Origin of the sequence: Brevundimonas sp. GCM10030266 (assembly GCF_042666595.1) — a bacterium.
In the GTDB taxonomy this organism is placed as follows: Bacteria; Pseudomonadota; Alphaproteobacteria; order Caulobacterales; family Caulobacteraceae; genus Brevundimonas.
The window spans coordinates 107,552-163,250 of the sequence record NZ_JBHTCY010000002.1 but is presented as its reverse complement, the minus strand read 5'-3'; the positions used below and the strand labels follow the sequence as shown (position 1 = coordinate 163,250).

52 protein-coding genes and 1 tRNA gene (1 of these 53 only partly in view) are annotated in these 55,699 nt (G+C 68.6%); 21 read left to right on the top strand and 32 right to left on the bottom strand.

The genetic code is table 11. The features are described from left to right. Positions 1-34: 34 nt before the first annotated feature. The 6 genes from ACFQQC_RS07360 to ACFQQC_RS07335 all read right to left on the bottom strand — a co-directional run bounded on the left by ACFQQC_RS07360 (position 35) and on the right by ACFQQC_RS07335 (position 5,915). The gene (locus tag ACFQQC_RS07360; protein WP_376861195.1) at positions 35-886 is read right to left on the bottom strand and encodes a hypothetical protein; all 852 of its coding nucleotides are present in this window, start codon (positions 884-886) and stop codon (positions 35-37) included. 123 nt (positions 887-1,009) lie between these two features. Next, on the bottom strand, positions 1,010-1,804 hold the full coding sequence (locus ACFQQC_RS07355) for a hypothetical protein (RefSeq protein WP_376861193.1): 795 nt from the start codon (positions 1,802-1,804) through the stop codon (positions 1,010-1,012). A 76-nt stretch (positions 1,805-1,880) separates the two neighbouring features. After that, complete coding sequence (locus tag ACFQQC_RS07350) at positions 1,881-2,660, bottom strand: hypothetical protein (RefSeq protein WP_376861191.1); 780 nt, start codon at positions 2,658-2,660, stop codon at positions 1,881-1,883. Positions 2,661-2,917: 257 nt separating this feature from the next. Beyond that, on the bottom strand, positions 2,918-3,475 hold the full coding sequence (locus tag ACFQQC_RS07345) for a hypothetical protein (protein ID WP_376861189.1): 558 nt from the start codon (positions 3,473-3,475) through the stop codon (positions 2,918-2,920). A gap of 399 nt (positions 3,476-3,874) precedes the next feature. Next, a complete protein-coding gene (locus ACFQQC_RS07340) occupies positions 3,875-5,260 on the bottom strand; it encodes a sensor histidine kinase (RefSeq protein ID WP_376861187.1) in 1,386 nt (461 codons plus the stop codon). Further along, a complete protein-coding gene (locus tag ACFQQC_RS07335; protein WP_376861186.1) occupies positions 5,250-5,915 on the bottom strand; it encodes a response regulator in 666 nt (221 codons plus the stop codon). Before ACFQQC_RS07335 ends, ACFQQC_RS07340 begins: the two co-directional genes overlap by 11 nt. A 101-nt stretch (positions 5,916-6,016) precedes the next feature. On the opposite strand from ACFQQC_RS07335, the gene ACFQQC_RS07330 reads away from it, so the two are divergent. Genes ACFQQC_RS07330 through ACFQQC_RS07315 form a run of 4 tightly spaced genes read left to right on the top strand, consistent with a single transcriptional unit; the run spans position 6,017 to position 10,496 of the window. Continuing rightward, positions 6,017-7,084, top strand: a complete 1,068-nt coding sequence (locus ACFQQC_RS07330; RefSeq protein WP_376861184.1) for an ABC transporter substrate-binding protein — start codon at positions 6,017-6,019, stop codon at positions 7,082-7,084. After that, complete coding sequence (locus ACFQQC_RS07325) at positions 7,081-8,487, top strand: OprO/OprP family phosphate-selective porin (protein WP_376861182.1); 1,407 nt, start codon at positions 7,081-7,083, stop codon at positions 8,485-8,487. Before ACFQQC_RS07330 ends, ACFQQC_RS07325 begins: the two co-directional genes overlap by 4 nt. 24 nt (positions 8,488-8,511) lie before the next feature. After that, a complete protein-coding gene (locus ACFQQC_RS07320; RefSeq protein WP_376861180.1) occupies positions 8,512-9,813 on the top strand; it encodes a CitMHS family transporter in 1,302 nt (433 codons plus the stop codon). Positions 9,814-9,824: 11 nt separating this feature from the next. Then, complete coding sequence (locus tag ACFQQC_RS07315) at positions 9,825-10,496, top strand: alpha/beta fold hydrolase (protein ID WP_376861178.1); 672 nt, start codon at positions 9,825-9,827, stop codon at positions 10,494-10,496. 7 nt (positions 10,497-10,503) lie between these two features. Here ACFQQC_RS07315 and ACFQQC_RS07310 read toward each other — a convergent pair whose 3' ends face one another. From ACFQQC_RS07310 to ACFQQC_RS07300, 3 genes are all read right to left on the bottom strand, one after another. Continuing rightward, on the bottom strand, positions 10,504-10,674 hold the full coding sequence (locus ACFQQC_RS07310; protein WP_376861176.1) for a hypothetical protein: 171 nt from the start codon (positions 10,672-10,674) through the stop codon (positions 10,504-10,506). Positions 10,675-10,839: 165 nt separating this feature from the next. After that, a complete protein-coding gene (locus ACFQQC_RS07305; protein WP_376861174.1) occupies positions 10,840-11,346 on the bottom strand; it encodes a thioredoxin family protein in 507 nt (168 codons plus the stop codon). A 195-nt stretch (positions 11,347-11,541) separates the two neighbouring features. Beyond that, a tRNA-Lys gene (locus tag ACFQQC_RS07300) sits at positions 11,542-11,617 on the bottom strand. A 175-nt stretch (positions 11,618-11,792) separates the two neighbouring features. Between ACFQQC_RS07300 and ACFQQC_RS07295 the strand changes: the two genes are divergently transcribed. Further along, the gene (locus ACFQQC_RS07295; protein ID WP_376861172.1) at positions 11,793-13,208 is read left to right on the top strand and encodes an amino acid permease; all 1,416 of its coding nucleotides are present in this window, start codon (positions 11,793-11,795) and stop codon (positions 13,206-13,208) included. Next, positions 13,208-13,561 carry an Hpt domain-containing protein gene (locus tag ACFQQC_RS07290; protein WP_376861170.1) on the top strand — a complete coding sequence of 118 codons (354 nt, stop codon included), beginning with the start codon at positions 13,208-13,210 and terminating at the stop codon, positions 13,559-13,561. Before ACFQQC_RS07295 ends, ACFQQC_RS07290 begins: the two co-directional genes overlap by 1 nt. Positions 13,562-13,570: 9 nt before the next feature. On the opposite strand, the gene ACFQQC_RS07285 is transcribed toward ACFQQC_RS07290, so the two are convergent. From ACFQQC_RS07285 to ACFQQC_RS07275, 3 genes are read right to left on the bottom strand one after another with little or no spacing between them, the layout of a single operon-like run. Then, the gene (locus ACFQQC_RS07285; RefSeq protein ID WP_376861168.1) at positions 13,571-13,822 is read right to left on the bottom strand and encodes a hypothetical protein; all 252 of its coding nucleotides are present in this window, start codon (positions 13,820-13,822) and stop codon (positions 13,571-13,573) included. Positions 13,823-13,840: 18 nt separating this feature from the next. Then, positions 13,841-14,197, bottom strand: a complete 357-nt coding sequence (locus ACFQQC_RS07280) for a chorismate mutase (RefSeq protein WP_376861166.1) — start codon at positions 14,195-14,197, stop codon at positions 13,841-13,843. Beyond that, on the bottom strand, positions 14,169-14,981 hold the full coding sequence (locus tag ACFQQC_RS07275; protein WP_331044841.1) for a ferredoxin--NADP reductase: 813 nt from the start codon (positions 14,979-14,981) through the stop codon (positions 14,169-14,171). Before ACFQQC_RS07275 ends, ACFQQC_RS07280 begins: the two co-directional genes overlap by 29 nt. Before the next feature lie 498 nt (positions 14,982-15,479). On the opposite strand from ACFQQC_RS07275, the gene ACFQQC_RS07270 reads away from it, so the two are divergent. From ACFQQC_RS07270 to ACFQQC_RS07255, 4 genes are all read left to right on the top strand, one after another. Continuing rightward, entirely contained in the window at positions 15,480-17,750 is a 2,271-nt protein-coding gene (locus ACFQQC_RS07270; protein WP_376861164.1) for a S9 family peptidase, read from the top strand. 196 nt (positions 17,751-17,946) lie between these two features. Continuing rightward, a complete protein-coding gene (locus ACFQQC_RS07265; RefSeq protein WP_376862083.1) occupies positions 17,947-19,440 on the top strand; it encodes an amidase in 1,494 nt (497 codons plus the stop codon). 221 nt (positions 19,441-19,661) lie between these two features. Then, positions 19,662-20,129 carry a low affinity iron permease family protein gene (locus ACFQQC_RS07260; protein ID WP_376861162.1) on the top strand — a complete coding sequence of 156 codons (468 nt, stop codon included), beginning with the start codon at positions 19,662-19,664 and terminating at the stop codon, positions 20,127-20,129. 45 nt (positions 20,130-20,174) lie between these two features. Further along, positions 20,175-21,080, top strand: a complete 906-nt coding sequence (locus ACFQQC_RS07255; RefSeq protein WP_376861160.1) for an ROK family protein — start codon at positions 20,175-20,177, stop codon at positions 21,078-21,080. On the opposite strand, the gene ACFQQC_RS07250 is transcribed toward ACFQQC_RS07255, so the two are convergent. Together ACFQQC_RS07250 and ACFQQC_RS07245 are read right to left on the bottom strand one after the other, a co-directional pair. Continuing rightward, positions 21,077-22,414 (bottom strand): sigma-54-dependent transcriptional regulator, encoded by a 1,338-nt coding sequence (locus tag ACFQQC_RS07250; RefSeq protein WP_376861158.1) that lies wholly within the window; start codon positions 22,412-22,414, stop codon positions 21,077-21,079. The two genes, ACFQQC_RS07255 and ACFQQC_RS07250, sit on opposite strands and share 4 nt — an antisense overlap. Beyond that, on the bottom strand, positions 22,411-24,219 hold the full coding sequence (locus ACFQQC_RS07245; RefSeq protein WP_376861156.1) for a cache domain-containing protein: 1,809 nt from the start codon (positions 24,217-24,219) through the stop codon (positions 22,411-22,413). The genes ACFQQC_RS07250 and ACFQQC_RS07245 overlap by 4 nt, the downstream gene beginning before the upstream one ends. A gap of 238 nt (positions 24,220-24,457) precedes the next feature. Between ACFQQC_RS07245 and ACFQQC_RS07240 the strand changes: the two genes are divergently transcribed. The 4 genes from ACFQQC_RS07240 to thrC all read left to right on the top strand — a co-directional run bounded on the left by ACFQQC_RS07240 (position 24,458) and on the right by thrC (position 30,843). Then, on the top strand, positions 24,458-25,819 hold the full coding sequence (locus ACFQQC_RS07240) for a dicarboxylate/amino acid:cation symporter (protein WP_376861154.1): 1,362 nt from the start codon (positions 24,458-24,460) through the stop codon (positions 25,817-25,819). Between the two features lie 148 nt (positions 25,820-25,967). Then, the gene (locus tag ACFQQC_RS07235; protein ID WP_376861152.1) at positions 25,968-27,356 is read left to right on the top strand and encodes an OprO/OprP family phosphate-selective porin; all 1,389 of its coding nucleotides are present in this window, start codon (positions 25,968-25,970) and stop codon (positions 27,354-27,356) included. 79 nt (positions 27,357-27,435) lie between these two features. Next, positions 27,436-29,376, top strand: a complete 1,941-nt coding sequence (locus ACFQQC_RS07230; RefSeq protein WP_376861150.1) for a methyl-accepting chemotaxis protein — start codon at positions 27,436-27,438, stop codon at positions 29,374-29,376. Positions 29,377-29,469: 93 nt separating this feature from the next. Beyond that, positions 29,470-30,843 carry a threonine synthase gene (thrC, locus tag ACFQQC_RS07225; RefSeq protein WP_376861148.1) on the top strand — a complete coding sequence of 458 codons (1,374 nt, stop codon included), beginning with the start codon at positions 29,470-29,472 and terminating at the stop codon, positions 30,841-30,843. 7 nt (positions 30,844-30,850) lie between these two features. On the opposite strand, the gene ACFQQC_RS07220 is transcribed toward thrC, so the two are convergent. The 3 genes from ACFQQC_RS07220 to ACFQQC_RS07210 form a co-directional block, all read right to left on the bottom strand. Continuing rightward, a complete protein-coding gene (locus tag ACFQQC_RS07220) occupies positions 30,851-31,801 on the bottom strand; it encodes a homoserine kinase (protein ID WP_376861147.1) in 951 nt (316 codons plus the stop codon). A gap of 2 nt (positions 31,802-31,803) precedes the next feature. After that, the gene (locus tag ACFQQC_RS07215; protein WP_376861145.1) at positions 31,804-33,546 is read right to left on the bottom strand and encodes a homoserine dehydrogenase; all 1,743 of its coding nucleotides are present in this window, start codon (positions 33,544-33,546) and stop codon (positions 31,804-31,806) included. 96 nt (positions 33,547-33,642) lie between these two features. Further along, the gene (locus tag ACFQQC_RS07210; protein ID WP_376861143.1) at positions 33,643-33,765 is read right to left on the bottom strand and encodes a hypothetical protein; all 123 of its coding nucleotides are present in this window, start codon (positions 33,763-33,765) and stop codon (positions 33,643-33,645) included. A 227-nt stretch (positions 33,766-33,992) separates the two neighbouring features. Here ACFQQC_RS07210 and ACFQQC_RS07205 point away from each other — a divergent pair, with 227 nt between their 5' ends. Beyond that, the gene (locus tag ACFQQC_RS07205; protein WP_376861141.1) at positions 33,993-34,421 is read left to right on the top strand and encodes a DUF2141 domain-containing protein; all 429 of its coding nucleotides are present in this window, start codon (positions 33,993-33,995) and stop codon (positions 34,419-34,421) included. A gap of 69 nt (positions 34,422-34,490) precedes the next feature. Here the strand turns inward: ACFQQC_RS07205 and leuB are convergent, their stop codons facing one another. The 11 genes from leuB to ACFQQC_RS07150 all read right to left on the bottom strand — a co-directional run bounded on the left by leuB (position 34,491) and on the right by ACFQQC_RS07150 (position 45,527). After that, complete coding sequence (leuB, locus tag ACFQQC_RS07200; protein ID WP_376861139.1) at positions 34,491-35,594, bottom strand: 3-isopropylmalate dehydrogenase; 1,104 nt, start codon at positions 35,592-35,594, stop codon at positions 34,491-34,493. Further along, positions 35,591-36,175 carry a 3-isopropylmalate dehydratase small subunit gene (gene leuD, locus ACFQQC_RS07195; RefSeq protein ID WP_376861137.1) on the bottom strand — a complete coding sequence of 195 codons (585 nt, stop codon included), beginning with the start codon at positions 36,173-36,175 and terminating at the stop codon, positions 35,591-35,593. Before leuD ends, leuB begins: the two co-directional genes overlap by 4 nt. Beyond that, the gene (gene leuC, locus ACFQQC_RS07190) at positions 36,168-37,580 is read right to left on the bottom strand and encodes a 3-isopropylmalate dehydratase large subunit (RefSeq protein WP_376861136.1); all 1,413 of its coding nucleotides are present in this window, start codon (positions 37,578-37,580) and stop codon (positions 36,168-36,170) included. Before leuC ends, leuD begins: the two co-directional genes overlap by 8 nt. Continuing rightward, positions 37,573-38,538 (bottom strand): branched-chain amino acid transaminase, encoded by a 966-nt coding sequence (locus tag ACFQQC_RS07185; protein ID WP_376861133.1) that lies wholly within the window; start codon positions 38,536-38,538, stop codon positions 37,573-37,575. The genes leuC and ACFQQC_RS07185 overlap by 8 nt, the downstream gene beginning before the upstream one ends. Then, complete coding sequence (locus ACFQQC_RS07180; RefSeq protein WP_376861131.1) at positions 38,522-39,751, bottom strand: 2-isopropylmalate synthase; 1,230 nt, start codon at positions 39,749-39,751, stop codon at positions 38,522-38,524. Before ACFQQC_RS07180 ends, ACFQQC_RS07185 begins: the two co-directional genes overlap by 17 nt. Next, complete coding sequence (locus ACFQQC_RS07175) at positions 39,748-40,011, bottom strand: ACT domain-containing protein (protein WP_376861129.1); 264 nt, start codon at positions 40,009-40,011, stop codon at positions 39,748-39,750. Before ACFQQC_RS07175 ends, ACFQQC_RS07180 begins: the two co-directional genes overlap by 4 nt. A 3-nt stretch (positions 40,012-40,014) precedes the next feature. Then, the gene (gene ilvG, locus ACFQQC_RS07170) at positions 40,015-41,721 is read right to left on the bottom strand and encodes an acetolactate synthase 2 catalytic subunit (protein WP_376861127.1); all 1,707 of its coding nucleotides are present in this window, start codon (positions 41,719-41,721) and stop codon (positions 40,015-40,017) included. Between the two features lie 3 nt (positions 41,722-41,724). After that, entirely contained in the window at positions 41,725-42,738 is a 1,014-nt protein-coding gene (ilvC, locus tag ACFQQC_RS07165; RefSeq protein ID WP_376861125.1) for a ketol-acid reductoisomerase, read from the bottom strand. A gap of 3 nt (positions 42,739-42,741) precedes the next feature. Continuing rightward, positions 42,742-44,499 (bottom strand): dihydroxy-acid dehydratase, encoded by a 1,758-nt coding sequence (locus ACFQQC_RS07160; RefSeq protein ID WP_376861123.1) that lies wholly within the window; start codon positions 44,497-44,499, stop codon positions 42,742-42,744. Positions 44,500-44,599: 100 nt separating this feature from the next. Next, entirely contained in the window at positions 44,600-44,752 is a 153-nt protein-coding gene (locus ACFQQC_RS07155) for a hypothetical protein (protein WP_376861121.1), read from the bottom strand. A 133-nt stretch (positions 44,753-44,885) separates the two neighbouring features. Continuing rightward, complete coding sequence (locus tag ACFQQC_RS07150; RefSeq protein ID WP_376861119.1) at positions 44,886-45,527, bottom strand: response regulator transcription factor; 642 nt, start codon at positions 45,525-45,527, stop codon at positions 44,886-44,888. A gap of 246 nt (positions 45,528-45,773) precedes the next feature. On the opposite strand from ACFQQC_RS07150, the gene ACFQQC_RS07145 reads away from it, so the two are divergent. The 5 genes from ACFQQC_RS07145 (at position 45,774) to ACFQQC_RS07125 (ending at position 50,926) form a co-directional block, all read left to right on the top strand. Further along, positions 45,774-46,298 carry a DUF4402 domain-containing protein gene (locus ACFQQC_RS07145; protein ID WP_376861117.1) on the top strand — a complete coding sequence of 175 codons (525 nt, stop codon included), beginning with the start codon at positions 45,774-45,776 and terminating at the stop codon, positions 46,296-46,298. 122 nt (positions 46,299-46,420) lie between these two features. After that, the gene (locus tag ACFQQC_RS07140; RefSeq protein ID WP_376861116.1) at positions 46,421-47,233 is read left to right on the top strand and encodes a molecular chaperone; all 813 of its coding nucleotides are present in this window, start codon (positions 46,421-46,423) and stop codon (positions 47,231-47,233) included. Positions 47,234-47,241: 8 nt separating this feature from the next. Beyond that, positions 47,242-49,938: a hypothetical protein gene (locus ACFQQC_RS07135; RefSeq protein WP_376861114.1), complete on the top strand. Its 2,697-nt coding sequence runs from the start codon at positions 47,242-47,244 to the stop codon at positions 49,936-49,938. Next, positions 49,935-50,471 (top strand): hypothetical protein, encoded by a 537-nt coding sequence (locus tag ACFQQC_RS07130; RefSeq protein ID WP_376861112.1) that lies wholly within the window; start codon positions 49,935-49,937, stop codon positions 50,469-50,471. The genes ACFQQC_RS07135 and ACFQQC_RS07130 overlap by 4 nt, the downstream gene beginning before the upstream one ends. A gap of 11 nt (positions 50,472-50,482) precedes the next feature. After that, positions 50,483-50,926 (top strand): hypothetical protein, encoded by a 444-nt coding sequence (locus ACFQQC_RS07125; RefSeq protein WP_376861110.1) that lies wholly within the window; start codon positions 50,483-50,485, stop codon positions 50,924-50,926. Here ACFQQC_RS07125 and ACFQQC_RS07120 read toward each other — a convergent pair. The 4 genes from ACFQQC_RS07120 to ACFQQC_RS07105 form a co-directional block, all read right to left on the bottom strand. After that, complete coding sequence (locus ACFQQC_RS07120; protein WP_376861108.1) at positions 50,917-51,195, bottom strand: Hpt domain-containing protein; 279 nt, start codon at positions 51,193-51,195, stop codon at positions 50,917-50,919. The genes ACFQQC_RS07125 and ACFQQC_RS07120 overlap by 10 nt on opposite strands. Continuing rightward, on the bottom strand, positions 51,192-51,578 hold the full coding sequence (locus ACFQQC_RS07115) for a response regulator (protein WP_376861106.1): 387 nt from the start codon (positions 51,576-51,578) through the stop codon (positions 51,192-51,194). The genes ACFQQC_RS07120 and ACFQQC_RS07115 overlap by 4 nt, the downstream gene beginning before the upstream one ends. Next, positions 51,578-54,076, bottom strand: coding sequence for a CHASE3 domain-containing protein (locus tag ACFQQC_RS07110; protein WP_376861104.1), 2,499 nt, complete (start codon positions 54,074-54,076; stop codon positions 51,578-51,580). Before ACFQQC_RS07110 ends, ACFQQC_RS07115 begins: the two co-directional genes overlap by 1 nt. A gap of 96 nt (positions 54,077-54,172) precedes the next feature. Continuing rightward, the gene (locus tag ACFQQC_RS07105; protein ID WP_376861102.1) at positions 54,173-54,481 is read right to left on the bottom strand and encodes a GNAT family N-acetyltransferase; all 309 of its coding nucleotides are present in this window, start codon (positions 54,479-54,481) and stop codon (positions 54,173-54,175) included. A 317-nt stretch (positions 54,482-54,798) separates the two neighbouring features. On the opposite strand from ACFQQC_RS07105, the gene ACFQQC_RS07100 reads away from it, so the two are divergent. After that, positions 54,799-55,699 carry the 5' portion of an Ig-like domain-containing protein gene (locus ACFQQC_RS07100; protein ID WP_376861100.1) on the top strand. Its footprint extends 11,342 nt past the window's final position, so only the first 901 of its 12,243 coding nucleotides appear in the window; it begins with the start codon at positions 54,799-54,801; its stop codon lies off the right edge, out of view.

Sequence of the window (55,699 nt, the reverse complement as noted above, 5' to 3'; positions counted from 1 at the left end):
ACCCCCGCCGTCAGAAAAAGTCCCCCCCGGGCTTTCATCGCGTGAACCGTACCGAGACGGGCTGGTCCGGATCGAGGCTCACGCCGGTCGGGATCCTGAAGGTCCGCCGGCCGCCGGCGGGGGCGAGGTAGCCCACGCCGACCGTCTCGGCGACCTGCTGGCCCGTCATGACAAGTGTGAAGGGTTGGCCAGCGGTGTCTGTGCCCGCGATGTTCCAGGTGGCGCCGCTCATCAGGGCGTAGCGTTTCCCGGTGTTGGCGACGACGATCTCGAGACCCGGCTCCGCGACGGGGGCGGGCAGGGCGACGCCCTGCGTCAGGCTCGGATCAATCTCGGGCGTCGGCGGCGTGACCATCGTCGGTCGGGCGGACAGGACTTCAACACTGGCCTGGGCCCCCGGGGGCGCCACCACGATCAGTGATTTCATCGTGTAGAGTACGGACACCGAGACGGCGCCGCCGTCCTGCATCTGGCCCGGATCTGTCGCGATCGGGAGCTGACGCACCCAGAGGTAATAGGCGCGTGACACGTCGATCTCGGCGTCGCCGACCCACTGGACGCGCACCACCTGGCGACCACCGACCGGCACCACGCCCTGGGGCGGGAAGACGAGGAATTCCTCATCGGCGGGCGTTTCGACCAGCTCGCCGTTCTCGTCGAAGTCGATGCGTGTGATGCGGGTTTCGAAGGGCAGGGCGGCCGAACCGATGTTGCCGACCTCGATACGCGCGGTGGACCCGGCGCCGGTGGTAGTGAGCTCGGAGACCATCGGGGCCACGCGCATGGCCGATGCGGCCGCCGTCATCACCATCAGGCCGGCGATCACCGCGAACATCGCCAGGGCCGGACGACGCAGGCGCCGCAGGAGCGATTGAACCTCAAACATGGTGGTGATGCCTCCGACGCCGACCGTTCGGCGAACGCTGAAACTCGGATACAAGCGTAACCGTAAAGAAAACGGGAGGGACGCGGGCGCCCCTCCCGTCCGTAGGGCGACAGTCCAGGTCGCTTACAGGCCGGCGCTGATGGTGACGCCGAAGGTTCCGGAGTAGGAACCGGCGACGAGGGCCTTGGCGGGAACAGGGATGTTCACGTCGAGGGACATCGCGGACTTCCAGGCGCCGTGCTGAGCGGAGTTCTGGTCCGCGGTGGTGGCGACGACCAGGGTCTGGTTGGTGCCGGCGGCCGGACCGCCGGTGGCCGGGCTGGCGACGTAGCGGGCGGTGACCGAGTAGGGCAGGTTGGCCTGGAAGACGTTGCTGTCGTAGGCCGAGGCGCCGGCGTTCACGAGACCGTTGAGGTCGGTCTTCTGGATGCGGACGGTGTTGGCGGTGTTGCAGCCGGCCAGGTTGGTGTCGATGGTGAGTTCGGCGTCATCGACCATGGTGAAGGCGGCGGCGGGCCCTGTGTTGTCCGAGGCGTAGATGCCGATCTGACCGAAGTTCAGGGTCTCGGTGGCGTTGTCGCCCGAGTAGTAGGCGCAGTCGGTCGAGACGGTGCCGGTCAGGGTGAAGCTGGCGCCGTCCGAACCCGCGGCCGTGCCGTTGTTGTCCACCGCATTGCCGGTCGCATGCCACGAGGCGTACTGGGCGGCGCTGTTCTGGGCGTTGGCGCGGTTGTTCGGACGCGACCAACCGCTGCTGGAGGCGACGTAGCCGGCCACGCCGTAGTCGGCGGTGGGATAGACGCCGTTGCTGTTGGTGAAGGCGCGGTGGATCTGGCCGTAGTTGATGTCCTGGGCCGAAGCGGCGCCGGCGGTGAGAGCGACGGCGGCGACGCCGGCGAGAAGCGAAACGATCTTCATCGAAATGGTCCTTGGATGAGAGAAGGACGGTCAGGCCTGGGCTCCCCGGAAGCGTTCCGGGGAGCCTGGCCGGGTCTTACAGTCCGGCGCTGATGGTGACGCCGAAGGTTCCGGAGTAGGAGCCGGCGACGAGGGCCTTGGCGGGAACAGGGATGTTCACGTCGAGGGACATCGCGGACTTCCAGGCGCCGTGCTGAGCGGAGTTCTGGTCCGCGGTGGTGGCGACGACCAGGGTCTGGTTGGTGCCGGCGGCCGGACCGCCGGTGGCCGGGCTGGCGACGTAGCGGGCGGTGACCGAGTAGGGCAGGTTGGCCTGGAAGACGTTGCTGTCGTAGGCCGAGGCGCCGGCGTTCACGAGACCGTTGAGGTCGGTCTTCTGGATGCGGACGGTGTTGGCGGTGTTACAGCCGGCCAGGTTGGTGTCGATGGTGAGTTCGGCGTCATCGACCATGGTGAAGGCGGCGGCGGGCCCGGTGTTGTCCGAGGCGTAGATGCCGATCTGACCGAAGTTCAGGGTCTCGGTGGCGTTGTCGCCCGAGTAGTAGGCGCAGTCGGTCGAGACGGTGCCGGTCAGGGTGAAGCTGGCGCCGTCCGAACCCGCGGCCGTGCCGTTGTTGTCCACCGCATTGCCCAGCGCGTGCCACGACGAGATCGGCGAACCGGACCAGTTGGCGTTGAGCAGGTTGGCCGCACCACCGAGGCCGCCACCGACGTTCGTGGTCTGGCCAGGGTCAGGGTACGGGATGCCCAGGAACGTGCCGCCAGCGAACTGGCCGCGATTGATGTCCTGGGCCGAAGCGGCGCCGGCGATGAGAGCGGCGGCGGCGACGCCGACGATAAGCGAAGTGAGTTTCACGATAATTCTCCAGTCTGATTTGGCGGATTGCCTTTCGATCGAGACAGGCTCCCCCCGATCTGATCCAAACGTTACCGAGGCGTAAACAAGCAAGTCAACACGAAAAACCAGCGTTACTCGAATACTGGAAAGAATCTCCAAGCAGGCGAAATTCTGAATTCTGAATTGTTGATTTTTCCATCTGCCTTGTGAGGCGATGATTACTGAAGTGATGGTCGATAATGTTGGAATTCTATCCCTGATCGGGCGAATTCTGCTTACAGGCGAGCGGTCAGCGTCACCGTAAAGGTTTCCGAATACTCTCCCGCCAAGAGGCCCGCCCCGGTGGGATCCTGGGTGCGGAACTCGATGCGGGCTCCGCCTGCGGCGATGGCGTCGCCACTGCTGAGGGTGCGACGGGTCTTCAGCTCCGCGCTGGTGAAATCGCCCTGCAGGACCGCGGGCTGGGGCGAAAGCGTCGGCACCCGAAGGTTGACGGTATAGCCGAGGTTGCCGGCGAACGGTCCCTGGCCCATCGGCAGGGTGGCATGGGCCAGGCCTCCGTTGGAGGACTCCAGTCCGATGTCGAAGGGCAGGTTGCAGTCCAGGCCGAGCTGCGCCACCGCGGTTTTCCGCCCGGCGAGCTCGCCGAAGCTGATCTCTCCGCCGCCAGCCAGCTCACAGCGGTCAGGGATGTGACCGGTCAGCACAACGTCCAGTTTGGAGAACGTCGCCTGCACCGCCCGGGACTGGGCCTCGGCTGCACCGGTGAACAGCAGGGCCGCAACGCAGCCCAGGGCGCCTCCACAAAGGAGACCATGGATTGAAAACGACATACCCCACCCCCCAACATCCGCATTGTGCGGAACCGCCCGAAGACGGCTTTCCCTGGTTCCCTCCCAAGAACCATGCCGCCCGGAATGGATCGGCTTGGACCGCATTTGCGCGGCCAGGGAAGATGTTAACAAATTCTTAACGAGCGTGGTCGTACGCCCAAACCAAGGATATGGCAACACTGTTCGGCGAACATCGGGCGCCGTTTTTCGACATAACCCTAGATTATTCAGGCGAGTAGGGGATTCGACGGCTCCGGCCCCCTGCCGACTGTCAGATTTCGTCAGGACGCCGCGTGCGCCTGCCGTGGCGGCACCGGTGTCGAAAGGAGAGTGGGGGAGGGTCTGTGCCGTTTCGGGACGCTGTGCCCCGGGCCGTCGGGCCGGACCTTGCGGCGTTGCTCAGGGCCGCGTCCCCGGGAACCGGACCGTGACCCGCAGCCCTGGAGAGGTGTTCTCCACCGTCACGCCGGCCCCGATCCTCTGGGACGCTGACTGGACGATGGCGAAGCCCAGACCGCTGCCCTCGCGCCCGCGACTGCTTTCCAGCCGGACGAACCGGCCGCCCAGTCGCGACAGGTCGGCCTCGGGGATGCCGGGGCCGTCGTCGCTGACCGCGATCAGCGTGGCCTCGGCGGTGTGCTGGATCGAGATGACGACCAGCCCGCCACGGCGGTTGTAGCGGATAGCGTTGTCCAGGAGGTTGGAGACGATCTCGAACAGCAGGGTCCGGTGAGCGAAGACCGTGATCTCCTGATCCGGAGCGTCCAGGGTGATCTCGACGCCGGCGTCGATCGCCTGACCGATGCGTCGATTGATGACCGCGGAGGCGACTTCGCGCAGGCTGACCTGCTCAAGCTCGGGGGAGGCTCCCGCCTCGTCGGCGCGCGCGAGCGCCAGCAACTGGGTGACCAGATGCTCCAGACGATTTGCGGCCTCGGCGATCTCATCCAGGGCGTCGGGACTGCCTCGCCGGGCGAGAGCGACCTGAACCTTCAGCACGGACAGGGGCGTCCGCATCTGGTGCGAGGCGTCAGCCGTAAATCGCCGGACCCCCGCCGTGGCCACGTCCAGGCGTCCCAGCAGGCTGTCGAAGGCCGCGGCCAGCGGCTTGAGTTCGATCGGCAGCGGGCCCGTCTCCAACGGCGACAGGTCCGGCGCGGCGCGGGTGTCGCGGGCGGTGACGGCCCCTCGCAGGCGATCCAGCGGGCGGAGGCTCCAGCCCAGGGCCGGCCGCAGCACGATCATCGCGACGGCGATGAGCAGCAGTTCGCCGACCATCAGCGCGGTCATCAGTCGCCACCAGGTGGCGTGCCGGTTGTCCAGCGTCTCGGCGATCTGGACGACGACCGGCTGGCCGATCCGGGGCAGGTCGCGGCGCATCTCGGCGATGCGGATGTCCTGTCCCCGATACCGGGCGAAGCGGAAGCTGGGCGTGTCCAGGGTCAGGGCGTCGATGTCCGGAGGGGGCAGGTCCGGATAGCCGGTGAGAACCCGGTCTCCCACCGCGATACGGTAGTAGATGCTGTCGCGGGCGGTGGTCTCCAGCATGCCGAACGCCGCCGCCGGGAGATCCAGCGTCACCTCACCACGCTCGACCTGGACGGTTTCGGCGATGGCGCCCAGCGCGCCGCCCAGCACCCGGTCGCCGGCGTTGCGAACCGCATCCCCGATCAGGGTGGCGCCGACAACGCCGAGCAGGACCGCCACGCCGAGCAACGGCCCCAGCATGACCGCGAACAGCCGGCTGCGCAGCGCGAGGCCGCCGGGGCGCAGCTCAGCCTTCATCGAGAAGATATCCCACGCCGCGCACCGTGCGGATGACCGGGCCCGCGGCGGGAAGTTTGGCGCGCAAACGGGTGATGTTCACCTCCAGCGCATTGCCGCCCACCGGTTCATCGATGCCGAACACCTCGGCATGCAGGATCTCGCGCGGCACGATCTGGCCGGCGCGGGAGGCGAGGGTCTCGAGCACGGCCCACTCGCGCCGCCGGAGGTCGAGCACCTGTGAGCCGATCCGCGCCTCGCCCGCCGACCGGTTGATGGTCAGGAGGCCGACGACGATCTCCGGCGTCGGATCGCCGCCGCGCCGACGGCCAAGGGCGCGGATGCGGGCTTCCAGCTCTTCGGTGTCGAACGGCTTGCGCAGATAGTCGTCCGCGCCGAGGTCCAGGCCCCGCACGCGGTCATCCAGGGCGTCGCGCGCGGTGAGCATCAGGATGGGCACGCGGTCGCCGCGGCGGCGCAACCGGTCCAGCACGGTGAAGCCGTCCATGTCCGGCAGGCCGACATCCAGAACGATGACCGAATAGGGCTCGTCCGCCGCGATCACCAGGGCGTCCTCTCCGCTTTCGACGTGGTCCACCGCATGCCCGGCGCCGCGCAGCAGGGTCACGATGCTGCGCGCCAGCGGCGCGTCGTCCTCGACGATCAGGATGCGCATGCCCGGTGATCCATGAAAGGTGAATGACAGCTTGGCTCAACTACGCAGGCTTCCAACAACGCCCCGGACGCGAGTCCGGAGAAGCGGGGAGGAACCAGACAATGCGCATCTTGTATGCCGGTTTGCTGCTGTGCGTCGCCCTGATCGGCCTGGCGACGCTTCATTTTATGCAGCCTTCCAGCGAGGCCCTGATCCGTCAGGCCAACGCCGAGGGTGAGCTTCGCATCTACGGCAATGCCGACACCGACGCCGTCCAGCCCCTCATCGAGTCCTTCCGCGCGCGCCATCCCGGTATCACGATCCACTATGAGGACATCAACTCCACGGCGCTGAACGCCCGTTTCCTGTCCGAGACGGCCGCGGGGCGGCCCGGCGCGGATCTGGTCTGGTCGTCCGCGATGGATCTCCAGGCCAAGCTGATCAACGACGGCTACGCCCAGAGCTATCGCAGCCCCGAGGCGTCGGCCCTGCCGGCGTCGGCGGTGTGGCGCGACATGGGGTATGGCGTCACCGCCGAGCCGGTCGGCTTCGTCTACAACAAACGCCTGATCGCGCCGGATCAGGTGCCGCGCACGCACGAGGCGCTGGAAGCCCTGCTGCGGGATCGCCGCGAGGCCCTGATGGGCCAGGTGATCACCTATGACCCGGCGCGCTCGAACCTGGGCTATCTGCAGCTGACGCAGGATTTCGCCATCACGCGCGACACCCGCTCCCTGCTGCAGGCCATGGCCGCCACCCGTCCGCAGCTGTCGGCCATGACCAATCCGATGATCGACGCCGTGGCCGAAGGCCGCGCCGCGATCGCCTACAACGCCCTGCTGCCCTATGCGGTCGAACGGGCCGAGACCGATGCCCGGATCGGCGTGGTCCTGCCCGAGGACTATACGCTGATCGTGTCGCGCGTGGCCTTCATTCCGCGCGACGCCCGCCATCCGGCGGCGGCCAAACTGTTTCTCGATCACATGCTGTCCCGCGAGGGCCAGGCCCTGCTGGCGCGTCAGTGGCTGCCGCCTGTGCGGACCGATCTGGCGGCGGGCGGGCTGGAGGCCGAGCGCGCCCGGCCCATCCGCGGCGGACCCCAGCTTTTCGTCAATCTCGATCCCGTCAAACGCCGCCGCTTCCTGGCGGACTGGGACGCCATCCTCGCCGAAGGGGCCGCTGCCCGATGACTTCTCTCCGATACGGTTGCGCCCTGCTGGCGCTGTTCATGGCCAGCCCGGCGCTGGCGCAGGCCCCGAGCCAGGAGGCGCTTGCGGAGCTCGTCAGGGCGCAGGCGGCCGAGATCGCGGAACTGCGCGCGCGTCTGGACAGGCTCGAGGGGCGGCAGGCCGGAACCGCCTCCGAAACGATCGTCCGGGCCGCGCCCGCCACGGTGATCGCGGCGCCGCCCGTCACAACCGCCGTGGCGCAGGAGCCCGACGTGGTGACGGAGTGGGGCAGCGGCCTGCCGACCTTCCGCTCGGCGGACGGTTTCTACAGCTTCAAGCCGCGCGGCCGGATCCTGGCGGACGCCAGCTCGACCTTCGGATCCGACCACGACGCGCGCAACATCACCAGCACGGGCATGCGCGCCTTGCGCATGGGTCTTGAAGGCGGCGTGGGCCCGCACGTCTTCTATCAGTTCGAGGCGGATTTCTCGGAGAACGAGGTTGATGTCGTCACCGCCTTCATCGGCTGGCGGGACCGGATCAACGCTTCCGTCGACTATGACGTCCGTGTCGGCCATCTGTTCAACGACCGGTCGTTCGAGGGCGCGACGGGGTCGGATTCGACGCCGTTCCTCGAACGCACCGTCGTCGCGACCGCGATCATTCCCCAGCGCGGCTTCTACGGCATGGGTGTCATGCCGCGGGTCTTCTGGAAGTCGGGCCATGCCTCGCTGAATGTCAGCGGCGACCGGATCGACGGCGCCCAGGCCAGTGGCGACAGCCGCACGATCCTGGGGCGGGTCCATTACAACCCGATCAAGACGCCGCGCGGTGTGCTGCACCTCGGCGCCTGGGGTTTTGACGAGGATCTGGCGGCCGGCGCTTCCGGCGTCCTGACGCGCAACACCGTCATCGGCGGTCGCTTCAACGGCGCCCTTCGGGTCACCAGCGGAACGGTGCAGGGCGGGACCGGCACGACCGGCTACGGCCTTGAACTGGGCGGCTACCGCGGCCCGCTGTGGGTGATGGGCGAGTTCGGCCAGCGCCACGCCAGCCTTGACGCCGGTCGCCCCGACTTCGTCACTGACGCCTGGAGCCTGTCCGGCGGCTGGTTCCTGACCGGCGAGCTGCCGCCCTACAGCGCCCGGACGGGCAGCTTCAGCCAGCCCAAGGTCCTGCGTCCTGTCTTTGAAGGCGGGTCGGGGGCGCTGGAAGTGACCGCCCGCTACGAGCATCTGGAGTTCAACGGCATCCCCGGCGCGGCCGATGGATCGGCCGTCACCCTCGGCGCCAACTGGTATCTGAACACCTTCACGCGGTTCCAGCTCAACGGAATCCACTGGCGCACCGAAAACGCCGCCGGCGCCTATGCCGGCGAGGACGACGGCCAGACCGTTTCCGGTCGCATCGCCGTCACCTTCTGATCTGACCACACCCGGGACAAAGACATGAATCTCGCCCTGCTCGGCTTCCTGATGGTGGCCACCTTCATGACGCTGATCATGACCCGGCGGATGACGCCGCTGGTCGCCCTGATCGTGGTGCCGACCGCGTTCGCCCTGTTCGCGGGCTTCGCCTCCGGCATCGGCGACATGATGATCGACGGCATCAAGACCCTGGCGCCGACCGGGGTGATGCTGCTGTTCGCCATCCTGTTCTTCTCGATCATGACCGACACCGGCCTGTTCGATCCGCTGGTCAACCGGCTGCTGAAGATCGTGCACGGCGACCCGCTGAAGATCCTCATGGGAACGGTGGTGCTGTGCGCCATCGTCAGTCTCGATGGGGACGGGTCCACCACCTACATCATCACGATCGCCGCCCTGCTGCCCCTCTACAAGCGGTTCGACATGAGCCGGCTGTATCTGTGCTGCCTGCTGATGACGACCAGCGGCATCATGAACCTGACGCCCTGGGGCGGCCCGACGGCCCGCGCCGCCTCGGCCCTGGAGCTTGATCCGGCGGCCCTCTTCCTTCCGCTCATCCCGGGCATGCTGGTCGGTCTGGCGGCTCTGCTGGGGCTGGCCTTCTGGTTCGGTCTGAAGGAGCGTCGTCGTCTCGGCCACGTCGTGTCCCGCGAGCCCGCGGTGTTTGAGGGCATGGCTGTCTCCCAGTTCCCGGAAGCGCGCCGCCCGCACCTGCGCTGGGTGAACGGCGCCCTCGTCGTCCTGCTGCTGGCGGGTCTGGTCTCGGGCATCATGCCCCTGTCGATCCTGATGATGCTGGCCTTCGCCGTGGCCATGATCATCAACTACCCGCGGGTGGCGGATCAGAAAGAGCGGATCGCCGCCCACGCGGGCAATGTGCTGGCGGTGGTGTCGCTGATCTTCGCCGCCGGCATCTTCACCGGCATCCTGTCCGGAACGGGGATGGTCGAGGCCATGAGCAAGGAGGTCGTGGCGATGATCCCGCCGGCGCTCGGACCCTATATGGCGCCGATCACGGCGCTGCTCAGCCTGCCCTTCACCTTCTTCATCTCCAACGACGCCTTCTACTTCGGCATGCTGCCGATCCTCGCCGAGGCCGGGTCGCACTATGGCGTGTCGCACATGGAGATCGCCCGGGCGTCCCTGATGGGCCAGCCGGTTCATCTGCTGAGCCCGCTGGTGCCGTCGACCTATCTGCTGGTCAGCCTGGCCGGCATCGACCTGGCCGACCACCAGAAGTTCACCCTGATCCCCGCGACGGTGGTGTGCCTGATCATGACGGTGGTCGGCATGCTGGTCTTCGCCTTCCCGTTCATCGGCTGAGGCTGGTCGCCATGATCCATTCCGCCTTCCCGCTGGTCCTGCTTCCCGCCATGGCCTGCGACGGTCAGCTGTGGGCGCGGCAGGTGCTGGACCTGAGCGACATCGTTCATCCCGAGCTCGGCGACCTGACCGTTGACGACAGTCTGTCGGCCATGGCCGCGCGGGTGCTGGCCCATGCCCCGCCGCGGTTTGCGGTCGCCGGGGTCAGCCTCGGCGGCTACGTCGCGCTGGAGATGGTCCGACAGCAGCCGGACCGGATCCTGCAACTGGCCCTGTTCGGAACCCGGGCGACGCTGAACGCCCGTCCGCGCACCGTGGCGGAGCAGGGGCTTCTGGCGACCGCGCCGCACGCGGATCCGACGCTGACGCCTATCGTCAGCGGCCCCGTCCAGGCCATGGCGGAGCGGGTAGGACCGGAGGTGTTCGCGCGCCAGCAGAAGGCCCTGCTGGCCCGGCCCGATCTGGGGCCCGCGATCGAGGCGATCCGGGTTCCGACGCTCGTCGCTGTCGGGGACCGCGACCGCATCTGCCTTCCGCACGACGCGCGGGAACTGGCGGACAGGATCCCCGGCGCGCGCTTCCATGTCCTGAAGTCGTGCGGCCATCTGGCGCCGATCGAGCGACCGGGGGAAACGACCGCGCTTCTGCGTCAGTGGCTGATCGGCCAGGACGCGGGCGCCTGACTGGCGCCTAGAGGATCCAGTACGGCGACCGGCCGCTGGATCCGGGCAGGGCGTCGAGGGCCTCAACGAAATCCTGCCGCCCGACCGCAGCCGCCTCCAGCCGCAGGGCGGCGCGGTCCTCGTACCAACGGCCCGGCACGCCCGATCCCAGGCGGGCGTACTCCAGGCAGAGGGTCATCAATCGATCTCGAAGGCCGTCGGCGGCGTTCATTGTGGTCGGAACCTGATCGTGGGCGTCTGCGGGGGGCAGCCTGCCATGGATTGGAGACCTCGTCTCCCATCGATGTCGCAGGCGGAGGACGGGTCCGACGCTCCGTCCCGCGGCGCTGGCGGCTTGGCGAGGTTACGCCGGGGTGTCGGCCAGGGTCGCCAGCTCGTCGTAGATCGCATCGCCCGTCCGGCTTCCGGCGTCGCGCCAGCCGGTCGCGGTCGTCGGGTTCACCAGAACCCCGTCGCCGGTCAGCACCAGCACGTTCGGCAGGCCCGGCAGTTCCGCCAGACCGAAGCGACGGGCGAGGCCGAGATTGTGCCCGTCACCGGTCCTCGGCATCCCGATGTTGACGAAGACCAGTTCGTATTCGCGTTCGATCAGGTCGACGAAGCGATCGGTCTCCAGCCAGCCGGCGAGGGCGCGGCTGTCGCTGCACCAGTTGGCGCCCATCACCAGCAGGACGCGTTTGCCGGACGCCTGCGCGCGAGCGAGGGCGGCGTCCACATCGGCGGAGGCGTTCTCACTGACCAGATAGGAGCGGGCCTCCGGCTTGGCCGCCGACGCCGGTGCGGAGGCGGGGGTGGAGGCGCATGCGCCAAGGGCCAGGGCTGCCGTTGCGATCAGGGCTATATGTTTCACCGGCGGCTCCCCAAGGCGGCGCATCCATCGGTGATCATCCCAGCGATGCCCCCGCGCCGTAAACCTGCTTCGCCATGGAATCGGGGCGCCGGTCAAGCTGCGCTCGCGCTTGCAGGCCCATGCGCGACTGGAGCGCGGAGCCATCGCCAACGGGGCGGAAGGCTGGCCCGAGGCTTTGATTTTCAGGAGGAACGATGGTGGGTGATCACAGGTTCGAACTGTGGACCCGCTGATTAAGAGTCAGCTGCTCTACCAACTGAGCTAATCACCCGAACTCATCGTCTTCACGCTGACAATCGGTCGAGACCGCGTCGGCGAGGGGCGGGAGATAGAGGGTCGCTTCCCGGAAGGCAAGGGGCTTTTTCGTGTCCGTATCGGTTTGTCGCAGGAGCGGCTAGGTTCACACCGGAATCAGCCGCCGGGGAGCGGCGTGGGGAGATGCTTCAATGGCCTTCTGGAACCGCCGCCGCTCGATTGACGCGATGCTGGCGCCGCATGACGGGCCGGCGCTGAAGAAGACGCTGGGCTGGCCGCACCTGATGGCGCTGGGCGTCGGGGCCATCGTCGGCACCGGCATCCTGACCCTGATCGGCGTCGGCGCCGGGCTGGCCGGACCGGCGGTCCTGATCAGCTTCGGTCTGGCGGGTCTGGTCTGCGCCTGCGCGGCGCTGGCCTATGCCGAGCTGTCGACCATCATGCCCGCCTCGGGCAGCGCCTACACCTACTCATACGCCGCGCTGGGCGAGATCTTCGCCTGGATCGTGGGCTGGAGCCTGATCCTCGAATACTCGCTGGTCGTTTCGGCCGTGGCCGTGGGCTGGTCGGGCTATGCGGTGCCCTTCCTCGCCGGATGGGGCATCGACCTGCCGACGGCGCTGACGGTCGGGCCGCACGTCGAGGGCGGGCTGATCAACCTGCCGGCGGTCTTCATCATCGCCGTGGTGACCGGCCTGCTGCTGCTGGGCACCCGTGAGAGCGCGACGCTGAACGCCATTCTGGTGGTCATCAAGATCGCCGCGCTTGTGGCCTTCGTGGCCATCGCCCTGCCGAATTTCGACGCGGCCCACTTCACGCCCTTCATGCCCAACGGCTTCGGAGCGCCCTTCGTGCAGACCGGGGTCATGGCGGCGGCGGCGATCATCTTCTTCGCCTTCTACGGCTTTGACGCCATCGCCACGGCGGCGGAGGAGACCAAGAAGCCCGAGCGTGATCTGGCCATCGGCATCGTCGGCTCGATGGTGATCTGCACCGTCCTGTACATCGCCGTCGCGGCCGCCGCGATCGGCGCGGCCCCGGTGGCCTCGTTCGCCGACAGTCCCGAGCCACTGGCGCACATCATGCGCGGGCTGGGGCAGGGCGTGGCCGCCCAGTGGATCGCCGCCGCCGCCGTGGTCGCCCTGCCGACCGTTCTGCTGGCCTTCCTGTTCGGCCAGAGCCGCATCTTCCTGGGCATGTCGCGCGACGGCCTGCTGCCGAACCGGCTGGCGAAGATTTCGAACCGGGGCGTGCCGGTGGTGGTGACCGTCTTCACCGCCATCGTCGTCGCCTTCCTCGCGGGTATCATGCGGCTGGACGAACTGGCCTCGCTGGCCAACGCCGGGACCCTGATGGCCTTCATGGCCGTGGGGATCAGCCTGATCGTGCTGCGCATCCGCGAGCCGAACCGCGAGCGGAAGTTCAAGGCCCCGCTGTGGTGGCTGGTCGGCGGCATCGCCATCATCGGCTGCATCGTCTTCTTCTTCAGCCTGAAGGGGACGACCCAGCTGTATTTCCTCGGCTGGAACCTGCTGGGCCTCGTCATCTACCTCGTCTGGTCGTCGCGGAACTCGCGGCTGGCCAAGGGCGAGGAGGCTGAAGGCTGATGGCGCGGCGGGACCTGTCGGGGGCGGTCGACTTCTCCGTGCTGGAGGGGATGACCGGCGGCGACGACGCCATCACCGACGAGGTCCTGGGCCTGTTCGGCCAGCAGGCGGCGATGTGGTCGCCGATGCTGGATGTTCGGGAAGAAGGCTGGCGCGACGCCGTGCACACGATCCGGGGCGCGGCCTCGGGCATCGGAGCGGGCGCGCTGGCCGAAGCCTGCCAGACGGCGGAGGCGGCGCAGAAGGCCGAGGCGCCGCCGCTGCTGGACCGGGTGCGGGATCAGCTGGAGATCGCCCTGACCGATGTGGCCGCGTACCGGCACGAGATCATGCTGCGGAGCCTGAAGGGCTGACGGTTCCTGTCAGGGACGTTCGATCCTGGCCTTGGCTTGATCGAGGGCCGTCAGCCAGTCCAGCCACATAGCGGGATCAACCGGAGGCTGGCTGTTTTCCCGGCTGGTCCAGAACTGCAGGTTCAGCAGCGCGTCTTCGGTATGGCCGCCTCGGGCGACGTATGCCGAGACGAAGGCGTGAAGCGCATCAAACGCCGTTTCGACAGAAATCAGCTCGTCCCGTTGAACTGGCCACTCAGGCTGAAGGTCGGGAGTTGTCATGGCTTCGGTCCCCGCCGCCTAGACCCGCGTCTTGTCCCAGACGCTGAACTCGTGGGCGATGCAGCGGTCAATGAGGGTGCGCCAGACCGGTTCGGCGATGTCGGCCGAGAGGCCGGCGGGCGCGGCGGCGGCGAGCACCTTGGCCACCACATCCTCGATACGGGCGTCGTCATGGACGACGTCGCGGCTGGGCTTGATGCGGGCGGCGGCGTGCATGTAGCGCTGGCGCTCGGCCAGCAGGGTGACGAGCGCGCGGTCCAGGGCGTCGACGCCGTGGCGGACCTCGGCCATCGTCAGGCAGTCTTCCGGGGCGACGCGGGCGTCGATGGAAACGATCACGGGGGACTCAGCCGACAAAGGCGCGCTCCAGAACATAGTCGCCGGGCTCGGCGTTCGAGCCCTCTTTCAGACCGTAGGTTTCGAGCAGCTCGCCCGTTTCCTTGATCATGGCCATCGAGCCGCACAGCATGACGCGGTCGGTGTTGGGCGAGAAGCCGATGGGCAGTTGCAGGTCGGCGAAGACATCGCCCGACTTGATGCGGTCGGTGATCCGGCCGGGGGTCTCGAACTTCTCGCGGGTGACGGTCGGATAATAGACCAGCTGGGCTTTCGCCTCGTCGCCGACCAGCGGATCCTCGTGGATGCCGTGGGTGAAGAAGTCGCGGTAGGCCAGATCGGCCACGTTGCGGACCGTGTGGCAGACGATGACCTGGCCGAAGCGGCTGTAGGTGTCCGGATCGCGGGCGACCGAGAGCCAGGGGGCCAGGCCTGTGCCGGTGCCGATCAGCCAGAGCCGCTCGCCGCCGGTCAGGGCGTCGAGCACCAGGGTGCCGGTCGGCTTCTTGCCCATCAGGACGGTGTCGCCCGGCTGGATCTTCTGCAGGCGCGAGGTCAGGGGGCCGTCGGGCACCTTGATGGAGAAAAACTCCAGCTCCTCGTCCCAGTGCGGGGAGGCGATGGAGTAGGCGCGCAGGACGGGCTTGCCGCCGTCTTCGCCGGGCAGGCCGATCATCACGAACTCGCCCGAGCGGAAGCGGAAGTCCTCCGGACGGCGGATGCGGAAGCTGAACAACTGATCGGTCCAGTGGTGGACGGTCAGAACCTCGAGCTCATGGAAGGGCGAGGCCTTGGCGGGGGGAGGGGCGACGGCGTCGGTCATTGCCGCGCTTCTTAGGACGCGTCGCGGCGGGGGGAAAGGGCGGCGGTGTCGCGGGATTCGGCAGGGTCAGCGAAAAATGCCGAAACCCTGTCTTCCCGAGACTCCCGAGCAGCGATGTCAAAGACCGTGAAGGGCATGATGGCATGGGGGTGCGTCAGATTTGGACGTAACCGATTTTGCTATCGTCATCCCGGACAAGCGCTCGCGCAGCGGGCGCGCGATCCGGGACCCAGCGGCGCGCGAGAGCGCGAAGCTGTCGGGAGCGCCGGCGCCTCAACTTTGATCTTCTGTGTTTCGCCGCTGTCGCGGCGCCGCTGGGTCCCGGCTTTCGCCGGGATGACGATAGCAGGGTGGGGCTGTCCTGTTGGGAGAGGGAAGGCAGGGTGCGACGACAGGGTTTGGCAGGGATGGAGGGTGTCGCGAGTGTCGGGGGGGTGACGGGAGGGGATTCCGTCTCTAGCGTCCGCGTCCGGTTCAAAAATCCTTCGTCGGGCGTTCATGCGTAATATCCTGCTGGCCTCCACCCTGCTTGTGGCGACGTTGTCGCCGTTCACCGCCGCCATGGCCCAACAGGCCCCGGCGCCCGCCGCGGCCCCGGCCGAAAGCGCGATCCTGACGCCAGAGCGGGTGTTCGCGAACCCGTCGCTGGCCGGGCCGGTGGCCAAGGGGGTCAGCCTGTCGCCGGACGGGGAGCTGGTCGCCTTCCTGCGCTCGCGCGAGGACGATGTGGACGTGCAGGACCTGTGGGCTGCGCCGACCGGCGAGGGCGAGCCGTTCAAGCTGATCGACGCGCGGGCGCTGGTGCCGGACGCGGGCGAGCTGTCGGAGGCCGAGAAGGCCCGCCGTGAGCGGATGCGCATCAGCGCGCGCGGCGTGGTGGAATATTCGTGGGACGAGCAGGGGCGCTACATCCTGGCGCCGCTGGAGGGCGACATCTTCCTGGCGACGCGCGCGGACGGGACGGTGCGCCGCCTGACCGAGACCGAGGCCGACGAGATCGACGCCAAGGTCTCGCCCGAAGGCAATTTCGTCTCGTGGGTCCGGGATCAGGATCTGGTCGTCTATGATCTGGCGACCAATACCGAGACGGCCATCACCACGGACGGCGACGGGCTGAAGACCTGGGCCACGGCCGAGTTCATCGCCCAGGAAGAGCTGGATCGCGACACCGGCTACTGGTGGAGCCCGACCGAGCGCTACATCGCCCTGCAGCACACCGACGAGTCGACCGTCGACATCATCCCGCGTCTGGATATCACCGGCGGCGGGGCGACAACGGTGGAGCAGCGCTATCCGCGCGCGGGCCGTCCGAACGCCGTGGTCGAGCTGTATGTGCATGACCGCGAGAGCGGCCAGCGGGTGAAGGTCGATCTGGGCGCCAACGCCGACATCTATCTGGCGCGGGTGAACTGGTCTTCGGATGGCAGCGTGCTGTACGTTCAGCGCCTGTCGCGGGACCAGAAGACGCTGGACCTGCTGAGCGTCGATCCGGCCACGGGCGCCTCGCGGGTGATCGTCAGCCAGACCTCGAACGCCTGGGTGCCGCTGAGCCACGACTTCCGCGCGCTGTCGAACGGCAACTTCATCTGGTCGTCGGAAGAGACCGGCTGGAAGCATCTGTACCTGTACAACCGTGACGGCCGTCGCCTGCGCGCGATCACCTCGGGCCAGTATCCGGTGAAGAGTCTGGCGGGCGTCAACGCCGAGACGGGCGAGGTCTTCTTCACCGCCTCGATGCGCGACGGGCGCGAACTGCCGATCGAACAGCAGCTGTTCCGCGCGAGCTTGCGCCGGACCATGACGCCGGTGGCGGTGACCTCTGCCGGGGGCTGGTGGGGCGCGTCGATGAACCGGACGGGCACCGCCTTCGTCGGCACCTACAGCGACCTGAACACCCCGTCGCAGTCGGCCCTGTATCGCGCCGACGGCACGCGCATCCGCTGGATCGAGGAGAACCGTCTGGAGCCGGGGCACCCCGCCTATCCGTTCGCCTCGCGTCGCGGCGAGGTGACCTTCGGCACGCTGGAAAGCCATGGCGAGACGCTGGTCTGGCAGATGACCACGCCACCGGGCTTCGACCCGACCAAGACCTATCCGGTGGTCATGCAGGTGTACGGCGGACCGTCGGGCGGCGGGGTGAAGCGCGGCTGGCAGTCGTCCACCAATCAACTGTTGACCGAGGCCGGCTACATCGTCTTCCGCCTCGATAATCGGGGCGAGGGCGACCGTTCGGCGGCGTTCAAGCAGGCCCTGTATCTGCGCATGGGCCAACCTGAGATCGAGGATCAGGTTCTGGGCGCTGACTATCTGAGATCGTTGCCTTTTGTGGATGATGATCGCATCGCCATGATGGGCTGGTCCTACGGCGGGTTCATGGCCCTGATGGCGGCGACGGAGCCGAAGATGGGGCTGGCCGCGTCGCTGGCCGGCGCCCCGCCCACCGAGTGGGGCCTGTACGATACGGCCTATACCGAGCGCTATATGTCGACGCCGGAAGCGAACGAGGCGGGCTATGCGGCCTCGGACGTCATTCCGCGCCTGCCGAACCTGACCGGACGGCTGCTGCTGATGCACGGCATGGCCGATGACAATGTGATCCTCGAGAACTCGACGCGGGTGATCAACGCCCTGCAGGAGAACAGCCAGCCGTTCGAGCTGATGCTGTATCCGGGGCAGCGTCACGGGGTGCGGGGCAATGAGCGTCAGCTGCAGCAGTGGCGGACGTATCTCGACTTCCTGGACCGGACCATCGGGACGCGGTCGCATTGATGATCTCCCCTTCCCCTCGAGGGGGAAGGGGCCGGGGGATGGGGTGAAGGCAGTGATGATCCGGATGTGGCGTGAAAGGCTGGGCCTTCGGTTCGACGGAGCCTCCGGCGCTCCATCCGGACACAGCCTGCCGCCACCCCTCCCAACCCTCCCTCTCGAGGGGAGGGCTTTGGCGGGGGCGGCCGCCGCGTTGCTGATGCTCACGGCGGGGGCGGCGCAGGCGCAGACGCAGACGGTGCAGGAGCCGTTGCCGGATAGCCTGAACATCCGCTGGATGAGTGAAAACTGGACGCCGCCGGAAGTCCTTCGGGTGCGCATCGTTGAGCGTGACGGTGTCCGAAGCGTGATCCGGTTCAACGAAGCCGCGCGTCTCTCGGAGGTCTATCCGACTGATCCATCTCCGCTCTGGAATGTCCCCATCCTCCTGAAGGACAATATCGAGACCGCCGACATGCCGACGACGGCGGGCTCGCTGGCGCTGGCGGACAATGCGCCGGGGCGGGATGCGCCGCTGGTGACGCGGTTGCGGGAAGCCGGCGCCATCATCCTCGGCAAGACCAATCTGTCGGAGTGGGCCAACATCCGCTCGTCGAACTCGATCAGCGGCTGGAGCGCGGTCGGGGGGCAGACGCGTAATCCCTATGATCCGGAGCGGACCCCGTGCGGCTCGTCATCGGGCAGCGCGGCGGCGGTGGCGATCGGTCTGGCGCCAGCGGCGATCGGGACCGAGACGGACGGGTCGATCACCTGTCCGGCTTCGGTGAACGGGGTGGTGGGCTTCAAGCCAACGGTGGGGCTGGTGTCGCGGACGCATATTGTACCGATCAGCCATTCACAGGACACCGCCGGGCCAATCACAACGACGGTCGAGGATGCGGCCCGCATCATGACAGTGATCGCAGGCAGCGATCCGCTGGACCCGGCGACGGCCGAGGCGGATGCGCATCTCTATCCGGACGGCTCTCAACTACAGTTTGAGACTCTGCTGGATGCGGATTCGCTGCGCGGGGCGCGCGTTGGGGTGTTGCGGTTCCTGCTGCCCTCCTATTCGGAAGAGACGCGCGAGGTGTTCGAGCGGTCGCTGCAGGTGATGCGCGACGCCGGGGCCGTGATCGTGGACGTGAGCGAGCCGCCCGCCGACTGGCGCAATCTGGGGACCTGGGAGCTGCAGGTGTTGATGACCGAGCTGAAGGTCGACCTGAACGCCTATCTGGCCTCGACCGACCCGGCGCAGGTCAGGACCCGGACCCTGGCGGATGTGATCGCCTTCAATGACGCCGAGCCGCGCGAGACGGAGCTGTTCGGACAGGAGCTGTTCGTGCGGGCCGAGGCGACGACGGGGCTGGAGGATCCGGTCTATGTGCACGCCCGATCCGCGTCCCTGCGCGCCGCCGGGCCGGAGGGGATCGACCGGATGATGGCGGACCATGCCGTTGTGGCCCTGGTCGCCCCGACCACCTCGCGCGGCTGGACCAGCGATCGGAACGATGACGACGACATGCAGGGCTCGGCCAGCCGGCTGGCCGCCATCGCCGGCTATCCGCACCTGACCGTGCCGATGGGCTTCGACCGCGGCATGCCGGTGGGCCTGAGCGTCATGGCCGGCAAGTGGGAGGACGCCAAGGTGCTGTCGCTGGGCTACGCCTTCGAGCAGCTGACGCAGGCGCGTAGGGCGCCGGAGCTGCGGTAGGCTCCACGGGCGGCGGCGGGGCCCTGTTTGAGGGCGGCGCGGTGGAAGTGATTGGTGGTTGGTGATTAGTGGTTGGCCGCTGCGCCGCCGGTGCGAGATTGGCCGCCGCCCATGAAGCTGCGACCCACTAATCACTAGCCACTAACCACTTTCCGGCACTCTGCCTGCCGCAGTGCGCGCTGGCCCAAGCAACCTTCACCGTTCCCCGGGATTGAGCCGTCATGGAAAAGCTGTTCATCCGGTTCGCGACGCTGACGGCCAAGGTCGCGGGCAAGCCGTGGACCTTTCTGGCCTGCTGCGGGATCGTGGTGCTGTGGGCGCTGTCGGGGCCGATCTTCCAGTTCAACGAGACCTGGCAGCTGGTGATCAACACCGGCACGACCATCATCACCTTCCTGATGGTGTTCCTGATCCAGAACACCCAGAACCGCGACGGGGCGGCCATGCAGGCCAAGCTGGATGAGCTGCTGTTCGCGGTGAAGAAGGCCGACGCGCGCTTCATCGGCATCGAGCATCTGACGGACGAGGAACTGGACGCCATCCTGCGAGAGGTGGAGGCGCGGGGGCTGGCGGTGCATCGCGGCAAGCCCGCCGGGCCGATCAAGGGCAAGCCCGGCGTCCGGGTGGAGGACGTCGAGGCGGAGCAGCCGAAGACGGCCCGGCCGAAGACAGCCCGGCCCGGGGGCTGACCTGACCGGTGGCGAAAGCCCGCGAGACGCGGCAGGGTGCCGCCCATGACTACGGGAATCGTTTCGCCCCTGATCGCGGGCATCGAACTGGGCGGCACCAAATGTGTCTGCGTGCTGGCCTCCGGGCCGGATGATATCCGCGACGAGGTGCGCCTGCCGACGACGACGCCGGACGAGACCGTGGGCGCGATCCGTGCGGTGCTGGACCGGTGGGCGGCCGGGCCGGGCTTCGCCGCGATCGGTCTGGCCAGCTTCGGTCCGGTGGAGCTGGACCCGAAGTCGGAGAAGTACGGGCATATCACTGAGACAACCAAGCTGGCCTGGCGCTGGGCGGACCTGAATGTGCTTCACCGGGGCTTCGGCGTGCCGGTGGCGCTGGACACCGATGTGAACGGCGCGGCGCTCGCGGAGGGGCTGTGGGGCGCGGCGCGGGGGCTGGAAAGCCACGCCTATGCGACGGTCGGCACCGGCATCGGCGTGGGCGTGGTGGTCAACGGCCGGACTGTGCGCGGGCTGGGCCATCCGGAGCTGGGCCATCTGAAGGTCGGCCGCCTGCCGGGCGATCATTGGCCGGGGGTCTGCGCCTATCACGGCGACTGCGTCGAGGGGCTGGCGTCCGGACCGGCGGTCGAGGCGCGGGCGGGAAGGCCGGGGATCGAGGTGACGCCGGACGATCCGGCCTGGGACATGGTGGTCCATGCGCTGGGCGGGATGCTGCACAATCTGGTGCTGACGGCCTGTCCGCAGCGCATTCTGATCGGCGGCGGGGTGGCGGACGGCCAGCCGTGGCTGTTCGACCGCCTGCGCGGGGCGCTGGTCGAGAGCCTGGCGGGCTACGGCGTGGCGGGCGCCATCGCGGCGGATGTGGACGCCTATATCCAGCCGCCGGGACTGGGCTCGAAAGCCGGGCCGATGGGCGCCATCGCGGTGGGGCTGACCGCTTTGGGTTAGCGTTTCCGGTGCTCGGACGGCTGGATGCCGTGGCGGGCCATCTTGTCGTAGAGGGTCTTGCGCGGGATCTGCAGGGCGTCGGTGACGCGGCGGATGTCGCCGCCGTGGTCGGTCAGGGCCTCGCGGATCAGTTCGGCCTCATAGTCGTGAACCTGTTTCGCCAGGCTGCGATCGGTCTGCAGCCGTTCGGCCGGGGCGGCGATGCCGACGGCGACCTCGCTGGCGTAGTTGGACAGCTCGCGCAGATTGCCCGGCCAGTCGTGCTCCAGAAGACGGCGGCGGATGGCGTGGTCGATGGGCGGGATGTCCCGGCCAAGCCGCCGCGCGGCGCGGTCGAGGAAGCGGGCGAACAGCACCGGCACGTCCTCGCGCCGCTCGCGCAGGGGCGGGATGCGGACGCGGACCACGTTCAGGCGGTAGAACAGATCCTCGCGCAGGTCGCCGCGCGCGACGGCCTCGGCGGGATCCGCCTTGGTGGCGGCGACGATGCGCAGGTCCAGGGCGTGGGGCTCGGGCGCGCCGACGGGCATGATCTCCCGCTCTTCCAGCACGCGCAGCAGCAGCAGCTGGGCGGCGCGCGGGGCGAGGTCGATCTCGTCCAGATACAGGCTGCCCTGATGTGACTGTTCGATCTGGCCCTCGCGGCGGCGCAGGGCGCCGGGGAAGGCGCCGGCGGCGTGGCCGACCAGCTGGCTCTCCAAACCGCCTTCGGACAGGGTGGCGCAGGAGACCGGTACGAACGGCTTCAGCCGGCGTCGTCCGGCGTTGTGGATGGCGCGGGCGACGGCCTCCTTGCCGGCCCCGGTCTCGCCCTCGATCAGGACATCCACCTCGGCGTCGGCCAGACGCTGGATGGCGGCGCGCAGGGCGGTGACAGCGCGGCTTTCGCCGCTGAGCGGGATGGACCATTCGTCCTCGACGGCGAGGGTGGCGAGGCGGCGGTTGTCCAGCACCAGCGCCCGCTTCTCCAGCGCCCGATGAAGGGTCTCCAGCAGACGCTCCGGCGCGAATGGCTTTGCCAGGAAGTCATAGGCGCCGCGCTTCATCACATCGACGGCCTCGGCGATGTCGCCGTGACCGGTCATCACGACCACGGGCAGGTCGGGATCAATCACCGCGAGCCGGTCGATCAGCTGGCGACCGTCCAGGCCGGGCATGCGCAGGTCGGTGACGACCACGCCGTCGAACTGGCTGGTCAGGGCCTTGAGCGCCGCATCGCCCGTCGGGAACTCCGTCACCGACAGGCCCGCGAGGGTCAGACGTTCGGCCAGGGCGGCGCGGAAGGCGTCGTCGTCCTCGACCAGGGCGACACGGGTGCAGGTCTGGAAACTCATTTCGCCTTGGCCAGTACGATCCTGAAGGTGGCCCCGACCGGGGAGGGGGCATGGAGCAGTTCACCGCCGAAGCCGGCGACGATGTCACGGCTGATGACCAGTCCGAGGCCGAGGCCGTCGGCCTTGCTGGTGGTGAAGGGGATGAACAGGCGTTCGCGCATCGCGTCCGACAGGCCCGGGCCATTGTCGGATACGCTGAGGGTGACGCGGGCGCCGCGCACGGTGATGGCGAGGGTGATGGCCGGATCGGCGACGCCTTCGAGCGCCGCGATCGCGTTCTGGAGCAGGTTCAGGATGACCTGGGCCAGACGGTTGCGTTCGGCCACGACCTGCAGCCCCGAGGGCGCAGGGTCGCGCCGCAGCTGGATGCCGCGCTCGCGCATCCGGGGGGCGGCGAGCAGCAGGGCGCCGTCGATCGCGGCCTCGATGTCGACGGCGCCGGTTTCCGAGCGGGTCTTGCGGGAGAAGGCTCGCAGTTCGTCGGTGATGGCTCCGATCCGCTGGGTCAGGTCGCCGATGTGCCGGATCGCGCGGTCGGCGCCTTCGGGTTCCTGTCGCTCCAGATAGACGGCCGCAGTGCCGGCATAGGTGCGGATCGCGGCGAGGGGCTGGTTGATCTCATGCGCCACCCCGGCGGCGATCTGGCCGAGGGTGGCCAGCTTGTTGGCCTGGATCAGCTCGTCCTGGAGGTCCTGTCGGCCCTGCTCCAGTCGCAGGCGTTCGTCGATCTCGAGATTCAGGCGGGTGTTGGTTTCGCGCAATTCGAGGGTGCGGACATCGACCAGCTGTTCGAGCTCGAGCCGGATGTTCTCGGCTTCCGTCGCACGGGCGCGGGCGCGCTGGCGGCGATGCAGCAGGATGCCGGTCAGGCCGGCGAGCAGGGCCAGGCTGAGGGTCGCGACGATCCGGGCGACCACGACGTCCCGCGTGATGCCGGCGCCGGACGGCGCGAGCAGATGCAGCTGCCAGCCCATGTCCGGGATCGGGACGGAGGTGCGGGCGTAGTCGTCGGCGGGAACCTTGTCGGACAGCCGGATCAGCCCCGGGTGCAGGGCCTCGAAGGGCAGGGGCGAGAGGTCGGCCCGTCCCGCGGTCTGGTCCACCTCCAGACGGCGGCGGCGCTCGGGCGGCAGGGCGGTGGTCGTATGGAAGCGCCATCCGGGCACGGTGGTGATCAGGACCACGCCGTCGCTGTCGGTGACATAGGTCGGCTCGCCCGAGGCGCGCCAGTCCGCCTCCAGCGCATCAAACTCAAGCTTGGCGACGATGACGCCGAGGGGGCGGCCGTCGTCGTCCGTGACCTTGCGGGCGAGGTAGAGACCGGGGCGGTTGGTGACGGTGCCGAGGGCGAACAGGCTGGCCTGACCGTCACGCATGGCCTCCAGATAGTAGAGGCGGAAGCGGTAGTCCGTGCCCACGAAGCTGGTGGGCTGGTTCCAGTTGCTGGCGGCCAGTGTCAGGCCGTCGGCATCGAGGGCGTAGATGACCGCGGCGCTGGTGTCGTGAGCCAGGCCCTCAAGCTTGCGGTTGAGGCGATCAACGGACGCCCGGGACGGATTGGCCAGAAGCCCCGTGAGATCCGGATCCTGCGCCAGAATGATCGGCAGGGAGCGATGACGCTCCAGTTCGCTGCGCAGGACGGCGGCATGGAGTACGGCGGCCGTGGACGATGTGGCGAGCGCCTCGCGGCGGGCTTCGCGACGGGCGAACTCCCCCGCCAGCAGGATCACGATCGTCGCCATGACCAGCCAGAAGACGCCGAAGGCGCGCCATTGGCTGCGCGCGGATTCGAGAACACGGCCCATGCGCCCGAGTAATGCGATATTTCGCACAGGAGTCCAGAAATCTTGTGCGAAAATCCGCGCAAATCTCGATTTTTGCAGCTGCGAAATGTGCGCAAAACCCAATTAATTCAGCGCTGTAACGAAATGTTGCCGGTCGCTTGCGAGCCCGAACCTCCGCTTTCGATAATGCGATCCTGTCACCGCATCAGACGGTGAACCAATTGCCGGGACCGGTCCGCGGTCCCTCAGGGAGGGTCACTTGATCCAGATCGCATCCGCGCCGGAAGCGGGCGTCGCCGCCCGTCGTCCGTGGTATCGCAGCCTCTATGTCCTCGTCCTCGGCGCCATCATCGCCGGTGGTCTGATCGGGCATTTCTGGCCTGAACTGGGCAAGGACCTGAAGCCGCTGGGCGACGCCTTCATCAAGCTGGTGAAGATGATCATCGCCCCGGTGATCTTCCTGACCATCTCGACCGGCATCGCCGGGATGAGCGACCTCAAGCGGGTCGGTCGCGTGGCCGGCAAGGCCTTCGCCTACTTCTTCGTCTTCTCCACCCTGGCCCTGATCGTGGGTCTGGTGATCGCCAATATCGTGCGTCCGGGCTCGGGCCTGAACATCGATCCGGCGACGCTGGATGCCGGCGCCGTGGCCCAGTACGCCGACGCCGCTCACGAGACGACCATCGTCGGCTTCCTGACCGGCATCATCCCGACCACGCTAGTGAGCGCCTTCGTCGAAGGCAACATCCTGCAGACGCTCTTCGTGTCGGTGCTGTTCGGCCTGTCGCTGGCCATCGTCGGCGCCCCGGCCCAGCCGGTGGTTCGCGCGCTGGAGTCGCTGAGCCAGGTCGTCTTCCGTCTGGTCGCCATCCTGATGAAGGCCGCGCCGATCGGCGCCTTCGGGGCCTTCGCCTTCACCATCGGCGCCTATGGCATTTCCTCCATCGCCAACCTGATCGCCCTGATCGGCACCTTCTACATCACGGCGCTGGTGTTCGTGCTGGGCGTCCTGGGCCTGGTGGCGCGGGCCAACGGCTTCTCGATCTTCAAGCTGATCGCCTATCTGAAGGAAGAACTGCTGCTGGTTCTGGGCACCTCGTCGTCGGAAGCGGCCCTGCCCAGCCTGATGCAGAAGATGGAGAAGGCGGGCGCGCCCAAGTCCGTCGTCGGACTGGTCGTCCCGACCGGCTATTCGTTCAACCTGGACGGCACCAACATCTATATGACCATGGCGGCGCTGTTCATCGCCCAGGCCATGAACATCGAGCTGAGCCTGCAACAGCAGATCCTGCTGCTGCTGGTCGCCATGCTGAGCTCCAAGGGCGCGGCCGGGATCACCGGCGCCGGCTTCATCACCCTGGCGGCGACGCTCGCGGTGGTGCCGACCGTGCCGGTCGCGGGCATGGCCCTGATCCTGGGCATCGACCGCTTCATGAGCGAGTGCCGGGCCCTGACCAACTTCGTCGGTAATGCGGTGGCGACCCTGGTCGTCGCGCGCTGGGAAGGCGAGCTGGACCGCGATGCGCTGCATGAGGCGCTGGGGTCCAAACCGAAGGGGCTGGCCGCCCAGCCGGATCCCGCCGCCGGACCCGGCGACGACAAGGTCCTGACCGCCGACTAAGGGTCTGAACAACAGCAGGCGCTCTCGTGATCACGGGGGCGCCTGTTCTGCATCAGGCCCCGATCAGGTCCTGAAACAGCCAAGCTACGCAGTAATCCCTATCTGAATCTGAGGGTTGGTTTAAGACCGGCGCTCTACGGAAACCCCCATGATGTTCTATCGCTCCCTGATCGCGGGGGTCGGCATGGCCGCCCTCGCCACCTCTGCGTTCGCCCAGTCGGCGCCCGCCGATGAAGTCGCCGCCCTGCGCGCGCAACTGGAAATCCTGTCCGCCCGTCTCGCCCAGCTCGAGGCGCAGGCGCAGGGCCAGTCGTCCGCCCCGGCGCCGGTCGCCGCTGCGACGATCGCGCCGCAAGCAGGTCCGGCTCCGGCTGCAGCCCCGGCCGCCGCTCCGGCTCCCGCCGCCGTCGACTGGTCGGCGGGCATCCCCGAGTTCCGCAGCCCGGACGGCGCCTTCACCTTCCGCCCGCGCTTCCGCGTGACGGCTGATCTGTCGTCGACCTTCGGATCGGATTTCGACAATCGCAACCTGACCAACACCGAGCTGCGCGGCCTGCGCATCGGCGGGCAGGGCCGGATCGCCGGCGGCTTCACCTACTGGCTGGAAGCGGACATCGCCGACAACTCCGTCAGCGTCGCAAACGCCTTCATCGCCCACACCCGCAAGCTGGGCGGCCGTGACCTGGAACTGTCGGTCGGCCAGCGTCTGAACGACCGCGGCGTTGAAGGCGGCACGGCCGAGGACCTGAGCCCCTTCCTGGAACGCAGCCTGATGGTCTCCACCCTGGGGCCGGATCGCGGCACCTATGGCGTGGGCGTGCAGTCCAAGCTGACCGGCAGCGTCTGGCACGCTTCGCTGTCGGTGACCGGCGATGCGATCAGCGACGGGACGACCAGCGATACGGTCACCGTGATGGGCCGCACCCACTGGTCGCCGCTGAAGAGCGACGACGGCTTCCTGCACATCGGCGGCTGGGGTTTCATCGAGGACCTCACCCCGTCCACCGGGACCGGCGCGCGCAACCTGGTGGTCTCGGCGCGCGGCAATGACAACCTGCGCCTTTCGACCGGAACCTACGGCAATCTGAAGGGCGCGACCGGCTTCGGTCTGGAACTGGGCGGGGTGCATCGTTCGGGCTGGGCCATGGTCGAGGGCGGTCGGCGCGTGGTGGAAACGGCCGCGCGGGACTTTGACCAGGACGCCTACAGCGTCTCGGCGGGCTTCTTCCTGACCGGTGAAACCCCGCCGCTGTCGGCCCGCACCGGCACCTGGACGCGCCCGCGCGTGCTGAACCCGCTCGGCGGCGACGGCTATGGCGCGGTGGAGATCGTGGGGCGCTATGACGCCGCCGACTTCAGCGACAACCTGACCGGCGGCGAAGGCGACACCTGGCTGCTGGGCGTGAACTGGTATCCGACCAGCAACACCCGCGTCTCCGCCCACTGGAGCGCCTGGTCGATCGAGAACCGCACCGGAACCTTCATCGGCGACGACAGCGGAAACACGGCCACCGTCCGCGTCCAGACCGGCTTCTGACACAGACTTCCAGCCCGGGACGGGGACGTTCCGGGCTGTCCTTCTCCAGTATGACTCCCCTCATCACAGAGACGATCGCATGAACCCGAAGAACATCCCCATGCAGCGCAAGCTGGCGATTGCATTCGCCCTGCTGCTGACGGTCGCCGCGGCCATGATCGCGGCGGTGTTCCTCCAGTTGTCGGCGATGAAGAAGGCGGCCGAACTGAACGCCGAGAGCAAGGCGATCGTCGACCTGACGCACACGGCCGAGAAGGGGTTCATCCGTCTGAACTCGCAGATGCGCGGTGTGCTGCTGACGCTGAACCCCGACTATATGGACGTCTACTCCAAGGGCTGGGAACAGTTCGACACCTCCATCGCCGCGCTGGAGCAGAGCGATCTGACGCCGGAAGAGCGCGAGCAGATCGATACCGCCAAGCGTGACGCTGTCAACTGGCGCAACGAGTTCGGCACGCCGCTGACGGAGGCCGCCCTGTCGCAGGATGCGGGCAAGATCGCCGCCGCGCGGGACTTCGTGATCAACTCGGGCGACCGGGCGCGCGTCACCCACATCACAAATCGCGTCGCCGATGTTCGCGACATGGAGATCGAGCGGATGACCGTCCGTGACGCCGAGCAGGCGTCGGCGATCATGAACTCCTTCATCGCCCTGGCCATCGGCGGTCTGATCCTGGTCGCCGCGGCGGTCTTCCTGGGCGTGCAACTGTCGATCCTGATGGTTGCTCCGGTGCGCCGCATGACCACGACCATGTCGATCATGGCCAATGGCAAGCTGGACGTCGCCATCCCCGACACCGACCGCAAGGATGAGGTCGGCGCCATGGCCCAGGCCATGCAGGTCTTCCGCGACAACGGCCTGCGCGCCCGTGCGCTGGAGCAGGAAACGGAATCGATGCGCGACCAGTCCGAGGCCGAGCGTCGCCGCAGCGAGGCCGTGAAGGCCCAGGAAGCCGCCGAGAACGCCGTCGTCATCAAGAGCCTGGGCGAAGGCCTGTCGGCTCTGGCGGAGGGCAATCTGGTCTATCGCATCAACGCCGACTTCCCCGAGCGCAGCGAAATCCTGAAGACCGACTTCAACCGCTCCATCGGTCGTCTGGAAGAGACGGTGACGAGCGTGCTGGGCTCGGTGCACGGCATCGATTCCGGCGCCAGCGAGATCAGCACCGCGTCGGACGACCTGTCGCGCCGCACCGAGCAGCAGGCCGCCTCGCTGGAAGAAACCGCCGCCGCGCTGGACCAGATCACCGCCACCGTGCGCAAGACCGCCGACGGCGCCAGCCAGGCGGCCGGCGTCACCAGCGGCGCCCGCCAGAGCGCGGAAATCTCGGGCGGCGTGGTGATGAACGCCGTGCAGGCCATGCACAAGATCGAGGCCGGCTCGCGCGAAATCAGCCAGATCGTTGGAGTGATCGACGAGATCGCCTTCCAGACCAACCTGCTGGCGCTGAACGCGGGCGTCGAGGCGGCGCGGGCCGGGGACTCCGGTCGCGGCTTCGCGGTGGTCGCCTCGGAAGTGCGGGCCCTGGCCCAGCGCTCGGCCGATGCGGCCAAGGAGATCAAGACCCTGATCGCCAACTCGGGCGCCGAGGTCGAGAACGGCGTGCGTCTGGTCAGCGAGGCCGGCAAGGCGCTGGAAGCCATCGCCACCCAGGTCGGCGACATCAACCATCTGGTGGTCGAGATCGCCGCCTCGGCCAAGGAACAGGCCACGGGTCTGCACGAGATCAACGTCGCCGTGAACCAGATGGATCAGGTGACCCAGCAGAACGCCGCCATGGTCGAACAGGCCACCGCCGCCAGCACCTCGCTGCGTCAGGAGACGTCGGAACTGTCGTCGCAGGTCGCCTTCTTCCAGGTGTCCTCGGCCAGCCATCGCCGGGCCGCCCAGACCTCGACCAGGGTCGCGCCCCGACCTGCGCCCGCCGCCCCCCAGCGTTCCGAGCAACGGGTGCTGAAGGTGGTCAACGGCGGCTCGATCTCGAGCGCCCCTCAGTCGGACGGCTGGGAAGAGTTCTGACGACCGGTCGCGGGGCGGTTTGGCGTGAAACAACCTGCCCCGTGAGGTCGCTGCGTCATTGACGCGGAGGGTCGGTTTGCCGACCAATGGGGGATGACCTCCCCGTCCTATGTCAGCACCCGTGGCCGTTCCCCGCTCGTCGACTTCGCGGGGACCGTGATCAACGGCATTGCGCCTGATGGGGGGCTGTTCGCGCCGTCCGTCTGGCCGCGTCTGTCGCTGGACGATCTCATCGCGGGCGGGGCGGACTATGCGACCCTGGCCGAGCGGTTGCTGACGCCGTTCGTGGGCAAAGGGCTGCCGGAAGGCGCGCTGGCGAAGGCGACGCGACGGGTGCAGGAGCGGTTCTCGCATCCCGATGTGGTCCCGCTGGTCGAGCTGGAGCCCGGCCTGCATGTGCTGGAGCTGTTCCACGGCCCGACGACGGCGTTCAAGGATCTGGCCATGCAGCTGGTGGCCGGGATGGCCGAAAGCCTGCTGGCGAACACGGGCGAGCGGCTGCTGCTGCTGACGGCGACCAGCGGCGACACGGGCGCGGCGGCGGTGAACGCCTTTGCGGGGGCCGAGCGGATCGATCTGGTGGTGCTGCACCCGCTGGGCCGGGTGTCGCCGATGCAGCGGCTGCAGATGACCACGACGGGCGCGTCCAATGTGCTGAACCTGGCGGTGCGCGGCGATTTCGATGACTGCCAGCGGCTGGTGAAGGCGCTGCTGGGCGTCGCGGCGCTGAAGGCGAACCGGCGGGTCAGCTCTGTCAATTCGATCAACTGGGGCCGGCTGTCAGGGCAGGCGCCCTATTATGCGGCGACGGCGGCGAAGCTGGCCGAGCCGGCGACCTATGTGGTGCCGACGGGGAATTTCGGCGACGCCTTCGCCGGCTGGGTGGCGCGTCAGTGCGGCCTGCCGATCGGCGATCTGGTGGCGGCGACCAACCGCAATGACGCCCTGGTGCGGGCGCTGCACACCGGCGTCTATGAGCGGACGCAAGCCGAGCCCACCGCCAGCGTCAGCATGGACGTGCAGGCGCCGTCGAACTTTGAACGGCTGGTGTTCGAGGCCACGGGCCGGGATGCGGACCTGACGCGGGGACTGTTCGAGGACTTCAACAAGGCCGGGCGGGTGACCCTGCCGGGCGATGTGCTGGCGGCCCTGCGGCGCGAGGTGTCGGCGGTTTCGGTCAGCGAGGCCGAGACGGTCGCCGAGATGCAGCGGACCTGGCGCGAGAACGGGCGGGTGATCTGCCCGCACACGGCGGTGGCGCTGCATGCGGCGCGGCGGATCGAGCGGACCGGGCCGGTCGTCGCCCTGTCGACCGCCCACCCGGCGAAATTCCCCGACAGCGTGGAGGCCGCGCTGGGCTTTGCACCGGAGCGTCCGCCGCAGCTTCAGGGGCTGGAGGGCAAGGCCGAGCAGTTCGAGACGGTGGACGCCACGCTGGAGGCGGTGCTGGCGGCGATCGGCCAATAACGGGAGGTCAGGCCGCCAGCGCGGCCTGTTCGGTCCACCAGTCGAGGCGGCGCAGGAAAGGCGCCGGATCCTTGGGCGTCACCAGACGCGTGGGATCATGGAACAGCCGGTCGTGCAGCCGGGTCAGGGTGAACCGAACGGCGGCGACGGCGCCCAGTGCGGGCAGGGCGACAGCCTCCGCGGCGCTGAGCGGGCGGACGGACTCATAGCCCGCCCGGAAGGCCGCAAGGGCGGAAGGCAGGGGCAGGCCGTCGGCGTCGAAGCCCCAGGCCGACAGGGCGATGGCCAGATCGTAGGCCAGCGCGTCGGTGCAGCCGAAATAGAAGTCGATCAGCCCGCTGGGGGCGTCGCCCTCGAACAGCAGGTTGTCGGGGAAGTAGTCGGCATGGATCGGGCCGCGCGGCAGGCTCGCGTCCGGATCGGCGCAGGGGCCGGTCACCCATGGGGCCATCCGGTCCAGCAGGGCGCGGTCAGCGGCCTCGGCGCGGGTCAGGCAGCGGTCGAACAGGGCGCGGCGGGCGGCGGCACCGACCGGGTTGGTGCGCTCCAACGGGAAGTCGGCGGCGGCCAGATGCAGGCGCGCCAGCAGGGCGCCGGCGGCGTGTTGGTGCTCCAGCGACGGTTCGCGTTTCCAGGCGCCGGGGAGCCATTCAAGGATGGCGGCGGGGCGACCGTTGAGTTCGCCGACGGCCTGCCCCTGAGCATCGAGCACGGCGCGGGCGCAGGGCAGGCCCCTGTCCGCGGCGTGGGCGGTCAGGCCCAGGCAGAAGGGCAGGGAGGCGGCGTCCGTGCGACCCTCGAACAGGGTCAGGACAAATCGGCCCCGGTCGGTTTCGATGCGGTAGTTGGTGTTCTCCACCCCTTCGGCGATAGGCGTGAGCGACCGCAGGGCGCCCAGCCCGTAGCGGCTAATGAAGGGCTCGGCGTCGGCCTCCTCGACGGGGGTGAAGACGGCCATGGTCAGACGGCCTTCGACAGGCGGGCGGCGGCGAGGTCGGACAGGTCGGCCAGCAGGCTTTCCGCCGTGGCCCAGCGACCGGCGCCGCGGCCGCGACGGCGAACGACCGATCCGTCCTGCGAGACGACCTTCAAGGCGTTGCCCTCTCCCTTCAGTTCCGCGAACAGCGGGTCCAGCGCGCCCGAGACCAGACGGACGGCGGCGACCAGCTTGCCGTCTTTCAGCTCGCAGCGACAGAGCTGGCGCGAACCGGCGGGCGGCAGGGCGGCGGGGTCCAGAACATCGCGCTGGATGTCGACGTCGTCGGGCATGACGCCGAAGGCTTCGAACGAGAGCAGGCGGACCTTGGCGAGGGCGTCGAGACCTTGCAGGTCGGAGGAGGGGTCTTCCTCGGCGAAGCCGGCGGCGCGGGCTTCGGACAGGGCCTGATCGAAGGCGGCGCCTTCGCCGAGACGGGCCAGCATGAAGTTGACCGTGCCGTTCAGCACCGCCTCGAAGGCCAGGACCGGCGCCTCGTCGCGGGCGGCGCGGACGGCCTCGACCATCGGCACGCCGCCGCCGACGGAGGCGGACCAGAGCAGGCGGGCGTGGTTGCGATCCGCGAGCTCGAGCAGGCCGTCGGGATTGGCGCTGACCGCCTGTTTGTTGGCGGTGGCGACATCGACGCCGCGCGACAGGGCCGCAGCGATGACGTCATAGCCGGCTTTCGCCTCCGACAGAGCCTCCAGCACCAGATCAGGTTCGCGCTCCAGCAGGGCGACGGGGCTGGACACCAGCAGAGGGGTGAGTTGGGCGTCGGAGGCGCCGGGGACATCGCGGGGCTTGGACGGATCGCGGACGAGGACGCCGACCACCTCTACGCGGGGATCGACCAGCAGGCGGGCCAGGGCGCCGCCGCCGACCACGCCGCAGCCGGCGACGGCGACGCGCAGGCGGCGATGGGCGGGGGCGGGTTTCGGCGGCGCGCCGACGGGGCCGACGACCGTGCGGTGGCCGTCGAGGTAGTTGCGCACCTCGACCTTCAGCTGGCGGGCCTCGGCGAGGTCGAGCGCATCCGGCTGGACCAGACCGCCGCCCAGCGCCTTGGCCTCGGCCCAGCTGGCCTGATCATAGCGGCGGGCGTCGGGGTGGACGTTGGGATCGCGGTCGTAGAGGCCGTCCACGTCCTTCACCAGCTGGACGCTGTCCAGCTCGAGCTCGGCGGCGAGGAAGAGGGCGGTCAGGTCCGACCCGCCGCGACCCAGCAGGACGACCTGACCCTCGGGCGAGACGGCGCCGAAGCCCGGGACCACCACCACCTCATGCTTCAGCAGGGCGCGGTCGAGGGCGGCCCGGTCCAGCGACAGCGGGCGGGCGTGCTCACAGGGACCGTCGGCGACGAGACCGAGTTCGCGGACCGTCAGGGTGGCGGCGCTGAGGCCGACGCGGTCGCAGGCGAGAGCCACGAGGGCGGCGGACCGCTCCTCGCCCTGAACGACATAGGCGGGCAGCAGGCTGTTGTCGTGGGCGAGGCCCAGGGCACGGGCTTCGGCCAGCAGGCGATCCGTCTCGCCGGCGAGGGCGGAGACGACGGCGACCACGCGGCGGCCGCGCCGGACCTCGGCATAGATGTCAGAGGCGACCTTGGGCGCATCGGCCGGATCGACCAGCACGGAGCTGCCGAACTTCATCACCACGACCTCGGGCGAGGCGGCGGGGAGGGCGGAGGATGCGGGGCGTTCGAGGACGGCGAGATTGGCGGACATGAGGTGGGTCTTTCGGAGAGATCGGGAAAAGAAAAACCCCGCCCGGGGCGATCCGGGCGGGGGTTGGGTTTTTGCGTTCCTGAGCCTTGGTGCGCGCTAACCTGTCCCCGCCGGAGCGGTGATGGTGGTGGTGCCGGTGGTCATACCAATGACGCGCGCGATCGCGCCGCCGCACGAGGCGGTCGAGGCGATGGCGATGCGGGCGTCGAGGCGGCTCACGGCGGACCTGCTCAGTTAAGTTCGCAAGGAGGCTGACGGACAAACACCCCCGTCGTCAAGCCTGAAGGTGAAAAATTGCGCGCAGCGTCCGTGAGTGCGGCTTCGCAAGCACGGAGCGACCCTCTGTCAGCCCGCCACGCGACAAACAGGGTGAATTTGACTCAGAGAACTTTGCATATCAAAGTACTTCTCATGAAGCGGGGCTGGCTCGCTTCCGGAGACCTGTCATGAAGAAGATCATCGTTGCGGCCGTCGCCGCCCTGTCCTGCCTCGCCGCCGCCCCTGCCCTGGCCGGGGATGTCACCGTGACCCTGACCGGGGTCCAGGCGCGGGGCGGGCAACTCCTCGCCGCCCTGCAGACGCGGGACCAGTTCCTGCAGCCCGCCGGCGCCTATGGCGACATCGTGCGCAATCCAGAGGCGGGCACGGTCACCGTCACCTTCCGCGACGTGGCGCCGGGCGATTACTCGCTGTCGGTGCTGCATGACGTGGACAGCAACGGGCAGATGAAGTTGGAGGACGGCATGCCCGGCGAGGGCTGGGCCATGGTCAACGGTCCCAGCCTGCGCGCCGTGCCGACCTGGGACCAGGTGAAGTTCACCGTGCCGGCCAGTGGCGACAGCCGCCTGACCGTGCCGATGATCTATCCGCGCTGACTGCAGAACGCCCCGCCCCTCGGGAGAGAGGCGGGGCGTTTCCGTTCTTCGGGTTGTCTCAGGCCCCGATCAGGCCCAGTGCATCTGCACCCGATGGGCGGCGGCCCAGTGGATGGCGCGCAGGCCGTCGATCACGGCGTTGGCGGCGGCGCGGGTGCCCAGCTCTCCGCCCAGATCAGCGGTGACGGCCCCAGCCGACAGGACGGCGGCGCAGGCGGCCTCGATCGAGCTGGCCTCGTCTTCCAGCCCCAGGCTGTGACGCAGCAGCAGGGCGGCGGACAGGATGGTGCCGACCGGGTTGGCCTTGTCTTGGCCGGCGATGTCCGGCGCCGAGCCGTGGATCGGCTCGAACAGGCCCGGACCGCTGGAGCCCAGCGAGGCCGAGGGCAGCAGGCCGATGGAGCCGCCCAGCACCGAGATCTCGTCCGACAGGATGTCGCCGAACATGTTCTCGGTCAGGATGACGTCATACTCGCGCGGCTTGCGGATCAGGTGCATGGCCATGGAGTCGACCAGAGCGTGCTCCAGCTCGATGCGCGGGAACTCCTCGGCGTGGACACGGCTGACGACCTCGCGCCACAGGCGGCTGGTCTCCATGACGTTGGCCTTGTCGACCGAGGTGACCTTGCCGCGGCGTTGCTGGGCGGTCTGGAAGGCGGCGCGGGCGACGCGCTCGATCTCCGGCACGGTGTATTCGCACAGGTCGGTGGCGCGGTCGGCGGTGCGGGTCTTCTCCCCGAAATAGATGCCGCCGGTCAGCTCGCGGAAGACGATCAGATCGACGCCCTCGACGATCTCCTTCTTCAGCGGCGAACGGTGGGCCAGCACCGGCGAGACCTGCAGCGGGCGCAGGTTGGCGTACAGGCCCATGGCCTTGCGCAGGCCCAGCAGGCCTTCTTCCGGGCGGCGCTTGCCGCCGTCCCACTGCGGACCGCCCACAGCGCCCAGCAGAACCGCGTCGGCGGCCAGACAGGCGGCGGCGGTTTCGGGCGGCAGGGGATCGCCGGTGGCGTCGATGGCCGCGCCGCCGATCAGGTGTTCGCTGAAGTTGAAGGTGTGGCCGTAGAAGTCGCCGATCACAGCCAGCACGGCCTTGGCCGCATGGGTCACTTCGGGGCCGACGCCGTCACCGGGCAGGACGACGATGTCATAGGTCTTGGAGGGGGGCGTCATGCGATTTCCGTTCGGCGTTCAAAGGCTTCGATGTCAGGCAGGCGGGCTTGCAGCCAGCCGAGGGTGTCGACCCCGTCCAGCAGGCACTGGCGGGCGAAACTCTCCACCGCGAATGCGACAGGCGCTGCATTGCCGCGCTGGATGGTGGAGGTTTCCAGATCGATGGTGATCGGCTGGTCGGCGTGGGCGGCGAGGTCGTCCCAGGTCGCCTGATCGACGACGATGGGCAGGAAGCCGTTCTTCAGGGCGTTGGAGGTGAAGATGTCGGCGATCCCGGTCGAGACCACGGCGCGGAAGCCGTAGTCCATCAGGGCCCAGGGGGCATGTTCGCGCGACGAGCCGCAGGCGAAATTCTTGCCCGCCAGCAGGATGCGGCGCTCGCTCGGATCGATGCGGTTCAGGATGGCTTCCGGCTTGGGCGAACCGTCGGACTCATAGCGCCAGTCATAGAAGGCCCAGGCGCCCAGACCTTTGCGGCTGGTCGTCGAGAGGAAGCGGCCGGGGATGATCTGGTCCGTGTCGATGTTGGACTGCGACAGGACCACGGCCTTCGAGGTCAGACTCTTGAAGGGATCAGGCATCGACCTTCTCCATCAGAAACACCCGCGGATCGGTCAGTACGCCGGTGATGGCGGTGGCCGCCGCCGTGGCGGGGCTGGCCAGAATGGTTCGCGAGCCGGGACCCTGACGGCCCTCGAAATTGCGGTTGGAAGTCGAGACGGCCAGCTGGCCCGGAGCCACCATGTCACCGTTCATGGCCAGACACATGGAACAGCCCGGGATGCGCCACTCGGCCCCGGCATCGGTGAAGACGGTGTGCAGCCCTTCCGCCTCGGCATCGCGACGGACGGCCTCGGAGCCAGGGACCACGAGCATGCGCAGGCCCGGCTTCACCTTGCGGCCGCGCAGCACCTCGGCGGCGGCGCGCAGGTCGGGCAGGCGGCCGTTGGTGCAGCTGCCGATGAAGACGACATCGACCGCATGACCGGTGGTCGCCTCGCCGGGGGTGAAACCCATATAGGCCAGCGCCTTTTCGCCCGAGGCGTCGCGCGGGGCGGGGACCGGCTCGCCGATGGCCGAGCCCGCGTCCGGGGTAGTGCCCCAGGTGGCCATGGGACGGATAGCGGCGCCGTCGATCTGCACCTCGGCGTCGTAGGTGGCGCCCGGGTCGGAGGCCAGCGACAGCCAGTCGGCCGTGGTCTGCTCCCAGACGGCGGCGTCCGGGGCGTGCTTGCGGCCCTTCAGCCAGTTCACCGTGGTCTGGTCGGGGGCGATCATGCCCGCGCGGGCGCCGGCTTCGATCGACATGTTGCAGACGGTCATCCGCCCTTCCATGTCCAGCGACCGGATGGCCTCGCCGGCGTATTCGACCACGAAGCCGGTGCCGCCGCCGAAGCCCAGGCGGGCGATGACGGCCAGGGCGACATCCTTGCCCGAGACGCCGGGCTGCAGTTGACCGTCGACGGTGACGCGCATGGTCTTCGGCTTGCGCTGCAGCAGGCACTGGGTGGCCAGCACGTGGCCGACCTCGGACGTGCCGATGCCGAAGGCCAGCGCTCCGAAGGCGCCGTGGGTGGCGGTGTGGCTGTCGCCGCAGACCACGGTCATGCCGGGCTGGGTCAGGCCCAGTTCCGGCCCCATGACGTGCACCACGCCCCGGTCGGCCGAGTCCCAGCCCGCCAGCGATACACCGTGACGCGCACAGTTGGCTTCCAGCGTCTCGACCTGCGTCTTGGAGGCGGCTGTGTAGTAGGGCCGCTCACCGCTTGCATCGGCGGGCAGGGTGGGGGTGGAATGGTCCAGGGTGGCGAAGGTTTTGTCGGGACGACGCACCTTCAGGCCCCGGCTTTCGATCTCGGAGAAGGCCTGCGGGCTGGTGACCTCGTGGACCAGATGCAGGTCGATGTAGAGCACCGCCGGGGCGTCAGGCGTTTCCGCCTGCACCACGTGCCGGTTCCACACCTTCTCGAACAGGGTCTCAGGCATACTCGGCCTCGCGCTGCGGGGCAGGGGCGGGCGCGCCAATGGGCTCCAGCCAGTTGTGGCGGTCGGGCGTGGCGCCGGTGAACAGGCCGCGGAAGGCGGCGTTGACCGCCTTGGTCACCGGACCCGGGCCGGCGGCGCGGGTGGTGATGCCGTCCACGGAGCGCACCGGGGTGATCTCGGCGGCCGTGCCGGTCATGAAGATCTCATCGGCGACGTAGAGGGCCTCGCGCGGCAGGATCTGCTCGCGGGTTTCGTAGCCCAGACCGCGCGCCAGCTTCAGCACGCTGTCGCGGGTGATGCCCATCAGGATGGAGGCGGCGGCGGGCGGGGTGACGATCTCGCCGTCCTTGACGATGAACAGGTTCTCGCCGGCGCCTTCGGACAGGCGGCCGTCGACGCCCAGGGCGATGCCCTCGCCGAAGCCGCCGACCCGGGCCTCGCGTCCGATCAGGTAGGAGGACAGGTAGTTGCCGCCCGCCTTGGCGCCCGAGGGCACGGTGTTGGGCGCGATACGCGACCAGCTGGCGACGCAGGCGTCGACGCCCTTCTCCAGCGCCTCGTCGCCCAGATAGGCGCCCCACGGGAAGGCGGCGATGGCGACGTCGACGTTCATGTTCTCGGGAGAGGGCGTCACCCCCATGCCGCAGGCGCCCAGGAAGGCGATGGGGCGGATGTAGGCGGACTTCAGTCCGGTTGAGCGCACGGTCTCGCGGCAGGCCTCGACCAGCTCATCGACCGTGTAGGGCAGTTCGAAATGATACATGCGGGCGCTGTCGAACAGGCGGCGCACGTGGTCGGTCAGGCGGAAGCCGCAGGGGCCGTTCGGGGTGTCATAGACGCGGATGCCCTCGAACACCGAGGTGCCGTAGTGCAGGGCGTGGCTCATCACGTGGATCTTCGCATCCGCCCAGGGCGTCAGCTCGCCATTGACCCAGATATGTTCAGCCAGCGGCCGCATAGGCGTACTCCTGTCGGGGGGCGGCGTCCGGGCGCGAGGCCTCGATGATCGCCAGCAATTCGTGGTCGTTGATCTCGCCGATCTCGTCGGCGCGGCGTTTGAAGCCCGCGAAGGCGGCGGCCAGATGGGCGCCGGATACGGGCTGGCCCAGCGCCTCGGCGCGCTTGGCGACGGCGTGGCGGCCCGAGTGCTTGCCCAGGACGAACCAGGTGCCTTCGAAGCCGACGTCCTGAGGGCGCATGATCTCGTAGGTCGAGGGATCGGCCATCATGCCGTGCTGGTGGATGCCGGCCTCGTGGGCGAAGGCGTTCAGGCCGACGATGGCCTTGTTGCGGACGACCGGGGTGTGGGTGATCTCGCTCAGCAGGCGGCTTGCGCGGACCAGATGGGTGGCGTCCACGCCGGTGTGCAGGCCATAGCGGTCCGACCGGGTGCGGATGGCCATGACCATCTCCTCGATCGAGGCGTTACCCGCCCGCTCGCCGATGCCGTTGATGGCGCCCTCGACCTGACGCGCGCCCGCCTCGACGGCGGCCAGCGAGTTGGCGACGGCCATGCCCAGATCGTCATGGCAGTGGGCCGAGAAGACCACGTGCGGGTGACGCACACGCACGGCGGCGATCAGGTTGCGATAGATTTCGGCGATCTCGCCGGGGGTCGAATAGCCGACGGTGTCGGGGATGTTCAGGGTCGTGGCGCCCGCCGCCGCGGCGACCTCGCACACCTCGGCCAGGAATTCCGGCTCGGTGCGGATAGCGTCCTCGGGGCTGAACTCGACATCCTCGAAGCGGGTGCGGGCATAGGCCACCGAGCGCTCGGCGGCGGCCAGAACCTCGGCCTTCGACATCCTCAGCTTGGCGGAGCGGTGGATCGGGCTGGTGCCCAGGAAGATGTGGATGCGGCGCTCGTCCGTGCCGCGCAGGGCGCGGTAGGCGGCGTCGATGTCGGCCTCGTTCGATCGGGCCAGCGAGCAGAAGACGGGGCCTTCCACCTCGCCGACCACCCGGCGCACGCACTCCTCGTCGCCGGGGGAGGCGGCGGCGAAGCCGGCCTCGACCACATCGACCTTCATCTCGGCCAGGACGCGAGCCATGCGGACCTTGTCCTCGGGCCCCATGGAGAAGCCGGGCGCCTGTTCTCCGTCGCGCAGGGTGGTGTCGAAGACGACGACCTTGTCCGGATCGGCGGCGACGGCGGTCTGAACCTTGGTCATGCCGCTACCTCGGGATGGAAGGTCGAGGCGGAAGCACTGACGCGGGTGACACCGAACAGCTTGTCGATCTGGCAGCCCAGGGTCCGGGTGCAGCGGCCGTCGTCGCGACCGCGCACGGCCATCTCGATCCGGCGGGCCGAGCCCTCTTCACGCATGGTGATGCCGTCGATGTGGAAGCCGCGACGCTCCACCAGACCGATCAGGCGCTGAAGCGAGCCGTCGGCGCGGTCAATGTTCAGGTGCAGGGTTTCGGTGCTCATGGCTCAGGCGCCTTCCATCATTTCGGCATTGTTCTTTCCGGGCGGGACCAGCGGCCACACGTTCTCCCGGGGGTCGATAATCACGTGCGCGAGGCAGGGGCCGTCGGCGGCCAGCAGGCGGGCGATCCCGGCCTGAACCTCCTCGCGTCGGCTAATTCGGAAGGCTTCGATCCCGAAGGCCTCGGCGACCTTCACGAAGTCCGGATTGTCGGACAGGTCGATCTCCGAGTAGTTGCCGTCGAAGAACAGCTCCTGCCACTGGCGGACCAGACCCAGCGAGCTGTTGTCCAGCAGCAGGACCTTCACCGCGACGCCGTAGCGACGCAGGGTGGCCAGTTCCTGCACGTTCATCATGAAGCCGCCGTCGCCGGCGATGACGACGACCGTGGCGTCCGGATCGGACAGCTTGGCGCCGATCCCGGCGGGCAGGCCGAAGCCCATTGCGCCCAGACCGCCCGAGGTGATGTGGGCTTCCGGCTTGGCGAAGCGGCAGTGCTGGGCGGCCCACATCTGGTGCTGGCCGACGTCGCAGGCGGCGACGAAGTCGTCTCCGGCGGCTTCCGAGATCGCCTTCAGCAGGGCCGGGGCGTAGACGCCCTCGCCCGGCGCGTCGGCGTAGCGGAAGGCGGTGCGCTGGACCCGGCTGGCGCAGTGGATCATCCACGGATCGATGGCCGGGCCCTTGCCGGCCAGATGGGCGGTCAGGGCCTCGACGCCCGGCGTCAGCTCACCGGCGACCGGGATCCAGGTCTCGCGCAGCTTGCCGATCTCCGACGCGTCGATGTCGAAATGGATGACGCGGGCGTGGGGGGCGAACTCGGCCAGCTTGCCGGTGGCGCGATCATCGAACCGGGCGCCGAAGACGATCAGCAGATCGGCTTCCTGCACCGCCTCATTGGCCGCGCGCGTGCCGTGCATGCCCAGCATGCCCTGAAAGCCGGGGGCGTCCGTCGGGATCGTGCCCAGCGCGTTCAGGGTGGCGACCGACGGGATGCCGGTGGCCTCGGCGAAGGCGCGCACCTGTTCGGTCGCGCCGCCGATCTTCACCCCGCCGCCGATGTAGATCAGCGGGCGCTGGGCGGCGCGGATGGCCTCCGCCGCTGCCGCGATGGCGTCGTGGTCGGTCGGGATGGTCTCGTTCGGATAGTGGAAGCCGAAGTCCTCGGTGGTCTGACCGACCTGAACGTCCTTGGGCAGGTCGACCAGAACCGGACCGGGACGGCCCGAGGCGGCGATGTGGAAGGCTTCCTCGATGGCGGCCGGAACGTCGGCCGGATCGCGGACCAGGATGGAGTGCTTCACGATCGGCAGGGTGACGCCCAGGATGTCGATCTCCTGGAAGGCGTCGGTGCCCATGACGCCCTGGGCGACATTGCCGGTGATGCAGACGACCGGGATGGAATCCATCATCGCATTGGCGATGCCGGTGATCAGGTTGGTGGCGCCGGGGCCGGAAGTGGCCATGCAGACGCCGACCTTGCCGCTGCGGCGCGCGTAGGCGTCGGCGGCGAAGGCGGCGGCCTGCTCGTGGCGGACCAGGATGTGGCGCAGCTTCGAGCCGGCCAGGGCGTCATAGACGGGCATGATCGCGCCGCCCGGATAGCCGAACACGACCTCTACCCCCAGCCGCTCCAGGGTGGAGACGAGCAGGCGGGCGCCGCTGCGGGGAGCGGTTTCGGGCGCGGTCATGCGGGCGGCGGAGGCGGTCATGGTTCAGGCGGCTTCCGATTTGGGGGCGTGCAGCCAGGCCATGCGCTCACGCAGCTTGGCGCCGGTCTGCTCGATGGCCTGTTCGCCGTCGGCCTTGACCCAGGCGTCGTAGCGGGGCTTTCCGGCCTCGTTTTCGGCGATCCATTCGCTGGCGAACTGACCCGACTGGATCTCGTCCAGGATGGTCTTCATGCGGGCGCGGGTTTCGTCGGTGATGACGCGCGGGCCGGACTTGACCGAGCCCCACTTGGCCGTCTCCGAGATGAACTCGTTCATCTTGGTGATGCCGCCCTCGTAGAACAGGTCCACGATCAGCTTCAGCTCGTGCATGCACTCGAAGTAGGCGATCTCCGGCTGGTAGCCGGCCTCGACCAGGGTGTTGAAGCCGGACATGACCAGTTCCTTGGCGCCGCCGCACAGGACGGCCTGTTCGCCGAACAGATCGGTCTCGGTCTCCTCGCGGAAGGTGGTCTCCAGCAGACCGCCGGTCGCGCCGCCGTTGCCCTTGGCGTAGCCCATGGCGCGGTCGCGGGCCTTGCCGGTCGCGTCCTTCTCAATGGCGAACAGGGAGGGGACGCCGCGGCCGCGCTGGTACTCGCGGCGGACCAGATCGCCCGGACCCTTGGGGGCGACCAGGATGACGTCCATGTCCTCGCGCGGCGTGATGCGGCCGTAGATGATCGAGAAGCCGTGGGCGAACAGGATGGCCGAGCCGGGCTTGGCGTTCGGCTCGATGATGTCGCGATAGACCTCGGCCTGGATCATGTCCGGGGTCAGGATGGCGATGATGTCCGCGCCCTTGACCGCGTCAGCGGGCTCGGCGGTCGGGACGCCGTCGGCGGTGGCGTTGCGCCAGCCCTTGCCGCCATGACGGACGCCCGCGACCACGTCGTGGCCGGAGTCTCTCAGGTTCTGGGCGTGGGCCCGGCCTTGCGAGCCGTAGCCGATGATGGCGATGCGCTGGCCGGCGATGGCGCCGGGGCGAATATCGTCATTGGTGTAGATGGTGATGGCCATGGTTCAGGCGTCCTCTCGGGCGGGGCGGGTTTCGGCTTCAGCGGGACGCTGCACCGGCGGTGGGTTGGGGATGGTCACGGCGCCCTGGGCGGCCGAGGCCACCGAGGCGCGGTATTTGGCGAAGACACCGTGCGCCGGGCGGATGGTGTGGGGGGCGAAATCCGCCCGGCGCTTCGCCAGATCGACGCCGGTGACGTCGATGCGGCGGTTGGTGACGTCGATGACGATGCGATCGCCATCGCGGATCAGGGCGATGGGGCCGCCGACAGCAGCCTCGGGCGAGACGTGGCCGGCGACGAAGCCGTAGCTGGCGCCCGAGAAGCGGCCATCGGTGATCAGGGCGACGTTGTGGACGCCGCGGCCCTTCAGGGCGGCGGTGACCTGCAGCATCTCGCGCATGCCGGGGCCGCCCTTGGGGCCTTCGTAGCGGATGATGATGACGTCGCCTTCGCCGACCGAACCGTCCTGGACGGCGTGGAAGGCGTCTTCCTCGCTGTCGAAGACGCAGGCCGGGCCCTCGAAGCGATCGACCTTATGGCCGGTCAGCTTGATGACCGCGCCGTCCGGAGCGACGTCGCCGTAGATGACGGCGAAGCTGCCGCGATCCATGACCGGAGCCTCGAAGGTGGTGACCACCTGCTGGCCCGGGGTCTCCTCGGCCTCGGCGGCTTCGGTGAACAGGCTGCGGCCCGTGACGGTGGGGGCGTTCACGATCTTGCCCGCCTCGGCCATGCGCTGGGTGACCAGACGGGTGCCGCCGGCGGCGAACAGGTGCGAGGCCAGGAAGCGACCGCCCGGCTTGAGGTCGCAGATGACCGGGGCGTCGACACAGGCCTGATGGCAGTCCTCGACGCCGAACTCGACCCCGGCCTCGGCGGCGATGGCGGTCAGGTGCATGACGGCGTTGGTCGAGCCGCCCGAGGCCGAGACGGCGACGGCCGCGTTCCGCAGGCTGGCGCGGGTGATGTATTTGCGGGCGCTGTCGCCGGCGAAGACGCGCTCGACAATCAGGCGGCCGCAGCGCTCGCCCTCGGCGGCCTTGGCCGGATCGACGGCGGGAACGTCGTTGGCGCCCATCGGCGACAGGCCCATGACCGACAGGGCCATGGCCATGGTGTTGGCGGTGAACTGGCCCCCGCAGGCGCCGGCGCCGGGGCAGACCGCCGTCTCGACCGCCTTCAGGCCCGCATCGTCCAAGGCCCCGGCGGCGTGGGCGCCGATGGCCTCGAAGATCTCCTGAACCGAGACCTCCTTCGTGCCGATGGTCCCCGGCATGATGGTGCCGCCGTAGTAGACCAGCCCCGGGATATCCATGCGGGCCAGCGCCATGGCGGCGGCCGGGATGGTCTTGTCGCAGCCGACGATGCAGACGACGCCGTCCAGCTGATGTCCCTCGACGGCCAGTTCGATGCTGTCGGCGACGACCTCGCGGCTGATCAGCGAGGCCTTCATGCCGGGCGTGCCCATCGAGATGCCGTCGGTGACGACGATGGTGTTGAAGTCGACCGGATAGCCGCCCGCGGCGATGATCCCGGCGCGGACATCGGCGGCCAGACGGTCCAGGTGCATGTTGCACGGGGTGACCGACGACCAGGTGTTGACCACCGCGATCATCGGCTTGTCGAAGTCGGCGTCCTGCATGCCGGCCGCGCGCAGATAGCTGCGGGCCGCGGCGCGGTTGGGACCGGCTGTGACGGCGCGGCTGCGCGCGTTCGGGGGCGCATTCGGCGGCCGGTCGGTCGGGGTGAAATCTTGCGTCATTGCGTAGGGTCGTTCCGGAGGTGTCCGGACCGCGCGCAACAAAAAACCCGCTTCCTGGGTGGAAGCGGGTGGCTGCGGGCGATCCTGATGTTGCGTTAGGTCAGGTCACGTGCGTCCACACCGCTCCGGTAAGGAGGGCGAGAATTACCGAGAGAATGAGGGTGTTCAGGGCCAGCTCGACCGACGGCGCGCGCACGACCGCGATCGCCTTGGCGGCGGCCTTGCGGTCAGCGATGTGGGCGCGGTGGATCACCGAGGGCTCCTGTTGAACAGACTCAGGAAACCATGGCTCGCTGCATCGCACAAGGCGATCAAGCAAAAATCTTGCACAAAAGGAGTTTGGTCGGGCGTTCCGGGCAGGTTTTCACCAGCCTGAACGGCGGGCTTCAGCGCGGCGCCTGGTCGTTCCGCAGGAGGGGGGCGGCGGCCAGGATCGCCTGGCTCCGGTTGTTGACCTGAAGCTTCCTCAGGATGGCCGAAACGTGTTGTTTCACAGTGCCTTCCGTCAGATTCATGTCGCCGGCGATCTGCTTGTTCAGCTTGCCGTCCACGAGCGCCCGCATGATGCGCATCTGGGCGGCGGACAGGGTCGAAATCCGGCGATGGAAGTCGATCACCTTCGGATCGGGCGCGACGTTCTCAGGGAAGACGCTTTCGCCCCGCAGAATCGCGCCCACGGCGTTGACCAGCGTCTCCACGGGCTCCGACTTGGACAGCCAGGCGTCGACGTTGAACGCCTTGCCCATGGTCAGGATGTGGTGATCGGTGCGCGACGAGACGATGGCGATCTTGCCGTCCGGCAGCAGTTGCTGGAGGCGGAGGAGGGCGCTGAAGCCCTCGGCGTCCGGCAGCATCAGATCCAGCATGACCAGCTTCACCCGGGGGCCATGCAGCCTGACATAGGCCTCGGCCTCGGTCGCGCTGGTGACCCGGCCGACATCCAGATGCGGGTAGGCGGCCTTGATCGACAGCTCGAAGGCCTGACCCACCAGGGGGTGATCATCGACGACGAGGACAATCCAACGCACGGTGTGGTTCCGAATCCAGCCCAGGCGAAAGCCGGCCTTTGCAAGGGGAGATTGCGCCCGCCTTTCCTAACAACAGGTTTGTCGTGGCGGAAGCTGAACCATTGGAGCGGGAAAGAGGGTTTACGGTGCAACCTATAACTTTGGTTCGTTTTAGACCTTTCTAGCCGCCCGACTGGTGGACCTGGCCGCCGATCGGGATGATTTGGACGTCAACGAAGACGCACCCCCCGTCGTTGGAGACAGAACATGATCAAGTCGCTCGCCGCCGCCGCCGCCCTCCTGACCGTCGCCGTCGCCGCTCCGGCCATGGCCCAGTCGGCCTCCACCACCGGCACGGGTTCCATCACCGTGATCCGCCCGCTGACCATCACCAAGAACGCCGACCTGAAGTTCGGCACCGTCGTCCGCCCCAGCACGGGTTCGGGGACGGTCACCGTCAGCGCCGCCGGCGCGCGTTCGGTTGCTGGCGGTGTTGTCGGCCTGAGCTCGGGCGACACCCCGCAAGCCGCCCAGTTCACCGTCGACGGTGAAGGCGGCCAGTCGATCTCGGTCACCATCCCGGGCACCTTCTCGATCGCTAACGGCTCGGACACCCTGACCGTCACGACCTCGAACAACCTGACCGGTTCGGCCGCCGCCCAGACCCTGAGCAACGCCCTCGGTTCTGCCGGTTCGCTGAGCTTCCGCGTCGGCGGCAGCGTCCCGGTCGCCTCGACCTCGCCGACCGGCACCTACACCGGCACCTTCACCGTCTCGGCCGCCTACAACTGATCGGGCGGCCGGTGTTTCCGCTGCAGGACGTACAACCCGGCCGAACCGTCATTAACGCCTCGGTTGTTCGTGCGGGCTACCCTCGCCTCAGGAATAGACTGAGGACGGTGCTCGCGATGTGGATGCGTGTTGTTCTTGCGGCAGTTTTCCTGCTGCTCGTCGCGGAGCCGGTCGAGGCGCAGGTCGGCGCCGACCTTAACATCTCCCCCAAGCGGGTGGTGTTCGAGCCCGGTGAGCGGAACGCCACGGTCTATATCTTCAACCAGGGCGACCAGCCGGCGACCTATTCCGTCGAGCTGGTCGACCGGGTCATGCTCGCGGACGGCCAGATCGTCGCCGCAGCGGACCACCCGGAGGCCACGGTCGATTCCGCCGCCGAGCTGGTTCAGCACACGCCGCGCCGGATCACCCTGCAGCCGCGCGAAAGCCAGGCCATCCGCGTGCGGGCTCGTCCCGGCGCGGGCGGTGAGCATCGCACCCACCTGACCGTCACCGCCCTGCCGTCCGAGACGGCCGGCTTCACCGTCGAACAGGCGGTCCAGCCGGGCGCGGATGAGGTGGCGGTGCAGGTCATCGCCCTGTTCAGCGTCAGTATTCCCGTGATCGTCCGCGATGGCCCCGCCGACGCGCGCGCCGCCGTCGAGAACCTGCAGATCCTGCAGGCCGAGACCGGCCAGGTGCTGTCGCTCGATCTGGTTCGCCAGGGCGAGAGCTCGGTCTATGGCGACGTCGAAGTGCTTCTGGGCACCGGTCCTGACGCCCCCCTGGCCACCGCCGTGCGCGGCGTGGCCGTGTATCCCGAAATCGGTCGCCGGACCGTCGTAACCCCGCTTCCGGCGCCGCTGACCTCGGGTCAGACCGTGACCGTGATCTATCGTGACGACGACGCCCGCCCCGGTGAAATCCTGGCGACGGCGACCCTCGTCGCGCCGTGAGGCCGGTCGTGCGGGCCGGTTTCGCCGCCCTGGCCTTGGCCGCCGCGCCCGCGGAGGCCGCTGGTCAGGCGCTGACGCGCAACCTGCTGATCGCTTCCAACCCCCAGCCCTTCAGCCCGGACGACCTGCTATGGATGGAGGTCCGCTCGGGCGACGTCCAGTTGACGGACACCCTCAACGTCTACGCCTCCCGCTCGGGGGTCTATGTGCCGCTGGGCGAGTTCTCGCGGGTTCTGGATCTGGCCGTCGGCGTCTTTCCGGCCCAGCGCCGGGCCGAGGGCTGGGTGATTTCGCCGGACCGCCAGGTGATGATCGATCTGGCCAGCGGCGAGGCCCGGCTTTCGGGTCGAACCATCCGCTTTAGCCCCGATCAGGCCGCCATCTATGACGACGACCTCTATGTGAGGCTGGACCTGCTGGAGCAGATCCTGCCCGTGCGGCTGAAGGCGGACACGGCGGCGCAGGTGATGGACCTGACCGCGACCGAGGCCCTGCCTTTCCAGCAGCGGGCGGATCGCATCCGGCGGCAGGCGGGACTGGTCGGCGGGCCGGATGAGCCCGCGCCGGTGCGGGTGGAGACGCCCTACACCCTGTTCACCCCGCCCGCCTTCGACGTGAACATCGGCGGCCTTCTGGGGCGGGATGGCGTGGATCAGGCGGGGCGGTATGACGTGCGCGCCGCCTCGGACCTGCTGTGGGCCGGGTTCGAGGGCTATGTCGGCTCGAACGACGATGGCGAGATCAATGACGTCCGCGTCCTGCTGACCCGCAAGGATCCGGGCGGGCGGGCGCTGGGGCTGCTGGGCGGGACGCGCGCGGGACTGGGCGATGTCTTCACCCCGTCGATGCCGATCGGCGCCGCCGGCTTCGCCGGACGCGGGCTGTTCTACACCTCCGCGCCGCTGGAGAACCTCGATCTGGCGACGCCGCTGAACCTGCGCGGCGAGCTGGCGCTGGGCGAGGAGGTCGAGCTCTACGTCAACGAGGTGCTGCAGGCGGCCCAGACCTCGCCGGTCCAGGGGCGTTACGAGTTCCTCGACGTGCCGCTGGCCTTCGGTCTGAACACCATTCGACTGGTCTTCTACGGGTCGCAGGGGCAGAGCCGCGAGGTCGTGCGCCGCATCAATTTCGGCACCGGACAGGTCGAGGCCGGGCGGCTGGTCTTCCGGTTCGGCGCGGTTCAGCAGGGGCTGACGGTCTTTGACGTCGGCGATCGGCTCGACACCCTGTCGACCGGCGAAACGCGGTTCACGGTGATGGCCGACTACGGCCTGTCGCCCGGCCTGACGATCAGCGGCGGCGCGTCGCGGTTCACGCCGGAAGGCGCCGAGGCGCGGTCGCTGGGCATGCTGGGCCTGCGCAGTTCGCTGGGGCCGGTGGCGGCCCAGATCGATCTGGCGTTCGACGACACCGGTGGCCGGGGCGGGACGCTGGGTCTGGCGGCGCGTCCGTTCGGCGTGTCGATCGTCGCCCGGCATTCGGAATACGAGGGCGGCTTCATCGATGAGACCCGCCAGCTCGGTGTCGTCGATCTGGCCCCGCTGAGCAGCGCCACCGATCTGAGGCTCGACGGACAGGTGAAGGGGCCGCGCGGTCTGGCCGTGCCGGTGTCGTTCAACATGCGTCAGCTGCGGCGGGTGGATGGCGTGCGCCTGACCAATGCGGAACTGCGGGCCTCGGCGCCGCTGGGCCGCTTCTACGCCTCGAGCAGCGTGGCCTATCAGGACGAGCAGGGGACGGGGTTCGGCAGTCCCCGCTGGCTCGGCTCGACCGATGTAGCGACGCTGGTGTCGTCACGGCTGCAGCTGCGCGGCGGCCTGTCCTACGAGCTGTCGCCTGATCCCGGCATCGAGACGGCCTATTCAACCCTGGACTGGCAGATCACCGAGCGGAACGCCCTGCGGCTGGGCATTGTGCGGGCGCTGGGACCGGCCTCGGAGACCAGCCTGCAGGCGTCGAACCTGTGGCGGGCGGATCGTTTCGATCTGGCCCTGAACGCCTCCTACGAGACCGAGTCGCGCGAATGGCGGGTCGGTCTGCAGATGGGCTTCGGCTTCGGGTACGACCCGTTCGCGCGCCGCTATCGCCTGACGCGCCCGGGCGCGGCGGTGGGCGGCTCGGTGGCCGTCAACGCCTGGATCGACGAGAACGCCGACGGCGTGCGCCAGGCCGATGAGGCGGGCGTTCCGGGCCTGATCGTGGATACGCCCGTGGGACCGGTCGAGACGCCGTCATCGGGACAGGTGATCTCCGTGGGGCTGGGCGACGGGGCCTCGGCCCGCGTCCGTCTGAACGCCGAGGGGGTGGACGATCCGTTCCTGCTGGCGGGACCGCCGGTGATGGAGTTCACCCCGCGTCCGGGGCGACTGGCCGTAATCGACTATCCGATGCGTCGCAGCGCCGAACTGGAGCTGAACGCCCTTCTGCGTCGCGCGGATGGCGCCCAGCGACCGCTGGCGGCGCTGAATGTCGAGCTGGTGTCGGAGGATGGCGCGGTGGTCGTACCGGGCCGCAGCGATCACGCAGGTGTGCTGTTCTTCGAAGGGATCGCTCCGGGCGTCTGGACCGTTCGCCTCGAAGAGGCGCAGTCCCGACAGCTGAACCTGCGTCAGGTCGAGCCGGTCCAGGTGACCATTCCCGCGACCGGCGGCTTCGTCCGCGGCGGGACCGTGCTGATCGAGACCGGAGGGGAGGCGACCCCATGAAACGCATCATCGCAGCCCTCTGCGCCGGACTGATGTTCACCTCCGCCGGTCAGGCCCAGGCCGACCCCACCGTGACCCGTTCGCCGGCCACCGCGCCCACCCTGGGCACGGTCATTCGGGGGAGCAGCGCCACGACCTTCTCGGTCACCGCGGCGGGGGCGGTCAGCCGCACCTCGGGCAACGCCATCCGTCTGTCGTCCAGTTCGGTGACGACGCCGACCATCACCATCAACTGCGGCCTGCTGAACCTGAGCGGCCTGTGCGCCCTGCGCTATGTCCGGGTGACGATCACCCCGGTGACCGGCAGCGGGCCGGCGAACATCACCCGCTTCCGGGTGGCGTCCATGACGGGAGCCACCTATCGCAGCGGCTCTGCGCCGGCGGAGGGCTCGACCGTGACCTTCGATCTCAATCCTCTGGGCCTGCTGAGCTCGGCCAGTTTCAAACTGGGCATGGATGTTCAGCTTGCAGCCAACGCGGCGAGCGGTAATCAGACCTTCGACTACTTGGTCACAGTGCAGTTCACGACATGAAACCTCATCACATGCTGCTGATCGCCGGCCTGATGGCGGCCATGCCCGGCGTCGCATCGGCCCAGTCGGAGAACGGGACGGCCAGCCTGACGGTGCGGCGCGGCCTGAGCATCGCCACGGTGAGCCCGATGCGGCTGCAGCCGAATGAGCCGGGCGTGGCGCTGTCCGTGTCGGGGACCAATCTGGTGGACGCGCCGGCGATGATCCAGATCAGCGGCGATCCGGGCCGGGTCTACCGGATCCGCCTGCCGCAGTATCAGTCCGATGAAGGGGTGTCGGTCATCGAGGAGCTGAAGATCTGGAGCGCGACCTCGGGCGATATTTCCGAAACCCGCGTGGCGCGTCTGGATCTGCAGGGGCAGGATCTGCTGCGGGTCTCGGGACGGCTGCGGGTGCAGCTTGACGAGGAGGGCGAGCCGGTCGCCGCCCTGCCCCTGAGCATCGACTACGAATAGTCGCCCATTTCCCGGCGGATTTCAGCGATCAGCGCCTCGATCTCGGCGGGGGAGGGGGCGCGCTGCAGGGAGAACTGCTCGTCCAGCGCTTTGGCGAGACCTCCAATCCCCGTGAAGCCGAAGATGCCGGCGGCGCCCGCCAGACCATGGGTCAGGGCCTCGACCTGCTCCATGTCGCCAGCCGCCAGCGCCAGGCCCAGGGCGTCGGCGTCGGCCAGCGCCCGGTCCCGAAACCGCAGGCGGATCGCCTCAAGCGGATCGGTGCTCAAGCCGCGCTCCCGGCCAGCAGGTCGCGAACCTGTCCGGCGAGGGTCATGGGGTCGAACGGCTTGGTGATGACCCCGATGGCGCCGAGCTCGATATAGCGGTCGCGTTCGCTGGCCTGAACGCGGGCGGTCATGAAGATGACCGGCGTCCTCTCCAGCCCCGGCAACTGACGCAGGCGCGCCAGAGTCCCCGGGCCATCCAGCCGGGGCATCATCACATCCAGCAGGATTACATCCGGGCGCAGACCGGCTTCCAGCAGCCCGAGGGCGGCTTCGCCGGAGTCCGCCGAGGTCAGGGACAGGTCCGGATCGAGATCGAGCGAGAAGGCCGCGACCTCGCGGATGTCGGGCTCGTCATCCACATGCAGGATTGCGAGTGCACTCATCAGCGGCCTCCCTTGCCGGTCAGACGACGGACGGTTCGCACGAGTCCCGCGAGGGAGGTGCGGGACTTCACCAGAACAGCCTCGACCCGATCACCCAGCGCGGCGTCCATTTCCTGCGCCGAATAGACAATGACCGGCACGGTCTGACCGTCGCCGTCGTCGAGGTCGGCAAGCAGCTCCAGGCCCGAGCCGTCAGGCAGCCCCAGATCGAGGATCACCAGGTCGGGGGTACGTTCGCGCAGGATCTCGCGGGCATGCGACAGGGTGGGGGCCGCCGTCACCTCCGCCACCCCGGACAGGGCCGACGCGGTGACCGCCAGAATGTCGGGGTCATCATCAACGTGCAGCACGACCGGGCGCTGCGTCTTGATGCGGTCCAGGATGCCGGCGACGGCGTCGCGCAGACGGCTCTGGTCAAAGGGCTTCTCCAGCCAGTCGATGACCTCGAGCGAGCGACCGCGCGCCCGGCCGCGGGCGATGTCCGCCGAGACCACGACGACGGGGATGTCGCGCGTGCGCGCATCGGCGCGCAGGGTGCGGATCAGGCCCACGCCGTCAGCGTCCGGCAACTGAAGATCGACCAGAACGGCGGCATAGGCGTCGGTGCGGACGGCCACCAAGGCCTCTCTTGCGGTGGCGGCGATGTCGGCGCTGAAGCCATCCTGGGCCAGCATGGTGCGCAGGACACGCGCCGCGTCGGCGTCGTCCTCGACAATCAGCAGGTGCGGACCTTCCGTCGCCGGGGCGTCGACCTCATCGATCTCAAGCGGCAGGTCCATGTGGAAGGTGGCGCCTTCCCCGGGCGCGGACTCAAACCACAGGCGACCGCCATGTCGTTCGGCGATCTCCCGCGCGATGGCGAGACCCAGCCCGGTGCCCCCCTTGGCGCGGGTGTCCGAGGAGTCGGCCTGGGCGAATTTGGAGAAGATGCGGGCGCGGAATTCATCAGGGATTCCGGGGCCGTGATCGCGAACGCTGAGACGGGCGATGCGGGTCTCGGGCTGAACGGAAACCTCGACCTCGCTGCCGGCGGGTGAGAATTTCGCGGCATTGGACAACAGGTTCACGACCACCTGGATCAGACGATCAGCGTCGCCGCGCACCGGGGCCGGCGGGCCCTCGTTGAGCTTGAGGGTCACGCCAAGGTCGTCCGCGAGCCCCTGCACATTCTCGATCGAGCGCCCGGCGATGTCCCGCAGGTCCTGGGGCGCCATGTCCAGTACCATCTGCCCCGACTCGAGCTTCTCGACGTCGAGGATGTCGTTGATCAGCCGGACCAGCCGCTGGCTGTTCGAATGGGCGATGCTGATCAGGCGTGCGGCCTTGTCAGGAATGACACCCGCGGCGCCGCCGGCCAGAAGGCCCAGCGAGCCGGCGATGGAGGTCAGGGGGGTGCGGAGTTCGTGGCTGACGGTCGAGACGAACTGCTGCTTCATCTCATCCACACGCCGCCGCTCGGAGATGTCGCGCACGACCGCGACCATGTGGATGCCGGTCGGCAGCGGCATCAGGCTGAGCGCCACATCGACCGGGAAGGTTTCGCCGTCGCGGCGTCGCGCGGTCAGTTCGCGGACGACGCCTTCGCCCATCTCCCCCTCGCGGAATCCGAGTCGAGCCAGAAACCCCTTGGCGGGGTCGCCCGCGCCCGCGCCGTCCATGTCGAGCAGGACGGAGATGTCGCGCCGCACCAGTTCCGGGCCGGACCAGCCGAACATGCGGGTCGCGGCGGCGTTCATCGTCTCGATGCTGCCGCTGGGGTTCAGGGTGAGGATGGAATCGATGGCGCTGTCGAAGATGGCCGCCTGACGGGCAGCGGTGGTCCGCACCTCGGCGAGCAGCAGACGGCGGGTCCGCACGTAGCGCCAGCCGAGGAAGGAGGACGCCAGGACGGTGATCAGCAGAAGGGCGAACAGGCCAGCGACCAGCCGTTTGGTCGCCGCGCCCCGGGCCTCGGCCCGGTCGATCAGACCATCAAGCGCCCGCGCTTCATGGCTGACCATGCGGTCGATGACCACGCGGATGTCGTCCATCGCCGCCTTGCCGGCGCCGGTCGCCACATAGGCCAGGGCCGGGTCGCGTCCCTGTTGCTGTCGGGTGCGAATGCCGTTGGTCAGGGTGTCCTGCTTGCGGTCGACCAACGCCTTCAGGGTGATGACGTCCGCGGTCTGGTCCGGCTGGGTGGCATAGAGCCGTTCCAGTCGGGCGACCTGTGCGGCAAGTCGTTGTTCCGCCTCGCTGTAAGGCTGAAGGAAACGCTCATCCCCGGTGATGATATAGCCCCGCTGCCCGGTCTCGGCGTCCTGCAACAGGGAAAAGACGCTCAGTATCTGGTTTCGGGTCTCGTGCGAGCGTTCGACCTCGGCGCGGACCTCGGCCTCGCGGCTGAACTCGCGCGTCAACTCCAGCCCGATCCCGCCGAGAGCAATGACGATGATGGCGGCCACCGCTGTGACCAGCAGTGTCGCGTTGCGGCGGGATACCAGAACCGGTGGTCGCATGGACGAAGGCCCCACGTTCAGTGTCGACTCCCCGAGATGGGGAGCCGGCTACTGTACGTATTCCTTCAACTCTTGCGAGAGGGTTTCGCTACCCGCCTAGAGGCCCAGGGCGATCCGGTAACTGGGGTGGACGATGTCCGCATAATCCGGATGCTTCTTGAGATAACCGGCGAAGAACGGGCAGGTCGGCAGGACCACCAGGCCCCTTTCGCGGATGTCGGTGAGGACATGCTTCGCCATCCGGCTGGCGATTCCGCGGCCTTCCAGCGGCACCGGCACGATGGTCTCGGTGATCAGCAGGCCGCCGCCCACCTCGTTGTACATGACCACCGAGGTCTGACCCTCGACCGTCAACTCGTAGCGGCGGGTTTCGCGGTTGTCGGTGATTTCGGGATCGAGGGCCATGACGGTGCTTTCCGTTGTTTTCGCGGGACAGGGGGTGTGACGGGACTGTGCCGCCGGAGCCCAAGTTTCGAAACAGGCGTTTCGGGAACTCAGCGTTTCCATACCTGTCGCGCAACCTCTGATGAGTCGTCTTTCCGGCTGTCAGGATTAACGCGCCGTCAAGTCCGTAGGGGCCCGGAAACCTTCTATTAACCTATTGATAATTGCGGAATTTCTGCGCGTAGCGGTCCTCAGTACAACTACGGACGACGGTGGCTTCGCGTCATGCGAGAACTTTTCTCCAAGCCCGAGAATCGGGCGCCGGAGGAGGGATGGCCATGCAGGATCGCGTCACGCGGGGGGCGGAGCTTTCAACCGAGGCCAAGCTGACACAGCGAGGGCGCGCTCCCGAGCCGACGCCGACGCTGGAGGTTCGTGGCGCGCTGGATGTCCGATCCTCGCAGGACGTCTATCTGAACCTTGATGTCGCCGAGGTCGCCTCGCTGCAGCGTCAAGGAACGGACCTGATCCTTATCGACGCCAACGGCGAGGTGCTCCGACTCGAGGGTTTCTTCGAAGGGCCGACGCCGCGACGCCTGTATCTCGAGAATGCGGACGATCGACTTGTCCTGATCGATACCAACGGCGCGATCGCTGATGGTCCCCTGCGGCTCAGCTTCGTCACCGAGAACCAGCTGTCGCCCTTCGTCAGCCTGACCTCTGACGCCACAGGCGCTGCCGCGGGCGGCGGTCTGGGTATGGGCGCTATCCTGGGCGGCTTGGGCGCTGTGGCGGCGATTGCGGCCGTTGCAGGCGGAGGGGGCGGCGGAGGCGATGGCGGGCCGACCACGCCTCCGGTGGACACCACTCCGCCCGCAGCCCCGACAAACCTGGTCTTCAACCCCGCTGGCAGCCAACTGACCGGGCGGGGCGAGGTCGGCGCGACGGTGACCGTGTTCAACGCCGCCGGTACGGCCATCGGCACCGGGACGGTCGGCGCGGACGGCACCTTCACCATCACCCTCACCACGCCGCTGACGAACGGGGAGGGCGTGACGGTGCGCCTGACCGATGCGGCGGGCAACAACTCCCCGACTACGCCCGCGACGGCGCCGGATACGACACCGCCGGTCGCCCTGACGAATGTGGACGTGTCCGATAACGGTGCGACCGTGACCGGTTCCGGCCAGCCTGGCGCGACGGTCACTGTGCGTGGCCCGGACGGTCAGATCATCGGCA

Coding starts and splice junctions, on each gene's coding strand:
- ACFQQC_RS07245 (WP_376861156.1), bottom strand. CDS start 24,219: ATGGGCCGTGTTCTCGAATCCGCGCGCAGCCAATGGCGCGCCTTCGGC.
- ACFQQC_RS07270 (WP_376861164.1), top strand. CDS start 15,480: ATGCGTAATATCCTGCTGGCCTCCACCCTGCTTGTGGCGACGTTGTCG.
- ACFQQC_RS07130 (WP_376861112.1), top strand. CDS start 49,935: ATGAAACGCATCATCGCAGCCCTCTGCGCCGGACTGATGTTCACCTCC.
- ACFQQC_RS07230 (WP_376861150.1), top strand. CDS start 27,436: ATGAACCCGAAGAACATCCCCATGCAGCGCAAGCTGGCGATTGCATTC.
- ACFQQC_RS07335 (WP_376861186.1), bottom strand. CDS start 5,915: ATGCGCATCCTGATCGTCGAGGACGACGCGCCGCTGGCGCGCAGCATC.
- ACFQQC_RS07280 (WP_376861166.1), bottom strand. CDS start 14,197: ATGTTCTGGAGCGCGCCTTTGTCGGCTGAGTCCCCCGTGATCGTTTCC.
- ACFQQC_RS07255 (WP_376861160.1), top strand. CDS start 20,175: ATGACTACGGGAATCGTTTCGCCCCTGATCGCGGGCATCGAACTGGGC.
- ACFQQC_RS07360 (WP_376861195.1), bottom strand. CDS start 886: ATGTTTGAGGTTCAATCGCTCCTGCGGCGCCTGCGTCGTCCGGCCCTG.
- ACFQQC_RS07220 (WP_376861147.1), bottom strand. CDS start 31,801: ATGGCCGTCTTCACCCCCGTCGAGGAGGCCGACGCCGAGCCCTTCATT.
- ACFQQC_RS07250 (WP_376861158.1), bottom strand. CDS start 22,414: ATGAGTTTCCAGACCTGCACCCGTGTCGCCCTGGTCGAGGACGACGAC.
- ACFQQC_RS07290 (WP_376861170.1), top strand. CDS start 13,208: ATGGCGCGGCGGGACCTGTCGGGGGCGGTCGACTTCTCCGTGCTGGAG.
- ACFQQC_RS07315 (WP_376861178.1), top strand. CDS start 9,825: ATGATCCATTCCGCCTTCCCGCTGGTCCTGCTTCCCGCCATGGCCTGC.
- ACFQQC_RS07330 (WP_376861184.1), top strand. CDS start 6,017: ATGCGCATCTTGTATGCCGGTTTGCTGCTGTGCGTCGCCCTGATCGGC.
- ACFQQC_RS07285 (WP_376861168.1), bottom strand. CDS start 13,822: ATGACAACTCCCGACCTTCAGCCTGAGTGGCCAGTTCAACGGGACGAG.
- ilvG (WP_376861127.1), bottom strand. CDS start 41,721: ATGACCGCCTCCGCCGCCCGCATGACCGCGCCCGAAACCGCTCCCCGC.
- ACFQQC_RS07125 (WP_376861110.1), top strand. CDS start 50,483: ATGCTGCTGATCGCCGGCCTGATGGCGGCCATGCCCGGCGTCGCATCG.
- ACFQQC_RS07260 (WP_376861162.1), top strand. CDS start 19,662: ATGGAAAAGCTGTTCATCCGGTTCGCGACGCTGACGGCCAAGGTCGCG.
- ACFQQC_RS07180 (WP_376861131.1), bottom strand. CDS start 39,751: ATGACCAAGGTTCAGACCGCCGTCGCCGCCGATCCGGACAAGGTCGTC.
- ACFQQC_RS07275 (WP_331044841.1), bottom strand. CDS start 14,981: ATGACCGACGCCGTCGCCCCTCCCCCCGCCAAGGCCTCGCCCTTCCAT.
- leuD (WP_376861137.1), bottom strand. CDS start 36,175: ATGCCTGATCCCTTCAAGAGTCTGACCTCGAAGGCCGTGGTCCTGTCG.
- ACFQQC_RS07355 (WP_376861193.1), bottom strand. CDS start 1,804: ATGAAGATCGTTTCGCTTCTCGCCGGCGTCGCCGCCGTCGCTCTCACC.
- ACFQQC_RS07215 (WP_376861145.1), bottom strand. CDS start 33,546: ATGTCCGCCAATCTCGCCGTCCTCGAACGCCCCGCATCCTCCGCCCTC.
- ACFQQC_RS07115 (WP_376861106.1), bottom strand. CDS start 51,578: ATGAGTGCACTCGCAATCCTGCATGTGGATGACGAGCCCGACATCCGC.
- ACFQQC_RS07295 (WP_376861172.1), top strand. CDS start 11,793: ATGGCCTTCTGGAACCGCCGCCGCTCGATTGACGCGATGCTGGCGCCG.
- ACFQQC_RS07145 (WP_376861117.1), top strand. CDS start 45,774: ATGATCAAGTCGCTCGCCGCCGCCGCCGCCCTCCTGACCGTCGCCGTC.
- ilvC (WP_376861125.1), bottom strand. CDS start 42,738: ATGGCCATCACCATCTACACCAATGACGATATTCGCCCCGGCGCCATC.
- leuB (WP_376861139.1), bottom strand. CDS start 35,594: ATGACGCCCCCCTCCAAGACCTATGACATCGTCGTCCTGCCCGGTGAC.
- ACFQQC_RS07340 (WP_376861187.1), bottom strand. CDS start 5,260: ATGAAGGCTGAGCTGCGCCCCGGCGGCCTCGCGCTGCGCAGCCGGCTG.
- leuC (WP_376861136.1), bottom strand. CDS start 37,580: ATGCCTGAGACCCTGTTCGAGAAGGTGTGGAACCGGCACGTGGTGCAG.
- ACFQQC_RS07265 (WP_376862083.1), top strand. CDS start 17,947: ATGCTCACGGCGGGGGCGGCGCAGGCGCAGACGCAGACGGTGCAGGAG.
- ACFQQC_RS07175 (WP_376861129.1), bottom strand. CDS start 40,011: ATGAGCACCGAAACCCTGCACCTGAACATTGACCGCGCCGACGGCTCG.
- ACFQQC_RS07160 (WP_376861123.1), bottom strand. CDS start 44,499: ATGACGCAAGATTTCACCCCGACCGACCGGCCGCCGAATGCGCCCCCG.
- ACFQQC_RS07185 (WP_376861133.1), bottom strand. CDS start 38,538: ATGCGGCCGCTGGCTGAACATATCTGGGTCAATGGCGAGCTGACGCCC.
- ACFQQC_RS07105 (WP_376861102.1), bottom strand. CDS start 54,481: ATGGCCCTCGATCCCGAAATCACCGACAACCGCGAAACCCGCCGCTAC.
- ACFQQC_RS07320 (WP_376861180.1), top strand. CDS start 8,512: ATGAATCTCGCCCTGCTCGGCTTCCTGATGGTGGCCACCTTCATGACG.
- ACFQQC_RS07325 (WP_376861182.1), top strand. CDS start 7,081: ATGACTTCTCTCCGATACGGTTGCGCCCTGCTGGCGCTGTTCATGGCC.
- ACFQQC_RS07310 (WP_376861176.1), bottom strand. CDS start 10,674: ATGACCCTCTGCCTGGAGTACGCCCGCCTGGGATCGGGCGTGCCGGGC.
- thrC (WP_376861148.1), top strand. CDS start 29,470: ATGACCTCCCCGTCCTATGTCAGCACCCGTGGCCGTTCCCCGCTCGTC.
- ACFQQC_RS07345 (WP_376861189.1), bottom strand. CDS start 3,475: ATGTCGTTTTCAATCCATGGTCTCCTTTGTGGAGGCGCCCTGGGCTGC.
- ACFQQC_RS07140 (WP_376861116.1), top strand. CDS start 46,421: ATGCGTGTTGTTCTTGCGGCAGTTTTCCTGCTGCTCGTCGCGGAGCCG.
- ACFQQC_RS07205 (WP_376861141.1), top strand. CDS start 33,993: ATGAAGAAGATCATCGTTGCGGCCGTCGCCGCCCTGTCCTGCCTCGCC.
- ACFQQC_RS07110 (WP_376861104.1), bottom strand. CDS start 54,076: ATGCGACCACCGGTTCTGGTATCCCGCCGCAACGCGACACTGCTGGTC.
- ACFQQC_RS07235 (WP_376861152.1), top strand. CDS start 25,968: ATGATGTTCTATCGCTCCCTGATCGCGGGGGTCGGCATGGCCGCCCTC.